A 57,671-nucleotide genomic window follows, 5' to 3' on the forward strand; every position below is an offset into this window, starting at 1 on the left:
GTGTCACAACAAGGCTCCGCACGTCCTCTAAGTCGGCAATCGCGATCTCCGCCACCTCCATTCCCATGACGCGACAAAAGCTCATGCAGAAATACTCGTTCTCGACGCTGTCGGATAAATCGATCCCTGCGGGCAGAACACCAAGCTGGGTTTTGAGGATATGGGTTGTAGGGTTGGGCCCAGACGGGCGGATCCACGCGCCATCGTAGCGCAGCAGCGCCGTTTTCTCCTGCGCCCCTACTATGGAAATGCGGAATTCGTCGTCTGCGTCCAAGCCAAGGGGCGCGCTCGCAAGGTTGCGCAGGGTTCTGTTGCAATCTTTTGGGAACGATGAACTGTCTAAGCGATTGCAGGGGAGCTAAGCGGCCAGTGCTGCGAATTGACGAAACGGACAGATTCCGGGCGTGAACTGACCCTTGCGGATCATGTTCGCGACTTCGATTCCGTCCAGCGTCCCGGACGCGGATGCGAAGGCTTTGAGCCCCATCAGCGGGCGCGTTCGCCTCTTGATGAAACGGTGGCCCTGCTCAACGATATTGTTCAAGTATTTCCGTCTGACCATCTCAATGGGGATCGGAGAGCCAAAGCTCTTAAGCATCTTGTTGATGGTCTTAATGCCTGCGGTGTTGGCGCCGCTTTTGTCGTTGACGATCTTTCGAGGCAGGCCATTGGCTTCCAGCATTCGGGCGAAGAACTTGGAGGTAGGTTATTTGTTGCGACGCCCGGATAACATGAAATCTAGTGTCTTGCCGTGTTTGTCGACGGCTCGGTAGAGATAGACCCACGCGCTTTTCACTTTGATGTAGGTCTCGTCCATTCTCCAGGAACGTTCGCACGGCCTTTTTCGTCGACGCGCTGCTTCTGCGGCTGCAGCGGTATACTGTCTGACCCAACGGTTCAGTGTGGTGTGATCAACCGATTTGCCTCGTTCGCGCATGATCTCTTCAAGATCTCGGTAAAACACGCCGTGTCGAACATAGAAGTACACAGCAAAGAGGATCACATCCTTCGGATATTGTGCGCCTTTAAAGGAGATTATGAATAGACTTTCGATTTGATAATTCTGAAGGTCATTCACCTGTTGGTGGCGCGAGCGTAGATGGCTAAAAGCTTGCAACAGATCCCCGAGATGGGCTCGGTGCAATCGTTCGTCGAATTGTGGTGAGTAACCGCACTGCCGACAAAGTCGCCTTCAAAGGCAAAACACTAAACGCGTGTCGCTAATCAACCAGTCGCGTAAATCTAGAATGCGATGGCAAAAGCCGGAATAGTAGAGTGACCCGAAGACAGATGACTGCGGATGCCATTCATTGAATAATCAGTTCATTTTGAAAGCCTATTCTTGATTAGTATCGCGTATCTCAGCATGATCCTTAGATGTCGGCTGGAATAGACAAATGGTTAAACGATCTCGATCTGAGTCAGTACGCGGATGTATTTGCGGAAAACGATATTGATGCGCGCGTTCTGCCATTACTATCTGGCGACGACTTAAAAGAGCTCGGAGTTAGCCTTGGTCACCGCAAAATCATCCTTGCTGCAATTCACCAGCTAGACGGCCAAAGACCCGCAACCTCACCGTTACCAGCAGCTCGTGTTCAAGCGCCTGAAGACGAACAAGCGCTGACCTTAGACGATTCACAAAGTGATGATCTGCGCAAACAGAAGTATGTTGAACCGCCTACTGCAGAAAGGCGTCACGTAACAGTTTTGTTTGCCGATCTTGTCGGCTCGACTGAACTCACCAATCGCTTTGATCCCGAAGACATGCGGGACTTGCTACAGAACTACCAAGATGCCGTTGCAGGAGCCGTAAGCCGATACGGTGGCTACGTTGCAAAGTACTTGGGCGATGGTCTTCTTGTGTTTTTCGGATGGCCGCGGGCTTATGAGGATCACGCAATTCGGGCGGTAAAAGCCGGCCTTGAATCTGTTCGCCGTGTCAAAGAACTCAAAACGCCTGACGGAGAACCTTTGTCCGTCAGACTGGGAGTTGCGAGCGGTGATGTTGTGGTCGGCGATACCATTGGCGAAAACACATATGAGGAGGGGGCCATGACTGGTCCGGTCGTCAACCTTGCAGCACGGCTTCAAGAGCATGCAGAGCCAAACTCAGTCGTTTTGTCAGTTGAGGAAACCGAGACAACTTTGCATCGAGTATTCGAGTTCAAATCTCTTGGGCAGGCAGAGCTAAAGGGGTTTGCTGAACCACGTAATCTGCAAAAAGTGGTGTCGGAACGTAGTGCGGAAAGCCGGTTTCGGGCCTCATATCGAGACGATGTCGACAGCGTCATGGTTGGCCGGGACTACGAAAAGGGCATTTTACTGCAATCATGGCAACGTGCTCAGAATGGCCACGGAGACGTTGTTCTGCTCTCCGGTGAAGCCGGAATAGGAAAGTCGCGGCTTACCGAGGAATTCCTTGCAGAAATCACCGAAAACGACGAAGTCGATGTCATAAGGCTGAACTGTTCCCCCTATCTCAGCAGCAGCCCCTTTCATCCGGTAGCCCAACGAATATCCCAGGATGCGGGTGTTGAACCGGACTTTGATGACAATCTGATCCTTGAGCATGTCAGAAAAATGCTTGAAGGACGACCAGGGTTGGACTGGCAACAAGTTCTGCCTTTCTTTGCAGCGTTGGTCGCGCCTCGTAGTGTGCTTGCCCAAAAGGTGCTCGAGATGTCACCGCAGGAGCAGCGCGACACAACAATCCAAACATTGATTCACACGGTGCAGGTGCGGTCAAGTGTACGTCCGGTTATGCTTTGCGTAGAAGATGCTCATTGGATCGATCCCTCCACACAAGCCTTGTTGGAGCGGTTTAAGTCGATATGCACGGATCTTCCTCTGATGATCTTAATAACCCATAGACCCGGGTGGGAAATGGCCCGTGATGATGGGGACACACACGTACAGTCTCTAGTTTTGCGCCGGTTCGATTCTGCGCATGTCTCAGACCTTGTCGAGAACATTACAGGCAAGAGACCGGACGAAGCACTGATCTCTACGATAACTGAAAAAACCGATGGGGTTCCATTGTTCGTGGAAGAAGTGACCCGAGCCATCGTCGATTCCGGCGAGCAGGGGCAAGGCCACATACCTTCATCATTGAAAGGCGCATTGATGGCGCGGCTCGACGCTGTTTCGCCAGAGGCAAAACAAGTCGCCCTTACAGGATCGGTAATTGGCCGAGAATTTGAGCCGAGCATATTATGTGCCGCGAAAGGCCTTGAAGAATCTGATATCAACAAATGCCTCGAAGAACTATCTCGAACAGGCTTGATCTTTGAAAGCGGGCACAATCGCGGGCACTTCGTTTTCCGCCATGCCCTTATTCGCGATACCGCTTATCAATCCATGTTGAGTTCAACCCGGAGACAACAGCACGCAGACGTGGCGCGTGCTTTGATGCGGATAAGGTCATCTGAGATCGAGCGTCGCCCTGAACTAGTCGCGCGCCACCTTTCAGAGGCTGAGGACTGGAGTGCCGCGTTTGAAAAATGGCAGATTGCGACAGAAATGGCATTGGTGCGATCTGCCAGCCAAGAAGCGATGACGAACGCCAAGGAAACTTTAAGAGCCGCAGAAAAACTTGGTTCAGACTCCAATACAGAATTGATCAAAGGCAAAATCTTGGTTGGCCGCAGCCATGACAGCTTGGGCCAATTGCCTGAAGGTATAGCTGTTCTGAAGGACGCATCCAACGCGGCCCGGGCGGTGCACAACGTGGAGCTGGCCGCAGACGCGGCCAACCACTTCGCTGACTCATGCATGATGTCCAGCGAAAGGCACAGCGAGGCGATCGAACTCTGCGATAATGCACTGAAAGATTTGCCCGATGGTGATGATGTCCGTCGGTGCAGATTGATGAGTCAACTTGCGCGCGCCCATATATTCGTAGGTCAGTTTTCCGAAGGTGCGCGTTTCGGGCAGCAATCTATGGAACTAGCAGCAAAACTGGGAGATTATAAATCCAAGTTTTCGGTCATGATGATGCATTTTGGGGCCCCATTCATAGCGAGGAAGGGAAGAGACGCTCATCAATGGCGCGAAAATCTGGAGGCTATGCATGGTGTGGCCGAGAAACTTGGCAGTATCGATCAAGGGCGAGACCGAACTCTCAGCCTGTTTGTAGGTGCCGAGATGGCCGACCGCGAGTTGATGGACCATTCTCTGGGTTTGCTCACCGAGATCTCGGAAAAAGACAATCATCTGCAACTCTATTGGGTTCAGAAGCACGCACGCGCCATGGTTGCAATTATGGACGGCGATTTTGCGCAAGCAGAAAGACACGCCACCGAGGCAGTGAAGATCGGTCGAAAGACCCATTGGGAACATGTTGAGGGCGTCTTTGGGGTTCAGATGTTTACCATCCGCCGCGAGCAAAACCGACTGCACGAGGTCGCACCTGTGATCAAGAAATTGATGACGGACAGCCCCGAAGACATTTCGTGGAAACCAGGTTTTGGCCTTATCGCGGCCGAGCTCGGATACAAGGAACCTGCTGAACGTATACTGAATGAAATGGCCGACAATGGCTTCGATCTTCCACTCGACGCTATGTATTCAACGACCTTATCTTATCTGGCTGACATATGCGTCACCATTGAACATCAGGGACATGCCAAGACGCTCTATGATTTACTGGCTCCATACGAAGAACTGACGATCACTGCAGGGGCAACGACGGTGTGCGCAGGTGCGGCAGCGCGACGCCTTGGCGGTCTGGGCACGGTGTTGAAAGACTGGGATGCCGTAGACACAATGTTCCAGAAGGCTATTGAAATTGACACGCGCATGAAATGCCCACCTTGGATTGCGCACAGCAAAGCGGCTTTTGCATCCGCATTGAGGCGACGGGGACGCCCCAAGGATGTGGAACAGGCGTTTCAACTGGAAGGGGAAGCGTTGGCAATTTCGCAGAAATTGGGTATGGTTTCCCTAAGGTCAAAGCTCGAAGGAGTAGCGAGTTAAGGTACTTAAACTGTTTGGGGGACTTAATGCCTAGATACATAATTGAAAGAAATTTTGCCGAGCAGCTAAACGTCAGTGAAGATGACAAAATTCACATCAAAGAAATCAATGACGAAGTCGGCGTCGAATGGATTTTTTCGTTCCTCAGCGCAGATAAGCGCAAAACATACTGCTTGTACGAAGCCCCTGATGAGGAGAGCCTCAGAAAGGCGGCTGAGCGACTGAATATTCCTGCCGATGTCATAACACCTGTGGATCGGATTGATCCGGCAATATTTGCCTGATCAGCAGCCATTTTTACCCACCTCAATGAAACGACTTCGCGAGACAACGCGACGGAAATAGCAATTAGCTGAGGCAGCCTTGCAAGAAGCCCAACCAGACTATTGGGAGGCCTACGCATGTTTGACCTGAAAACACTCGACGGAAGTACAGCTATTGTAAATCAAGACACTTTGGACGCGCTTGATGCATCACTTCGCGGCGGGGTCTACCAGAAAGGCACCTCGGAGTACGAAGACGCAAGAACAACGTGGAACAGCATGTTCGAACGTTACCCGGGGTTCGTGATCCGCGCTCTGGGAGCAAGCGATGTGCAGAGGGCCGTGAATTTCGTACGAGACACTGGCCTCGTAATGTCGGTTCGGTCAGGTGGGCATCAGATTGCAGGGCACGCTGTCGCAGATGAAACAGTCATGCTCGACCTGTCCCAAATGCGGTCGGTTCACGTAGATCCTGTCAACAAGACTGCTCGGGTTGAACCGGGTGCACTGCTAGGAGATGTGGATCGTGAAACCCAGGCGCATGGGCTTACCGTTCCTGTTGGCATCAACTCGACCACGGGCATTGCGGGCCTTACCCTTGGCGGCGGTTTTGGATGGACCACCCGGAAATTTGGCATGACGATCGACAACCTGCTCTCAGCGGAAGTCGTGACTGCGGACGGAGCCATTGTAACCGCATCCCCTACAAGCCACCCGGAACTTTTCTGGGCAATCCGCGGTGGGGGTGGAAACTTTGGTGTCGTAACCTCATTTGAGTTCCAACTGCATGAGCTAGGACCCGATGTCCTGTCTGGCCTCATTGTTCATCCGATAGAAAATGCGCCAGAGCTCCTCGCTGAATTTGCTACGATTGCTGACAATTCCCCGGATGAGCTGACCGTCTGGAGCGTGATGCGAAAAGCGCCTCCTCTACCGTTCCTGCCAGTTGAGTGGCAAGGGCGAGAGGTGTTGATCTTTGCCGCCTGCTATAGCGGGTCGATGGAGGAAGGTGAAAAAGCTATGGCGGCATTGCGCGCGCTAGGTGAACCAATCGCCGATGTGATATCTCCCCACAAGTTCGTAGACTGGCAGGCCGCCTTTGATCCTTTGTTGACGCCAGGCGCCAGGAACTACTGGAAGAGCCATGATTTCGATGCACTTTCTTCGGATGCAATCTCAGGACTCTTGGAAGCGATTTCCAGCCTTCCTGACCCGGCGTGTGAAGTTTTTATTGCCCATGTGGGCGGAGCAATGGCGCGCGTCGAGGCCGGTTCTACCGCTTATCCCCAGAGATCTGCTCACTTCATCATGAATGTACACACGCGTTGGGAGGATCCCAGCAAGGATGCCGAGTGCATTGCTTGGGCGCGAGATCTTTACGACCAGATGCGACCGCACGCGACCGGTAGTGCGTATGTCAACTTTATGCCCGAAGACGAAGCGGATCACATGGCAGGAGCATATGGTGACAACGGTGAGAAGCTTTCTAAGATCAAGGGCACATATGACCCGGTCAATTTGTTCAGAGTAAACCACAATATTTTGCCTGCGTGATGGAATCCAGAACTGTATAATTTGATCCAGATTGATGTTGAGTGTTTTGCTTTGTCGTCACGCCGCATTTCTCGTTCCTGTCGTTCATCCAACCGGATCCAGGTTGCGGTGCGCCCGTAAAAGCCGCCATCCGTTGTGTTCGCAGTAGTGGGGTCACGTGATCCGCGAAAGCAGCTGAAACACTGGCATCAGTTTGGCGAACTCGGCGGCTGTTAGTTCCGTCAGATTCGACTTCAAAACAAAGGCTGGAGTCTCGGTATCCATCCAAACTGCAAAGCCCTTGCGCCGCAACACTTCCTCATGGGGGTGGTCTTTGTCAAAACCGGGCGGGATGCGCTTCAACTCCGGGTCACTGATCCTGAAACCCCGTTTTCGCATCTCTAATGTGATCTGGGTTAACTCTGCGCCCAGAGGACCCGCCATCGCCTCGCGGAAAGTGTCCAAAGCCCATTTGTCGTACTGGAACACCCCACATCCGAGTGACAGCTTTTCTGGGGAAAGGCCAAAGAACCACATTGGCGGCTGAACCGCCTGTCCTGTCGGTAGGAACGCAAGGTGCAGATGCGCGTTATAGGGTGTGTTGTCTTTGGAAAACCGAACATCGCGATGAATCCGAAAGATTTTGCCGCTATGATCCTGCCCAGTCAAGTCGCGTAGCGCCAACTCCATATCTTCGGCGAACAGCTTGCTGGGTGCCTTTATATGGGTATCATACGTCGCCTTGTTCGCCGCAAACCAGTCCTTGGTATTGTTGGCCTTCAGTTCTTGCAGGAAGCCCACTGCCTCGGCATCAAAACAATCGAATTGGGCCATAAGATCCTCCGTTCAGTCTTTCTTGGGCAACGCCGCGGCATGTTCGAGGCATAGCTGCAGCCACCGTAGCAAGGCTGCGTCATCGCAATCTGATGCGTCAACGCGAACAAAACCGCCCAGCTTGCGGGTTCCGTGAATCACAGCGCGGGCTTTGGGGTCCTGCAATGCCGTGGGCTCGTTCACCTTACCCACCCTAAACATGAACCGACCCACGCCATCCTGATGTCTGCGCGCACCACAAAGCATGTTGCCATTCAAAAAGAAGCACAGGCCGCCCATCATCCGCTTTTCGGAAATGCCCACATGCGCGGCCAGAGCGTCTCGCATGCGGGCGTTGAGTGTTTCATCCACTGGCATCAGCTGTAGATCCAAAGCTGCCAGAGGATTGCCAGCGCAAGCACCAACATGGCCAAGGTCGTCAGCGCCGCCCCTACCGCACGCCCCTTGCCATTCACCGAAGTGCTGAGGCTGAAATAGTGGACAAGGCGGGCAAACAGCAGCACACCACCGCAGGCGGCGACCAGCCAGGATGGGGTTCCTGCGATTTCTGCCCCCGCCAGGGCAAGCAATGCAAGCGGCACGTATTCGATGAAGTTCCCATGCGCCCGCATCAGCCGCAGCAAGTTTTCATCTTCACCGTGAAGCAAAGAGATCCCGGTCTTGGTGCGACGCACACCAACGGCGATCGCCATCGGAATACTCATCAAAACAAAAATAGCAGTGACGACCAGCGCGATCTGCGGAAACTGTTCCATGTTATGCCTCCTCTTTGATTGCGCTTAGGACGCCATGCTCTCATATGTGATTAGCGCAAACCGTGCCCCTTGCGGGTCAGTCAGAGTGGCCATGCGACCGACCCCCGGCATATCCATAGCAGGCTGGACAATCGCGGCACCTTTGGCCTCAGCCTTGGCGACGCTGGCGTCCACGTCGGCCACGGTAAAGAAGATCGTCCAGCTACCGTTATCCTCTGGCATTGGGGAAAAGCCACCAATTGCGGTTTCGCCAACAACGGCGGCTGAATAGCTTGATCCGTCCTGCATGGGCATGTCATTGATCGTCCAGCCCAGCACCTCTTGATAAAAGGCTTTGGCTTTGCCCTGATCGGGGCCGGAATGTCCGATCCAGCCGGAGTTTCCGACAGTGGTCATCTCAAGAATACTCATGTGCTTCTCCCTTGGTTACGCCCGCCACATACGGGTCTGATCCAAGGACGCGCGATATTCAGTGATCCCTACACGCCGCGTAATTTATTTTGGCTAATCTCTATTTTTTCCGTGATTGCAACACGTTCGGGCGCGGTTGGGCCAAGATTCATTACCGTTTCAAAGGCGGCAATCGCCGCGTTGTGATCGCCGGTTTCCTGCAAAAGCCCTCCGCGCATTGCGTGGAACCAGCGATAGGTGGACAAATCCTGCGCCAGAGTCTCCATCGCCTTTAACGCATAATACGGGCCGTGCAGCTTGGCCTGAGCCGCTATCTGATTGAGACGGATGACAGGTGTTGGCAGTAATGCGTAGAGAGCAGCGTAGTGACTTTCGATCGACGCCCAGTCCGTGTCATCTACCGAATCTGCATGGGCATGTGTTGCGGCGATTGCAGCCTGTACGATGTAAACACCATGATGACCAGTCCGCTGAGCCTTCTGCAAAAGACCCGTCGCCTCGGCGATGTCCGAGCGATCCCAAAGGCTGCGATCCTGATCGTCCAACGCGACAAGCTTTCCGTCCGTATCAATTCGCGCATGACGCCTAGCGTGCTGGAACAGCAACAATGCCAGCAAGGCGGCCTGTTCCCCCATCGCCGGAAACAGTGCCGCAAGCAGACGGGCCAAACGGATCGCCTCTTCACACAAGGTAAGCTTGATTTGATTTTGACCCGCTGAGGTTGACCATCCTTCGCTGAACATCAGGTAGACCATCAAGGAAACTTCACCCAAGCGTGCACCCCGCTCAGCCGGGCTGGGTGTTTCGAAGGCAACCGGATTGCTCGCAATCTTCTTTTTTGTACGGGTGATCCGCTGTTCCATAGTTTTTGGCCTGATCAGAAATCCGCTCGCGATTTCGTCTACGCTCAGCCCCAAAACCACGCGCAAGGCAATGGCAATCTGGTCCCGCCGGTCGAGTTCCGGATGGCAGCAAATGAAAAGCAGTCGCAATACATCATCGCGCATTTCGTCAGGGTCCGGTGTTTCGGCGGGCATCAACTGAAACTCCTCACTGTGACGCGCGAGAATTGCCGCACGACGCTGTGATTTGCGCACATGATCCAAGCCCGAGTTACGTGCGGTCGTCAGCAACCACGCCAACGGATCACGCGGCGTACCGTCTTTGGGCCAGACCGTCAGCGCCTTCAGGCAAGCTTCGGCAAATGCCTCTTCCGCCGTGTCGATATCCCGGAACAATCGGGTCAGGGCCGCAAGCGCGCGCGGTCGGTGCAAAGTAATTGTAGCCTCAAGCCAGTCCGACATGACCTATTCAGACGAGATTGCGCCACCCGCCCAGGCAACCGGGCGCACCTCTAGCCGTGCGACAGGGGATGAGATCATCTTTGCGTATTCCAACGCTTCATCCAGGTCTTTGAAATCAGCGGCATAGAACCCAAGGAAATTCTCTTTTGTCTCCGCAAACGGACCGTCGGTGATCAGGGGAGCCGTGCCTTCGGTCGTAGCTGGCTCGACCATAACAGCAGAGGTTGGCGGCATCAGTTTCATCGACACAAACTCGCCCCGGTCCGTTAATGCCGATTGCAGCGCGCCGTGTCCCGACATCACTTCCTCCTGGCGATCTTTGGGCAGCGCTTCGAACACGCCCGGCTCCCCATAAATCGTGATTGCGTATATCATATTCGCCTCCATGCTTCATTCACATGGTGCAAGGACGCGCGAGGACATGCAAATCCGACAACCGATCCCAAGATAGCCAGTTGGAACACCGAGAGGCTAATCGAATGCTTGGCCGGTTCCCAAAGCTCTGTTGGATTACCTTCAGGATCATTGAGCCACGCGAATTTGCCATTCGGATATGGCGATACCGGATCTCGGCGGACGTCAACACCCTTAGATTCGAGTTGTGCGAAATTTTCTCAATGTCGCAAACACGAAAATTCAGCATAGATGCCTTTTCTTGGTCCCCGAAATACTCTGTCACTCTTTCAAACAGGGCGAATACGGTCTCGCCTGCTTCCTGCGTCCAGCACGGTGTTTCATAGTCGTTTGGTACAAGGTTAATGCCCAATTTGTCACGGTACCATGCCGCCAAATTAGCAGGCTCGTCTGCCCTGAAGAAAAACCCGCCAAAGCCCAGTACTTTTTCCATCTTCGATTTCAAACCCGGAGACGCTATCGGAAAAGACTACTCTAATATGTGGGATTTGATAAGCGCGGCTCCTAAGAGACATTCGTCGCCCACGCGCGATGCTGCGGGCGCCAGTAGAACTGTCACAACAAGCACAGAGCCTATGATCAAAGGATGTGACCACTCAGTTATGGATGGTCTATTACCACACCGGTCGTTATGCAGAGGAAGGGAGGTAAATTTGGAGCGACAGCTTGCAGCAATTCTGGTCGCCGATATGGTCGGCTTTACTCGTCGCATGGAGCGAGACGAAGCTGGAACGCTTGATGCGTTGACCGCTCACTTAGAAGGTACAGTTGCACCTCTGATCAATCGTCACCACGGACGGATTGTCAAACTTATGGGTGATGGCCTTTTGGCGAGCTTCACTAGTGCTGCAGACGCGGTTTCTTGCGCCGTTGAATGGCAACAATCACCCTTGGAAGAGCCAGACCCGTTGCTTTTCCGCATTGGCATCAATCTTGGTGACATCCTCATGCAAGAGGATGATGTCTTCGGCTCAGGTGTTAACCTTGCCTCGCGTTTAGAGCAACTTGCCCCACCAGGAGGTGTGCTCGTCTCGGACGCTGTCTATCGCGTGGTTGGCAACCGCATTTCGGTCGTGTGGGAGGATGCGGGCACACATACCATCAAGAACATCACTGAGCCTGTTAGGGCCTGGCGCATTGGAGGTGCGGAGCAAGCACAGCCTGACGCGAAGCCAGCAGCTACACCCCGCAAAGCTACCATCGCAGTCTTACCACTGCACAGTTTGAGTGACGACCCGGAGCAGGCATTCTTCAGCGATGGCATCGCAGAAGACATTATCACCGGGTTGTCTCGATTTCGTACTCTTCAGGTTGTCTCCAGAAACGCATCTTTCCGTTTTAGAACACAGGAAGCCGATCCGGCAGAGATCGCAGCAGAATTGGGAGCCGATTATCTCGTAACAGGCAGCGTTCGAAAGGCCGGTAGTCGGGTAAGAATTTCCGTACAGCTCGCGGAAGCAAGTACGGGCTCGCAACTATGGTCAGAACGATATGATCGCGAGTTGGAAGACATCCTGTCCGTTCAGGACGAGGTGGCCCGCAACATCGTTGCGGTCCTTCCGGGACGTGTTCAACACAACGTTGCCGACCGATCATCGCAAAAACCAGCAGATGAGATGAAGGCCTACGAGCTGATGCTTCGAAGCAAAGCTCTTCGAGATGGCCTAAATGCCAGGGATACGGCTAAAGCAAGAGCTTTGTTGGAACGGGCCATTGCGCTCGATCCGTCCATCGCTCGGTCTTACATGTACCTCTCAGACACCTATGTTATCGATCTTTGGCTGGGATTGGCGGGCTCTGACGCTTCCGGTCACATCCTGCATATCGCGCGCAAGGGTGCTGCACTGGACAACCGGGACGTCTACATTCAAGACCAACTGGGTTTTGCTTATCTCTGCGCAGGCCTTTGGGACGAAGCAAATGCACAGTTCGAAAAGACGTTATCGCAGATCGAAAACGAAGCGGAGTCCATGGCGTGGTGCGGTTATGCTTTTCTGTTGCTGGGGAGGCACGAAAAAGCGAGAGAGGTCGTATCGCGAGCGATGCGGTTAGATCCGTTGCATCCCCCTTCGATCGATTGGATCATGGGGCAGATAGAATTCTTCTGCGGAAACTACGAGGAAGCAATCGGCTTTTTGATGGGAGAGGCTCGGCTCAACTCGTTAGCTGCGGCATTCGTGGCAGCATCTTATGCGCATCTTGGTCGGCAATCTGAGGCGGCGGCTGCGTTGCAGGAATTTATTGCGGAACGCCATGACGAATTTGGGAGTCGTGGCATCGAAGTGCCCAAAGACAATCTCTCCTCTCTTGCGCGTGGTTATGAATGTATGTGGCGGTGTCGAGACGATTTCGAAGTTCTGGCGACCGGTCTGCACAAAGCTGGTTTGCCTGTCTGACTTACTTAATCAAAGGTCCGCGTAAGGCGTTATGCCAATCGATCTCGGCTTCGGCGATTCCGGAATCTTGCCGTTCAACCCTGCTCATTCTGGTTGGGTCAATTCGCTTTGCTAGCAATAATCGGAGCGACTCTTTGACTTTTTCGCACAAGGGGCCCACACTTTTGACTCCTGAGGCCGGGACTTCACGATGTGATACAAAATCACGAGAATAGGTGTACTTCATGAATCTCTCCTTTAGTAGTCATGCACCTACTTTCTTAAAAATCTTGACATCCCACAAACGCCGTTTCTTGACATCCATTGTTCCAAAAAGTCACAATCTATCATGCCAAGAAACTTACCTCCCCTAAATCCGCTGCGTGCCTTTGAGGCAGCTGGGAGGTTGGGTAGCTTTACCCGTGCAGCGGAGGAATTGAACGTATCGCACTCCGCAATTTCCCGTCACATACGCGGGTTGGAAAAGCGGTTGAACGTGCATCTTTTCCGGACGCAAAAATCTGGTGTTGCCCTCACCGAACAGGGACAAATCTACTTGGGACAGATCACACCTGCTCTTGACCAAATTGCCATCGCAACTGACGCTCTGACGTCTGCGCCCAAAGGTGTTGTTACCATGACAACAGAGAGCGCCGTCGCGCAAAAATGGTTGGTGCCACGGCTACCACGACTGAAAGCCGCGCATCAAGAGATAGACTTACGTCTTTCGATCACAACAGAGGTCATGGATATTGAGGCGCACGATTTCGATCTGGGCCTAAGATATCTTCGCACCCACCCAGACGAAGGGTACGTCCTGTTGTTTCCATCTCTGGTCAGAGCTTTTGCCGCGCCAAACTTTGCGCCAATTGTTGGTTCTGAGACCGACCTTAAAGTTCTGGCCACGGGCCCATTGATTGAAGAGGCAACATTCCGTCTTTGGCCAGAATGGTTCTCGAAATCTGGTTTAAAAGAGGTTCCTACTCTTGATCTGCCTCATCCATTAGGAGCACTCCTGTCAATCCAATCGGCCGTGGCGGGCCTGGGTGCGGTTCTGATGGACAAGCACCTTTGTCAAATAGAAGTTGAGACGGGTGCGTTGGTGAGCCTTAACGACGTAGAAATTCCCTTTGGAGGATATTACCTCGCCACCAACCAGCGCGCGGGACGGCGGCGAGCCGTCCGTGTTGTTCGAGAGTGGTTGCAACAGGAGGCGCAATCCCCGGAAGGTGTGGCTACTGCTTAATTTTGCTATGCGCAGAATCAAACCGAGCGCACCGGTCGGTCCGCCTTGAATCCCTAATCGACCTCAGAGAAAACGAAGTGTCTTTTGATTTGATTGCTCGTTAGCGGCGGGCTCCACAGCGAAACCTGCCAAACCCTATATCAGAAGTAGTCTGATCCGCGCCTGCGGAAATCATTCCAAAAAATGGAAGCTCATGAGATGAGAAACTCTCCCCTGATCACCGAAGGCCAGAGTGCGTAGCTTCTGCAATGACGCAAGAGTATCGAGACCCCAACGGTTCGGCGTGGCGTAATCTACTGATATACCGCGTTCACTCGATATCTCTTCCGAGTCTCGGTATGAAACACCGCACCGGACATAAAAGAACACGGAGACAGGATCACGTCCTTCGGGTATTGCGCGCCTTTATACGAGATCATGAGCTGACATTCGGCCTGACACTTAATTATATCATGAGCTCACGACATCCATGCCCGACATAGTAGTTCGTGGAATTGGTTGTTTAACCTTTTGGTCGGGGGAGCTTTCCTTGGTAAGCAACGAATGTAAGGTCAGAACCAAAACATACCGCTAAAATAAATCGAAACGCACCGGGTTTCTGGCCCAGTACACTCTTGCCGCTAGCAAGAGCCGTTCTTTCGGATCCTCCAGTGCGGCGTAGGGAATGGGCACTCTGTTCAAAGCAGTTGCGTTTTCCAGCGATTTTAGAGTCTGCGCGCCGACCTGGCCGTCTACTTTGATACTTTCACCTAATTCGTTCAGTGCCATCTGGAGAGCACGGTCCAAGGCCTCGCGTGGTACATTGTCCAACAGCGATTGTGCCTGGGCGGCTGCTTCAGTATCTGCCAACAACGCTGCTTTTGCAGCTCTGAGGGCGGCGTCTGCCGGGCCTTTTCCTGAAACCTGACCGTCAAGAATGATATAAGCGCCGTTTGCCCCACCCCAAGCATCGCCCCTTGCAAGTGATACATCATACCACTCTAACGCTTCAGATCGAGATCGGCCTTCAAGCTGGCCACGCAAGATCATCCGCGCGATGCTGGCCGGGGCAGTTGGGTGACCGCCTTCGGAGGCTGCCATGAAATATTGCAATGCCTTGTCATAGTCGACAGGGTTTCCGCCGAGGCCAAGCAGTGCGACATAGGCGAGGTTGTCGTAGCCATAGATGTCTTTTCGCAATTCAGACGCCCGGAGATATCGCATGCCTCTCTCCGGTATGTAATGCGCCGAGTCTTCCCGCAGGAAATACAGTCCAAGCTCGTTCATCGAAAAGGTGTGTCCAAGTTCAACTGCACGCTCAAGAAGCTCAAACCCACGGCTCTTTTCCTGTTGGGTATCACCTTCTCGTAGCAGCTTTTTCCCAAGGCGATGCATCGCGTACGGGTCTTGTTCGGCGGTGCCCTGTTCCAGCAGGCTGAGTGCTTGTTGAGGGTCATACGGAATCTTGGTTACACCACGGTCGATCCGTTCCGAGTCGAGTAGCATGGCCAAGGCAAATTTCGCCCGTATGTGGCCAGCTTGTGCCGCCGCAGATATATTGGCATGTGCATCTACCAGTTGCCCGGCGGCCTGTTGCACCCGCCCAAGCTGATATCGAAAACGGGCATTGCCGGGATATTCGGCGACAGCTGTGCCACACGCCTTCAGACCGGCCGGGATGTCCAGTTCGTTTGGAAGGCGAAATACGCCGACACCATTGAGATCAAGTGCATCACCCGCCTCGATGTCGCATGCGTTAATGTCCAGCTGCAGTGAGACGTCGACGCGTTTACGTTTCTGATCGGAGGTGACAACTTCTACGCTAAAACTGTCCCGAACGCCATTATTGCTTATCTCGACCGCACGGACATCTGAAATTTCAGGAGCATATGAAATCGAGGCGGTTTGCTGAGTATCTTCCAGCGCGATTACACCTTGTTCAGGGCGTTCGACAATCTGAACATCAGTGATTTCGGTCCCGAGCGCCTGCGACAACGTTTGGATCAGTGGAATGCTTTTGTCGAACTGCTGAACGAGGTCCAGCGACTGGCTGGTTTCGCTCGGAACGGCCTGGGGTTGCTGTTCAACCTGGTGTTGGGCCAGGTAAAAAGGTTTCACCAGCGTAGAGCTTTCCCACGGTATTTGGCGCCCACCCGTCGCCTGGTGGACACGTTCCCTGATGACCGGGAACAATTGTTGGATGTTTTCATATGGAGTGGCCCGTGCAGCTTCTAATACGGCTGAAGTGTAGGGGCTGTTCTGGCCGATGTCGCCATCGCTGGCGACGGCACCGGGTGAGGTCGAATATGCGACCAGTGAATTCAAAGGCGTGCTAAAAACATCAAAGCCTGGTCGCGTTTCGAACAGGTTTGCATCAAGATCCGCTGCCAACCTGATATCGCTGAACGGATTGTCCCGGCATGAATCAAGGATCGCCACATGGGCTGAACTTCTGGCAGATAATGTGTCGATAATCCGGTCCAGTGTCATCGTGGCCAAAGGAACGTCGTAAATGCTTTCGAATTTTGCATCGACCGGTAACAGGTAGTTGCGTCGCCCAATCTGAATGCCATGGCCGGCATAATAAAATAGGACGTTGGCTGAATCAGGAATGTTCAGAACCGCAGTTCGAAGAAGCTCCTCGAATTCTCGCTTTTCAAGATTGTATCCGTCGTAAACCTTAAAGTTGAATTCCCGTAACAGAGCAGCAATGTCTTCTGCATCTTTTTGCGCATTCGCAAGGTCGACGACTTCGGAGTAATCCTGATTACCAATCACAATTGCAATCCGAGGCGCTTCAGTAATCTGCGCTGTGCTCTCAGAACTTGATTGCGCCCAAACAGAGTCGCTTGCCGCAGACAAAGCGACCGTGCCTCCGAAGAGCGCGCCTAGCAGACTACGCTTCAACATGTTTTGTATCCCTGCGCTAGTTCCAGCTACCGCCGCCGCCGCCGCCGGTTCCACCTCCGCCGCCACTGCCGCCACCACCGCCGCCATCATTTCCACCACCGCTATCGCCACCTCCGTCGCCTTGGCGCTCTTCTCCGGAGATCAACGTGCTTTCGGTTGGTGCGGGAGCAGCTTGGACCACTGGGGCCGACACTTGGGTCGGTGTTGGCGAAGCCGCTGAAACAGGTTGTGTTGCGGGGCTTGATGGAACGGTTTGTGTCTCTGCCGTCCACGGCAGTTCGCACCCTGCCAAAATGAACGTACCCGACAAAAGTATTGGCAGTGAAACTCGGGCCATAATAGCCTCCCAACTCTCTGAACTAGTCAATTTCATCTTTAAGCTTACGCACGGTAAACTCTCTCTGTCCATTGTTGTTTGCCACACAACCTAGGCCCAGACTGTAATCTGCATCACATCAGAAGTTATGTTGCAATCTTGCCGTGCAAACAGATCCGTGCTTTGCGGTGAAAACGAGTATCCGCGCACCTGCCAAGGCATAGGTTTGTGGCTGATACGAAACGTATCCATCGATGTGTGCCTCAATTAACCCCTATGGAAAATGACGATGTCTATCGCTCGGTGGTAGTGATGAAGAAGTAAACCCATTCTCCTTTGAAATTCGGGTTGCTTTTGCGTGCTTCGGCAATTCGTGTTTTCAGGAAATTCAGATATCCCTCGGCAGGTTCAACCAACGGTCGATCGTTGTGATACAGCGGTTCCGATGCTGCGAAGGCGACGGCTATTTCCTGCCCATAAGGTGGCCCTATCGTAACAAAGAGGCCCGCGTCACCTGGTTCCGCTGCGCCGATCTGCAAAGCAGCCTTTGCAGGCGTCGGCGCCATTGGAGTTGACACGTTTGGCCTGAGGTGGATCACCTGACCTTCGGCATCAAAATAATCGACATAGACGAAAGCGTCGTAATCCGCCCCGGTCAGGTCCAATATCAGCTGCTGTCCTTTGACATAGTAAAACTCGCGTGCATGAACGTCCTTTCCGATGAGAAGCGGATTGGTGATTTGATCTGTCGATTGCGGCAATCCGACATCCGCGATGCCACTGAGCGCGCCACATTGTGGGCGAGGTAGGACGTGAAGCTTGTCGTCAACCCGTATGTTGTTTCCCATTTGTGCCTGAAGGGCTGTCAGTACAGGATTGCGCAATCCGTCTTCGGGGATATGACCGATGACCTGCAATGTGTTGGTGTCGGGTTGAAATTGAACTTGCAGCCGCGCGCACGGAATTTGCGCCAGTAGCCCATCGATTCCATCCCGCAGATTCTGAGCGCTTTTCCCGGCGTCTTCGGGTCGCATGAAACTCTGGATCGCCGCCAGAGAGACGGGGTCGATCGGTTCATTGCCCGTGGTTGAAAACACCTCGGACGCGTTGGTGGGAGGGATATCAGGGACTGTCTGCTTTAGGGCGACGGGTTGGGGTCTCACAGGCTGGGCTAGTTCCTGTTTTGGAGGTTGTGGGGGCAAAGCCTGCAATTGCGGTGAGCTTGAAAGGATCGGATTCGCCTGCAAAGTAGCTGGGACCAACCGAGATGGCGAAACTGCTGCGACTTGTAAGGGCTGAGGCGCGCCGGTGACTTGCTGTATCGCCTCGGACAAATTTTCAAGCGGTGCCAGAGCATCCGATTTCGCCTGGGTTGCCGCAAGCGTCTGCTGTGGAATTTGCTTCGCAGCTGCGGTCGATTGACGTATTGCGCTTTGATCCAGCTGCGCCCCAATCGCATCCTTTGTCGGCGCAGCCTCGACTTCCGGTCGTGCTTCGATAGCCTCGCTTTGTTTGACCTGATGGGCGGACAATTGCATCCGGGTCTCGGGCACGGGCTGCTCCGTCACCGGGTCTGGCTCGACACTCCAAATCAGCGCCAGAGCGCCGCCGACATGAAGGGTAAGCGAGCAGACTAACCCAACCCCCCATATGAACGGCCCCTTGATCACCGTGCAGGCCCCGGAGGTGTCACCACCAGAACTACGTCGCGTGCACCCATCGCCTCGAACTGGGCAATCCGGGGCAGGATGTCGCGTAATACAGCGTCGCGATGCGCGTTGATCCGGATCAGAATGTCTGGATCGGCCTCCAGTTGGGACTGAATGCGCTGATCAATGTCTTGCAGAAATACCTCTTCGCCGTCTAGCGCCATCGTCCCATCGGCCGCTACGGATAACGTGATGCCTCCCGCTGGCATGTCCGCCCCGGTCAGGGCCGTTGGTGGGGTTACATCAAACGGCGCAGTGGCGTCCATGCGGCCAATCAACATAAAAAATACCAGCAGGAAAAACACCACATCGATCAGGGCGATGATCGTCTCGGGGTGATGGCGACGAGCAGGGCGAGAGATCCTCACTGGCGGGCCTCCAGTCGGATCACGCGCATGTTCACTGCCCCAGCGCTTGTGACAATATCCATGACAGTTACAAGCGACTGTAGTCGAGCACCTCCGGTCGGCAGGATGATGACCCGAAGCGCAGGGTTCCGATCAAGGCGGACTGTCAGCAAGCTGATCAGTTCGTCCCGGGTGAAATCCTTACCTTGATGAAAGGGGGAACCGTCTGTTCCGATGCGAATAAGCAGTGTTTCGGATTCAGTCTCGGCTTCGGCTGCCTGCGAGGGGACCGGGCGGTTGGACTGTGCCAGCGCCGGAATCATGTCTAGGTTCAGATAAGTCGACGTGACCATGAAGAACACCAGCAGGATCAACATTACGTCGATCATCGGAACCAGAGAGATCAATGGCCGGGTCGGCTTGCGTCTGTTCAGGCTGATATCGCTGTACATCGAAGCTTCCTTAATGCGCGCCGCGCTCCTCAAGCACCATTAGATTGCCAACAGCGTTCTCTATGGACTGCGCTCCTGCTTCGGCACGTCCGGACAGCAAAGAGGCGCCAATGGCAGCTGGAATGGCGACCAACAACCCGGCAGCGGTCGTCAACAGCGCCTGCCAGATACCACCCGCCAGAACCGAGGCGTTAGCCGCACCCTGCGCCAACTCCAATTCCTGAAACGACTGAATCATTCCGGTCACTGTGCCTAAAAGCCCCAGCAAAGGTGAGATCATGGCGATTAATTCTAAAACGCGAATCCAGCTGTTCATTACGGCGAATTCTTGATTGCCGCGACGCGTCAGCTCGGCCATCAGGGCAGGCCCTTTGAAGCCATCGATAAGCGCTTGCATGGCATAGGCACAAACACGGTCCGCCGGTGATTTACCTGCGGCGACGGCCTGTTGCGCAGATTTTTTGTCTCCGACCGACCATTGGACAAAAGCCGCGTCCCGAGCGGGCCCTCCAGCGCGTACCGGCGCGAGCTTGATAACCTTGACCACGATCACTGTCAGCGACAGCAAGGACAGTAGTCCAAGAAGGACGATGATTGGGCCTCCGGTGCCCAGATTTTCCAACCCCGGCATGGCTTATTGCGCCAGATTCGCTGTTGTCTTGCTGTCCAACGCTAATAGCGGGAAGCAATCCACAGGGTTTTCGTTCTGAGGTTTGCACGCGGGCAGGTCGTGTAAAAGCACCTCGGAAATATCTGAGCAATCAATCTCGGGAATCTCAAAGAGCTTTAGAACTGTCCGTTGTACCGGTAGGGGCGCTGCGTCGATGGACAGCAAGCGATCGATCACTCCGTCGCCGTCGAGGATCGCCAGTGACATTTCAAATTCTTCAAAGCTGTTACCGGTATGGTTGCGAAACAAAAAGAAAGCGCGGCAGCCCCCAGCCTCGCCAGTTTCAAACTTGTTCAACTCAATGGACAGTTTACCTTCGTCAGCCTGCGCCATCATGGCTGCAAGTGTCAGTGCAATGACTGCAAATATCCCTGTTTTCATTTTATTCCCGTTCTCGATTGCCGATTTCTCCTAGTCGTCCGCAGGCGTCGTCTGTGAAGACGGTGTGCCAGGGTCCGTTCGATCGGGTTCGGACCTTCCATGATAATTGCAGCATCGGACTGCATGCGAGAAGAGGAAATTTTAGTCCTCGGCATCTAACTTCTTCGGCGAAACGAAAAATGCGTGCCTTATCGGCGTAGCGGCCAAACCATGTCGTAAAAAAAACGTATTTATTAGGTTTGACTTTGGGCCTGGTATGGGGCTGATTCATAACAATGACTGCGCATAAAACGCGAAATGTTTGCAAGCTTTGTCATCGTGTGAAGTAGTTCATATCGGTTGTCGGGAATATCACGTTAAGCGGTGCCAACAAACGGACAAGCGGCAGACAACCGCCACGTTATTGGGGAGAGTATGGAACTATCATCTTATCTGGAGCCTAGAAGCGAAGATCAGCCAAGCGGTGAAAACCTGGAATATGATCCGGCATTTACCGATCTTGAGATCGCGGCTCAGCCAGGGGAAGAACGTCAGATGGGCGACGAGGTCGTCGCCGCTGAAGAACAAGATTGGGCTGATGTCGAGGCCAAAGCGCTAGCGGTTATGGAACAGAGCCATGATTTGCGCGCCGCGATCTACCTGGCTGAAGCGGTTTTGCATACAAAGGGTCTTACTGAATTTTCAGCTTCGATAAATTACGTCAGATCTCTTCTGGATGAATTCTGGGATACTTGTCACCCTGAGTTGGACGAAGATGATGGCGACGCGACGATGCGGATCAACGCGGTGCGTGGTCTGGCCTCGACTGAACGTATGGTGCGAGCGCTACGTCGCACTGGCTTGACGGAAAGCCGAACTTTCGGACGCATCACCCTACGTCATCTGGATGTTGTCGATGGCCGCATAAATATGCCGGCCGATCTGGACGACATCCCGGACGAAAACAGCGTTGCCGCCGCTTTCAAGGATACTGATGAAGAAACACTTTCCGCCAACGCGGAAGCGGTTGCATCAGCGCTTGAGAATGTAAACTCTATCGATGCTGTCTTTGCTGACAAGACCCCGGGAGAAGGCCCGAATCTGGACCCTTTGATTGACGCATTGAAGAGCATCAAGCAGGCGATGTCCCGTTACGCTGATGTCGGTGACGCCGCAGATGACGACGTGGACGAAATGGATGCACCCGCGGCTAAATCAGGATCAGGACCAGCTGCTGCGCCTGCAGGCGGTGGTGCGGTCAACTCGCCCGAAGACGTTACCCGAATGTTGGAACGCATTATGGATTATTATGCGCGCTGCGAGCCTTCCAGCCCGCTACCGATTTTGTTGGAACGGGCAAAGCGGCTTGTGAATGCAGATTTTATGACGATTATCGAAGATATGGCCAAAGAGGGTCTGGACGAAGTGCGCCAGATCGGCGGATTGAAAGATGATGATGACGATGGATTTTGATACGTTTCCGGCGATAGCGCTGGAACGTGGATCGAAACAAAAAGCTGACGGATGAGTCGAGGAGCAACAGATGGCTGACAGTTCACAAAAATTCATAGCCCGGAACAGGGCTCCGAGAGTTCAGATCGAATATGATGTCGAGCTTTATGGAGCCGAGAAGAAAGTACAGCTGCCGTTTGTCATGGGCGTCATGAGCGATTTGGCTGGCAAATCCGAGGTCGAGCAGCCCGCCGTTGCAGACCGGAAATTCCTGGAAATTGATGTAGACAATTTCGACGACCGGATGAAATCGATGGCGCCGCGCGCTGCGTTCACGGTGCCCAACACCCTGACAGGTGAAGGCAATCTGGCAGTAGATATTACCTTTGAAAGCATGGATGATTTCAGCCCGGCCGCGATCGCGGCCAAGGTCGAACCGCTGAAAGAGCTGCTGGATGCGCGCACACAATTGTCCAACCTCATGACTTATATGGATGGTAAAACCGGGGCCGAGGATCTGATTTCAAAAATTATGCAGGATCCCAGCCTGCTAAAGACACTGGCAGCCCAGCCCAAGCCGGGCAACGACGCTGCTGAGGAGGAGTAAAAGATGGCCGATGAAGAAGCCAAGGTAGAAGCCGCCGAAGGCGCAACCGCATTTGGATCATCCGAGTTCGAAGCTCTGCTGACCAAGGAATTTCGCCCGAAATCGGACCAGGCTAAGACTGCCGTTGAAAGCGCAGTGAAAACACTTGCCGAACAGGCCCTGGCCAATACCGGCCTTATTTCGGACGATGCGCTGCGCTCGATCGAAGGCATCATTGCTGAGATCGACAAGAAGCTGACCGAACAGGTTAACCTGATCTTGCACCATGCCGATTTCCAGCAGATGGAAAGCGCGTGGCGTGGTCTGCACTATCTGGTGAACAACACCGAAACCGACGAGATGCTGAAAATCCGCGTGATGAACATCTCGAAAAAGGACATGCACAAGACTTTGCGCAAGTTCAAAGGTACCGCGTGGGATCAATCGCCGATCTTCAAGAAGCTCTACGAAGAAGAGTTTGGCCAGTTTGGTGGTGAGCCTTATGGCTCTTTGGTTGCAGACTATCATTTCGATCACAGCCCGCAGGATATCGAACTGTTGGGTGAAATGTCGAAGATTGCCGCTGCTGCCCATGCGCCGCTTATCACCGGTGCCAAGCCCAGCCTGTTCCAGATGGACAGCTGGTCAGAATTGGCCAACCCGCGCGACCTGACCAAGATCTTCCAGACTCCGGAATATGCTGCTTGGCGGTCTCTGCGTGAAAGTGAAGATTCCAAATATGTGGGCCTAGCCATGCCACGTTTCTTGGGGCGTCTTCCCTATGGTTCGAAAACCGAACCGGTCGAGGAGTTCGCCTTTGAGGAAGACACCACCGGTGCGAATAGCGACAGCTATAGCTGGGTGAATGCGGCCTATGGTATGGCGGTAAACATCAACCGGTCTTTCAAGGAATATGGTTGGTGCTCGCGGATCCGCGGTGTGGAAAGCGGCGGTACCGTTGAGGGCCTGCCAGCGCACACTTTCCCGACCGACGACGGTGGCGTTGACATGAAATGCCCAACCGAGATTGCGATTTCGGACCGGCGCGAAGCGGAACTGGCCAAGAATGGCATGATGCCGTTGATCCACCGCAAAAACAGCGACGCTGCCACCTTCATCGGTGCGCAATCGCTGCATAAACCCGCCGAGTATGACGATGCTGACGCGACTGCGAACGCCAATCTGGCTGCTCGTCTGCCATATCTGTTTGCGACCTGTCGGTTTGCTCACTACCTAAAATGCATGGTGCGGGACAAAGTTGGTTCGTTCAAAAGCCGTCAGGATATGGAATCCTGGTTGCAGGACTGGATCAACCAGTATGTTGACTTCAACGCTGATATATCTGCTGAAGCTGAGAAAGCGCGCAAACCGCTGGCTTCCGCCGAGGTTGTTGTTGAGGACGTAGAAGGGAACCCCGGATACTACACGTCCAAGTTTTTCTTACGCCCACACTACCAGCTTGAGGGGCTATCGGTGTCTCTGCGCCTAGTTTCGAAACTTCCGTCGGAAAAAGCCGGTTAAACCGAAAAAAAAGTGGCGGCGGGTGAAGTGCTTCACTGCCGCCATTTCAAACCTCGAATATCTCAGTGTCATCATTAGCCCTTGAAGGAAGGTAAAATGGAAAACGTATTCATCAAGATGGACTTCCCCGGTGAGGCCAGGGAAAAACAACATACCGATTGGATCGCTTGTAAAGAGATCAGCTGGGAGGTCGCGCGCACCCTGGATATGGGTGACATGGGTACCACGCAGCGTGGTTATGCGAACGCAAACTTTGGCAAAGTCACGCTGAGCACCGAGCTTAGCAAAGCGTCGGCAAAACTCATGACCTACGTTGCCTCGGGCAAGTCCAACGGTGAGATGACCATTCATCTGTGCCGTTCCGGTGATGATGAAAAGAAAGGGATGGAGCCATATCTGATCTTCACACTGCGTGATGCCATCGTTGACAGCTATTCTGTGTCTGGCGGCGAAGAATCGATCCCATCAGAACAGTGGACCGTTGCGTATCGCGGCATCTCGATCAAGTACAAGATAGCCGATTTCAAAACCGGCAAGCTCAGCGACTGCAACGAGTTCAAGTGGAATCTGGAAACCGGCGACGTCAGCTGATTTTTGGAGAAAAAAATTGGCCTTGGCGGTATATTTTCCGCCAAGGCTGTTTCCTTTTTTAACATCCTGACGACGCGAGGGCTTCATGACGCCAGAAGAACATCTAAGAACAGGCGATCTGACTGCCACGCTAACTGCGCTGCAAGATAAAATCCGCGCAAATCCAGCCGATGCAAAGCTACGAATTTTCCTGTTTCAATTACTTTGCGTCATGGGAGATTGGAAACGCGCGATCACTCAGCTGAAGCTGAGCGCGGAAATGGATGAGGCGGCCACAATGATGGCCAAGACCTATCGCGAGGCCATCATTTGCGAAGTGTATCGCGAAAAGGTCTTTGCGGCCGAGAAAACTCCGATGATCTTTGGCGAGCCCGAGGAATGGCTGGCGCATCTGATCGAAGCCCAGAAGCTGACCGCGGGTGGGAACCTTGAACAGGCTGCCGAGATGCGGGCGAAAGCCTTCGACGCGGCCCCCGCAACGTCAGGTACTGTGAATGGCGAAACGTTCGAATGGATCGCGGATGCCGACATGCGTCTGGGTCCGGTGCTGGAGATTATTGTGAACGGGCGCTATTTCTGGCTTCCGTTTGCTCAGATTGCTCGACTTGAAATCGAACCACCCAGCGACCTGCGTGACGCCGTCTGGACGGCCTGCACTTTGACTGTTGCCAGTGGTGGAGAAATTGCGGCGTTGATCCCTACCCGATACCCGGGAACGACAGAACACGGAGACGATGCTGCTCGGCTGGCGCGCGCGACAAGTTGGGTCGATGCGGGATCTGATACCTATACCGGCCTGGGTCAGCGCATACTGACCACGGACAAATCCGATATTGCTTTGTTGGATGTGCGCGAATTGGTACTGAACGTGGCCGCCGGGGCCGGGGAAACGCCGGGAGATGGCTGAGAAGACCCTTGCCGAACGCTTGCAGCCTTCGCTTCTGGATCGGCTGACGGACGACGCGCCGGATCAGAAAAAGGAAGGGCGCGACTCTCGTGTGATCGATGTGGGCCGCCTGAGAGAAATCATTCAGCGTGATCTGTCCTTGTTGCTCAATACTACAGATCAATCCGATCTGATTGACGAAGATACTTATCCCTACGCGTCGAAATCTGTTCTGAATTACGGCATCCGCGAAAGCTCGGGGTCGTTTTCAACACTGCGACAAGCCCAGCGAATCCAACGCTCTATCGCGGATTCGATCGAGGTATTCGAACCTCGTATTATGAAGGGCTCGGTCTCGGTTGATTTGCGGTCCGAAAAAGGATCGGGCGAAATGCATGTAGAATACGATATTCGCGCTGTAATGTGGGCTCAGCCGATGCCTCTGGAACTCTACCTGCGCAGTCGCGTTGATATTACGACCGGCGAAGTCGCGATCGAGCGGAGTTAGCGCGATGGATACCCGCCTGCTCAAACACTACGAAACTGAACTGGCCTTTCTTCGCGAAATGGGGGCAGAGTTCGCTGCCGCTTATCCCAAGATCGCGTCCCGTCTGGGGATGGAAGGGATCGAAGTTGTCGATCCCTATGTAGAACGCCTGCTAGAGGGGAGCGCTTTTCTGGCGGCGCGCGTGCAGTTGGAACTGGAAATGCAGTTCCCGACATTCACGTCGAACCTTCTGGAAATAGTCTATCCGCATTATCTGGCCCCGACTCCATCCATGATGATTGCGCAGTTTGAACCGGACGTTGGCAATGCGGCCCTCAAAGAGGGCTATACGATTCCACGTGGTGCGACGTTGCGTTCATACTTGGCGGAAGGGGAGCAGACCGCGTGTGAATTCAGGACCTCGGCCGACATGACGCTGTGGCCGATTGAGATTACCGAAGCCGAATACATTGACGGGCGCGGTGAACTGGTCGCAGCAGGTGTGGCCAAGGAAACTGACGCCCGGGCTGGCATCCGGTTGCGTTTGAGACGCACCGACGGCGAACCTATGACAGAACTGGGTTTGGACGATCTTGTGCTGCATCTGGACACCCAGAGCGGCAAGGCATGGGCGCTTCATGAATTGCTGGCGACTCAATGCGTGGGCCTGACCGGGCGGTCGACAGATCGGCGAGCAGACTGGACCGTTCGCCTGAACCAGGCAAATGTTATCCCCAAAGGGTTTGAGCCTGAAGAAGCTTTGCTGCCGACGCCGCGCCAGTCTTTTGACGGCTATCGTCTGTTGCAGGAATATTTCGCAATGCCCGAACGTTTCCTGTTTGTCGAATTGACCGGCTTGCAACAGGCTTTGAAACAGTCGGCGGGCAGTGATGTTGATATCTATATCCTGCTGCAGGACGGGATGCGCGATGTCGCTCCGGCGGTTACGCCTGCGGCATTTGCGCTGAACACGGTTCCGGCTGTCAATCTGTTTCACCGCCGATGTGACCGGGTTCATATCACGCAAATGGACACCGAGCACCATGTTGTGCCGAACCGGACAGCTGGTTTGGATTATGAGATATTTTCAATTGATCGCGTGACTGGGATTCAGTCCGATGAAGAAGGGGACATTCCTTTCCGCCCATTCTACAGCGACACTGATCTGACAGCTGCGGGCGATAACCACTCGGCCTATTACACGGTCAAGCGTCGGATGCGGCAACGGAACGAAAAAGAACGGTTGCGCGGAGTTCGCACATCTTATCTGGGCTCTGAAGTGTATCTGACGCTGGTGGATCGGGCTCAGGCACCTTACCCCGGATCGCTTGACCAGTTGGCGGTTGAGGCGCTGTGCTCGAACCGGGATCTTCCTATGCTACTTGCGGCGGGAGGGACAGATGTGTTCCATCTGCCAGAAGGTGGGCCAGTTAAATCGGTACGCACACCCGTAACCCCAACTCGACCTCATGCGACGTTGGCTCAGGGGGATGCAGCCTGGAAATTAATCAGCCATTTGAGCCTGAACTATCTTTCGATCTCTGGTGATGGCGCGGAAGGCGGTGCAGGCGCGCTGCGCGAGTTGTTGGGGATCTATGCTCCTCTGGGAAACAGGGTGACTGAAAAACAGTTGGAGGGCGTGGCGTCTGTTACCAGCCGCCCAATCGTGCGTCGGATGAGCGACGAAGTGCTCAGCACAGCCGTGCGCGGTCTGGAGATTACGTTGGGGTTTGATGAAAGCTTTTACGAAGGCACCAGCGTATATGTTCTGGGTGCCGTGCTTGAACGGTTCTTCCGTAAATATACGACGATCAACAGTTTCACGGAAACCGTTCTGAAAACCGAAAGACGAGGAGAGATTGCCAGATGGCGACCAGCAGCCGGCCTGGGCAGGATCATTTGAGCCTGCTTGCCGCGCTGGCGGCAGACCCTGAAAGGCATCATGTCTTTCAGGCGCTTCGGGTGATCGAGGCGCATTATTCCGATGCACCGAGGTTGGGCGAATCCCGCCGTCCGCGCGAAGACAAAGTGCGGTTGGGACAGGATGTGTCGCTGGCCTTTCCTCCCAATACTCTAACCCGTTTTGAACCGGCGTCAGAAAACGCACCCGGCAAGCTGAACAACCTATTCTTTGGTTTCTTCGGCCCGCAAGGCCCTTTGCCGTTGCACTTGACGGAATTCGCCCGCGACCGGCAACGTAATCACCGCGATCCTACTTTTGTCGCTTTTGCCGACATGCTGACGCACCGAATGATGAGCTTGCTGTACCGCGCATGGTCAGCAGCCGAACCGGCCCCCAGCTTTGATCGTGGGGATGATCCGTTCGAACAGCGGGTGGCTGCTTTGGCCGGTTTTAAAGGGCAGTCGTTCGTAGATCGCGATGCGATGTCGGACATTCTACGCCGATTTTTCGCCGGGCATCTGGGGTCGGGCACCAAGACAGCTGAAGGTCTAATCGCGATACTGTCCGACTATTTCGGCGTCGAGGCACACATCCAACAATTTGTAGGATCCTGGTTGGAACTTGAGCCCGATGATACCTGGCAACTGGGTGGACCCGCTCGTCTGGGACAGTCAACCAGCATCGGGAGCCGGGTTTGGTCTCGGTCGGCCAAATTTCGAATCCGGATAGGGCCGGTTTCACTAGAAGACTACAAACGCCTGCTTCCCGGCGGCCTGTCGCAGCAGCGGTTAGAGGCGATCCTACGCACCTATGTCGGCGACACTCTGGATTGGGAGATCAATCTGGTTCTGGCCGGTGACGAAGTGCCCCGCGCATCGCTGGGCGGCACGACGCAGCTGGGTCACACAAGCTGGATCAAAAGCCGCGATGAAGCGGACACAACCCAGCCGGATGCAGATGATCTGATCCTGTACCCCGGCTACACGACACAAGAATTCGAGGCCAAAGAACCGGCCCCCAACGAGAGGTATTGAATATGACGGAAATCAGCCGTGTTTCGCTTTTCGGCAAGCTAAACAAGCTGGGCTATCAAGCGATCGAAGGGGCCACTGTATTTTGCAAGATGCGGGGCAATCCTTATGTCGAGATCCAGCATTGGTTGCATCAAATCCTCAATGGCCAAGACAGCGACATTCACCGGATCATCCAGCACTATGATCTGGATCCGGGCAAGATCGCGTCGGAACTGACCCGCAGTCTGGATATGCTGCCGCGCGGGGCGTCCTCGATCTCGGACCTCTCCGACCACTTAATGGATGCGATGGAACGCGGCTGGGTCTGGGGGTCGCTTTTGTACTCCGATAGCAAAGTACGCACGGGTTATCTGATTTTGGGCATGCTCAAGACGCCCGCACTGCGCAACATTCTGGGCAGTATGTCGCCCGAGCTCGCGAAGATAGGCGCAGATGATCTGGCCGACAGCTTTGCCGAGGCGACAGATGGTTCTCCTGAGGATACGTTGGGCGCACAGGATGGTTCCAATGTTGGGGGCGGTGCCGAACCTGGTGAGGCCAGCAGTGCGATGGCACCCGGCGCGATGGGTAAAGGTGAGGCGTTGGAGCAGTTCTGCACTGACCTGACCGAACAGGCGCGCAACGGCGAGATCGATCCGATTGTGGGTCGCGATGAGGAAATCCGTCAGATCGTCGACGTGTTAATGCGCCGCCGTCAGAACAACCCGATTTTAACTGGTGAGGCTGGCGTCGGTAAAACGGCTGTGGTTGAAGGGTTTGCGCTGCGGATTGCCCGTGGTGACGTGCCACCTGCATTGAAGGATGTGCGCTTACTGGTGTTGGATGTGGGCCTCTTGCAGGCCGGGGCCTCGATGAAGGGAGAGTTCGAAAACCGCCTGCGTCAGGTGATTGACGAGGTGCAGGCCAGCCCGACGCCGATCGTAATGTTTGTTGATGAAACGCATACATTGGTTGGTGCTGGTGGAGCCGCAGGGACAGGGGATGCGGCCAACCTTCTGAAACCAGCGCTCGCGCGTGGTACATTGCGTACAATCGGCGCGACTACATGGGCTGAATACAAGAAATACATCGAGAAAGACCCAGCCCTGACCCGGCGTTTTCAGGTCGTGCATGTTGAAGAGCCAGATATTCCAAAAGCTGTCCTGATGATGCGCGGTATCGCCTCGATGCTGGAGAAACACCATCGTGTGCAAGTTCTGGACGAAGGGATCGAGGCGGCGGTGACGCTTTCGGCTCGCTACATCCCCGCGCGTCAGTTGCCCGACAAATCAGTCAGCCTTTTGGACACCGCCTGTGCCCGCGTAGCGGTATCCCAGCACGCGGTTCCGGCGGAAGTCGACGATAGCCAACGGCGGATCGAGGCATTGACGACTGAGTTGGAGATCATCGAGCGGGATGAGACAGCAGGATATGACGTAGCCGATCGGCGCGAAGCGGTGAATGCCGCGAAAGTGGCCGAGGAAGGGCGTCTGGCAGAATTGACTGGACGTTGGGACGCCGAGAAAAAGGTGGTTGAAGAAATTCTCGACCTGCGTGCCAAGCTGCGCGAGGGTGGTCAGGAGGTTGAAGGAACTGGAACAGCCGAGGGTGAAGCCGCGACCGATGAAGCCCCGGATACGCAACCCATCGACCGGGAGGCACTGCTGGCCGAATTGAAGGCCAAGAATGCAGAACTGGAAGTGTTACAAGGTGATAGCCCGCTGATTCTGCCCATCGTGGATCATCAGGCGGTGGCCAGCGTCGTCGGTGACTGGACAGGTATCCCTGTCGGCCGCATGGTCAAAGACGAAATCGAGACCATCCTGAATCTCGAAGAACGGCTGGCCAAGCGTGTGATCGGTCAGGACCACGCGATGAAGATGATCGCCAAGCGGGTTCAAACCAGCCGTGCCGGACTGGACAATCCGAACAAACCGATCGGGGTGTTCATGCTCGCTGGCACCAGTGGTGTTGGCAAAACGGAAACTGCACTGGCACTGGCCGAGGTTTTGTACGGTGGCGAACAGAACGTCATTACGATCAACATGTCCGAATATCAGGAAGCTCATACCGTCAGCAGTTTGAAAGGAGCACCTCCGGGTTATGTCGGCTACGGCGAAGGCGGTGTGCTGACCGAAGCGGTAAGACGCAAACCGTATTCGGTAGTTCTGTTGGATGAGGTCGAAAAGGCGCATCCTGATGTACACGAAATTTTCTTTCAGGTCTTCGACAAGGGCGTGATGGAAGATGGCGAGGGTCGCGTAATTGATTTCAAGAATACTTTGATTCTGCTGACTTCGAATGTCGGGACCGAGATGATCATGGATATGTGTGCGGACCCCGACTTGATGCCCGACCCCGAGGGGATGGCCAAAGCGCTCCGTGATCCGCTGCTCAAGGTTTTCCCGCCCGCGCTTTTGGGACGTTTGGTCACGATCCCCTACTACCCGCTGAGCCCCGAAATGTTGGGCGAGATCACCAAACTGCAACTGGGCCGGATCAAAAAACGTGTTCAGGACGCTCATGGCGTGCCCTTTGAATACTCTGACTCAGTGGTCGAAGAGATCGTCAACCGTTGCCAGGAATTGGACAGCGGAGGTCGCATGATCGACGCGATTGTGACCAATACGATGCTGCCTGATATCTCGGCTGAGTTTCTTCGTCGTATGATGGAAGGGCACGAAGTTTCAAAAGTGGTGATCGAGGTCACAGACGGCGAATTCACTTATGGGTTTGACTGACAAAGGCCGCCATTCGGACGGATCATAACTCAATAGAAAATCGCCAGTGGAGGAGTCCCAAGATGGCAAAGACAACAGTTACCAAGCATAAGTTTTACGTCGTCGATCTGATCCGGTCGAAGCCAAAGCTTGAGTACATCGAAATCCCGAAATACCGTGTTGATGTTGAATTCGAGATCACGAAATCGGGTAAGCTGAAAAAGCCCGCACCGGTACCCTCAACCGCGCTGAAACGTCTGGAAGATGCCGGCATGAAGGTGCTGGAGGATTACGAAAAGACGATCACTCAAGAGGCTGTCCGGCTCGACAAAAAAGTCGGGGAGTTGATGAAGACGCCTGGGAAAAAGTCTCAGGACGAGGCGGAAAAGCTGATCCAGGGCGTCAATCAGTCGATCAAGAATGCCATGGCCTCCGCCGAAGGTGCGGCCAAGGTGGCGATCGAAAAGAAGCTGAAAGACGAAGCGAACAAAGACAAGCTGCTGAAAGAGGCGCGCATAAAAACCACGGTGAAAGTAACCATGGGCGTCATCAAGATCAGTGGCGCAGTCGCGAGGTTGGTGGCATCTTCGGGCGCAGATGCGATGGCCTACAAGACCATTGCCAAGCAAGTGTATTCTCTGGGCAAGGAGCTTCAGCAACAGCTCAAGGGTGAGGAAAAGCTGCGCAAGGACCTGTATAAGGCAATCCAGAATTACATGAAGTTGCGTGAATCTGTCATCATGCAGGCGGCCGAGCGACAGGGTATCACGGACACATCCGGTATTTCGCCGAAAAAGCCGTTGGAGGCGATTAAGAAATTCACCGCCAAAGCTATTGCGATGGGTGAGGAAGTTACAAAGGGCAAAGACCCCAAGACCATCGCCAAGAACATGCTGGATTTTGCAGCGAAAGCGGTGAAAGGCAAGGCGGAGGACGCAAAGAAAGCACGCGAGAAATACCGCGAGCATACGACGAAGACTCGTCATAAAGTGGATGATCTGGGCGCTTCGGCAGACAAATTGATGAAGGCGGCCAGAGGCTCCAAGACCCTCAAAGAGGGGATCAAGTTGGGCGCTGAATGTATGAACGTCAAACGCTCGGCCAGTGAACTTTCAAAGAAGCTGGAAGATCGCGAGAATTTCCTAAATGATATGAACGCGTTGATGGAAGGCAATGGTCTGAAAGTGGACGACACCGCGATCATCGACAAGATCAAGGCGTTGGATAAGAAAACCATCGCAACGGAAGCCAAGAACATGTTCACCAACATCAAGACCGTGAAAGGTATGATCGACAACATCAGCGACGCTGTAGGTTGATCGAACCCTGACACGTTGGGCGCGCCACTTGTGCGCCCAACAGATGCTAGACGACAGGAGGCAATGTTGGATACCGGTATCGAGAAGAGCGAAACGCTCCGCGACACCGTGCGTGCATTTGTTGAACGCAAGGCTGTGACCAACACCATTCTTGGCGTGATCATTTTCAATGCGATCACGCTGGGATTGTCGACTTCGGCGTCTATACAGGCCAGTGTTGGCCATCTCTTGACCACGTTTGACAGCATCGTCCTAGGTGTTTTCGTAGCCGAGTTGCTGCTGAAATTTTATGCTTACCGGCTGAGTTTCTTCAGAAATGCATGGAACATCTTTGATCTTGTGGTCGTAACACTGGGCCTGTTGCCCAATCGCGATGGCCTTTCGGCCTTGCGAGGGCTGCGGGTCATTCGCGCCATGCGCCTTTTGTCAGTCATTCCGCAAATGCGCGCTGTGGTACAGGCGTTGCTTGATGCGTTGCCGGGCATGGGCGCAGTGATCATCATGATCTCGATCGTGTTCTATGTCTTTGCTGTCATGGCTACGCTGATGTATGGCCCCGATTTTCCCGAATGGTTCGGCACGCTGGGCCGGTCTTTGTATTCGCTGTTCCAGATCATGACGCTGGAAAGCTGGTCGATGGGCATCGTGCGTCCCGTGATGGAAACACATCCAACTGCGTGGTTATTCTTTGTCCCATTTATAGTCATAACTGCGTTCTCAGTGTTGAACCTGTTCATTGGTCTACTGGTCAATACGATGCAGTCAGCGGTCGAAGACGAGTCGGTCGAAGAGTTTTCGCATCTTCGTGAACTGGTACGCAGCGAAACGGACATAGTTGATGATCGCGTTAAGGAACTGCTGGTCGAAGTGAAAGCGTTGCGTCGCGAAGTTGCGGAGTTGAAAGGGCAGGGCGATGACTGACAGTTCTCAGAAATTCATTGCACGCAACAGGGCGCCGCGGGTTCAGATCGAATACGATGTCGAATTGTACGGGGCCGAGAAAAAGGTTCAGCTACCGTTCGTGATGGGAGTTCTGAGTGATCTGTCCGGGAAGTCTAAGGCCGAAGCCGTCTCGATTTCTGACCGCAAATTTCTCGAGATCGACGTCGACAATTTCGATGAACGCATGAAGGCGATGGCTCCTCGTGTTGCGTTTTCGGTGCCCAATACTCTGACCGGTGATGGCAATCTGTCGGTGGACCTGACATTTGAGAAGATGGGTGATTTCAACCCGGCTCAGATCGCGGCCAAGATTGAACCCCTGCAGAAACTACTGGACGCGCGCACTCAGCTAGCCACGCTTATGGCCTATATGGACGGCAAGGCCGGAGCCGAGGCGTTGATCGAAAAGATTTTGGCCGATCCTGCACTGTTGGCGACGCTGGCAAGCGGCCCGGTAGAAGATCCTGACCCAGCGTCGACACTGGATGCATTGCGGGAGTTGGCCCCCGAAGACGCCCCCGACGATCACTCGGTGGCCGAGGCATTGGCGACGCTGCCCCAAACCGAGGTCGTCGAACAACCGGATGAGACGTCAGACGTCTTATCGAACCTATCTGTCAACGCTCCCGAAGACCCGCCTGAGGATACGTCCCTGGACGACGCTTTGGCTTCATTACCGGAAGCGATTGCAAGCGACGACGAAACCGACATGACCGCTGGCGTGCTGTCTGATCTGGCCGGTGCAGCCCCCGAAGAGGCCGTAGAAGATACTTCGGTCGAAAACGTCTTGTTTTCAGTTCCAGACGTGGCAGAGGACGAGGCGCAAGATGAGGCAACAGGCATTTTGTCCGACCTCGCAGATCAGGCCACAGATGCTGTTGCCGAGGACAATTCCCTAGAAGAGGCGCTATCGTCCCTCCCAGAGACAGAAGAAACAACCGAAACCGATTATTCCGAAATCCTGTCCGACCTTGCCGAAGCAGAGCCGGAGGTCGAGTCTGAAGACAGTAGTGTTGATGATCTGCTTGGTGAACTTGCCGAAATGTCGCCGGTTGAGGACACCGCCGAGGATAGTTTAGACAGCGATGCTCTGGCGTCGCTGCCTGATGTTGCCGAAGCCGAGGACATCGACGACAGCAGTGACATCCTGTCCGATCTCGCTGATGCTGCGCCAGATGATGCCCTGGATGACAGCACTGTAGATGGCCTGCTGAGCGACCTCGCGGATTTGGCACCGGATGACGAAGCGCTGGAGGATACCTCCTCAGCAGACGCGTTGGCCTCGCTACCGGTCGTTGAAGAGGCCGATGACGACGACGAGAGTGATGACATACTATCCGACCTTGCCGACGATGCGCCCGAGGAGGACACTGAAGACAGCAGCATCGATGATCTTTTGGGCGATATTGCCGACATGGCACCAGAGGACATGGATCAGGATGATGAATCGGATGATATCCTTGCAGCAATTCCGGACCTCGATAGCGCGGATGACGCAGAAGATTTAGATGATGTTCTCGGCGATCTGGCAGAGAACGTGCCCGAGGAAAGTGCGGACGACGTTGACGATTTGGATGCTTTACTAGGCGATTTGTCAGACAGCGCGACCGAGGAAGAGACCTCGGATGAGGTTGAGCTGGACGATCTGCTCGGAGACCTTGCCTTGGATGACGAGGGTTATGAGGCTACTGCGGAGGAAGCAGACGGAGACGATTTGGACCTGGATGAACTTTTCGAAGATGACTCGTCAGACGATGACAGTCCCGTATCAGAAGGTGAAGACGACAACCTCGATCTGGACGATCTACTAGACAGCGACGCGACCGAAGGAGAAGACGCTTCGAATACTTCTGAGGCGGACCTCGACGACTTGGATTTGGACAGCCTGCTTGGCGATGACGACGCGACCGGCGAAGCGGAAGAAGCTGAAGGTACCGAGACTGATCAGGACGATTTGGATTTAGACAGTCTGCTGGACGACACGGATGAAGAAGATCCTGTGCCTGATGAGCTGGATGACCTCGATCTGGACGATCTGCTAAGCAGCGACGCGTCTGAGGATGATGACGCGGCGGATACATCCGAGGCGGACCTCGACGATTTGGATTTGGACGACCTGTTCGACGATGAAGACTCGTCGGATGACGCATCAGGATCCGAAAGTACCGAGACTGATCTGGACGATCTTGATTTGGACAGTTTGCTGGATGACTCGGATGAAGAAGAGACTATGTCCGATGACGCAGATGACTTTGATTTGGACAATCTGCTGTCGGACGATGACGAATCCGAGGGCACCGATAACGAGGTCGCTTCGGAAGGGGCCAAACCGGATGGGGAACCGATGCTCGCTTTTGGTCGGATGAGCGCCGACAGGCCCGATCCTGAACGCTTGAAGCGTAGCCGTTTTCGTATAGCAGTTTTTGGCGATTTCTCGGGCCGTTCTGCGAGGGGCCAGATCGAGACGGGGGACGCCTTGGCCGCGCGCAAACCGATCCTGCTGGATCCGGATACGGTTGAGGATGTGATCGCCGGCTTCGCCACCACCCTTGTGCTGCCTATCGGAAAGGATGGCGCAGGGATTGAGGTGAAACTGAATGAACTCGACGACTTGCATCCCGACGAGCTGTTCGAAAATGTTGAGCTTTTTGAGGGTCTGGCGGGTCTGAAACGCCAGTTGAGTGCCGGAGCAACGGCGGATCACGCGGCAAAACAGCTGACCGCATGGGGAGAGGAATTTGGCCAGGCTGTAATTCCACCGCGCAAGTCTTCGGGTGGCAACACCGTACGAGCTGATCTGAAACTGAGCGATTTTCAGAAGCTGATCGGTGATACCGGCGGTGAATTGGCGCAACCCTCTCCGGTGGACGATCTGTTGAAGCGCGTGGTTGGGCCGCATATCCACAAACTACCCAGTCCCGACGTCGCAGCTATGCAGACTGCGGTAGATGACGCGCTGAGTACGGCGATGCGGCTGGTTCTGCATCATCCCGAATTTCAGTCGGTCGAGGCGCAATGGCGCAGTCTGGATTTGATCGCCCGCAGCGTCGAAGATGACGATACGCTGGATGTGATCCTCTACGATGTATCCGCTGAAGAAATCGCCGCCGATCTGGCAGCCGAAGAGGATTTGGCCCAAACCGGGCTTGTGCGATTGTTGACCGAAGAGCCGCTAGATGAAGAGAACGGACGTGGAGGATATTCCGCGCTGATCGGTCTTTATACTTTCGAGGAGACACCGCCTCATGCAGAACTTCTCGGGCGCGTGGGCCGGGTTGCTGCACATGTGGATGCACCCTTTATCAGCGCTATTACACCCGCCTATCTGGACATCAAGAAAGACGACCGCCACCCATTGGTGGTCAAGGCTTGGGACACGTTCCGCATGATGCCTGAAGCCGGGCATGTCGGGCTTGCTTCGCCACGCTTTCTGCTGCGTCGGCCATACGGGGCCAAGTCCGAACCAATTTATGAGTTTGAATTCGAGGAATTCACCGAGGCTGAAGGATTGCGCGGAATGCTCTGGGCCAATCCAGCGGTGCTAGTGACGATCTTACTTGCACGGTCTTTCAAGCAGAATGGCAAAGCGATGAATTTGGGTTCAGTCATGAGCCTTGGTGGAATGCCTTATCATTTCGTAAACGACCGCTATGGCGATCAGGTGGCTCTGCCCTGCACCGAGCGCAATATCAGTTTGGACAAGCACGAACATTCGGTTCAGCGCGGTTATATGCCCCTGCTGTCTGTCAAAGGGCGGGATGAGATCAGGCTGGGATCGTTCAACTCGGTCGCTGGTCAGGAGTTGCTAGGGCCGTGGTCAGGCGTCCCGGCTCCGGCGCCATCACCGGATGTGCCGGATGAGCCCGAGGCGGAAGAGGCGGTCTCGGACGATGAGTTTGATATGGATGATCTGGGTCTGGACGATGATTCCGATCCAGATCTTGACCTCGGCGATGACGACACATCGGATCTGGATGACGATGGCTTCGACCTGGATATTGAGGACGATGACGCTGGCGGTCTGGATGATTTTCTCTCGGCATTTGATGATGATGCGGGGGATGACGGGGATGAAGATGAAATGGACCCGGAACTGGCGGCTTTGCTGGCCGATCTGTAACGGCGTGTCGAACGAGATTTGGAAGGAACGGTAAATGGCGCAAGGTATGCAAAGTAAAGAGTGGCCCCTTCGGATCACCGGCTCATACAGCTATGGCGAAGACGAGCTAGTCATCCGGCGGGCGATTGTGACGGAAAAGCTGGGCGAGCTAACGGACATTCAGGTCGAGGTTCTGTCGCCGGACAAGTCCATCGCGCTGGACAAGCTGCTGGGCAAGATCATGACCATCCACATGGCCGCCGCCAAGGGGGCCGAGCGCAAGTTCACCGGCACGATTGTTCGCGTTGAACGGCTGGCACTGCGGGATGGCTTTGTACAATTGCTGGCAGAATTGCGACCCTGGTTCTGGATGCTGGATCAGACCACCGACAGCCGCATTTTCCAGAACATGACCGCCGTGCAGATCATCGAAAAAATCTTCGGCGAGTACGCGTTCTCGGACTTCAAAAAGAGTCTGAGCGCCAGTTATCAGCAGCGGGAATACTGCGTGCAGTACCGGGAAACCGACTTCGATTTCATCTCGCGTCTGATGCAGGAAGAGGGCATCTATTATTATTTCGACTACGCGAATGCCGAGCGTAAGCTGGAAACGCTCGTGCTGTGCGACGATGTTTCCGCGCACAAGCCCATCGAAGGCATATCGACGGTCGAATATCGTCCAGGCGATGACTATAAACAGCGCCTGCCGGATTGCGTGTCAGAATGGGCTAGCTCGCAAGAGGTCGTACCGGGCGTCGTGTCGCTGCGGGATTTCGATTTCAACACGCCGAACGCCAAGCTGGATGTGCGGGCGAACACAAAGACCAAGGCTACGCATAACTACAAAAGCTATGAGCTGTACGATGCACCCGGACATTATTATAAGGAAACCAAGCTCGGCACGACCCGTGCTCAGGTGCGCATGGAGGCCGAAGATGCCCGGTTCGACCGCCGCCGGGGCCGCGCCTCAGTCCGGGCGATGGAGGTGGGCAAAACCTTCACGTTGAAGGAACATCCCGAAAAGGCCCAGAACGATGATTTCCTGATCACCGGGGCTACCTATTACCTGCAGACGACCGAGGGTTACGGGTTCGAGAAGAACTCACAAGACCTTGATACCGGCGCGCTGGAATTCCCCGATGATGGCGGCGAGATGTTCATGGTCGAGTTCGAGGCGCAGCCGAAATCAGTCAAATACCGCTCGCCCCTGACCGCGCCATGGCCCGAGATTTCGGGGCTGCATACCGCCATTGTGACTGGCAAAAGCGGCGAGGAAATCTGGACCGACAAGCACGGGCGCATCAAAGTGCAGTTCCACTGGGATCGCGAAGGCAAGAAAGACGAGAACACGACTTGCTGGGTGCGTGTCGTCACGCCGTGGTCCGGCAAGAACTGGGGGATGGTCAGCATTCCCCGCATTGGTCAGGAGGTGGTGATCCAGTTCGAAGAGGGCGATCCGGACCGGCCGATCTGTACCGGCATGCTGTACAACGCGGACACCATGCCGCCCTATGCGCTGCCTGCCAATCAGACGCAGACCGGGATCAAGACGCGGTCCTCGAAAGGTGGCAGCGCCGAGATGTTCAACGAGCTGATGTTCGAGGACAAAAAGGGCGAAGAACTGGTGCGTTTTCAGGCGCAGAAGGATCATGAAAAGCTGGTCAAGAACATGTCCACCATTACCGTTGGTTATGACAAGCTGGACAAAGGCGGCAACGGCGGCGACGGCTGTCTGAGCCAGGTGGTCAAGAAGAACGTGGATGAAACGATCAAAGAGGGCGACCATACTTTCAAGATTGAAACCGGCAGCCAGACGGTCGAAATCAAGACCGACCAAACCGAAACGGTCGAGGGCAAGTCCACCCGCACCGTGACCGGCAACAACACCGAAACGATCAAGACCGGGAACAAGACAACCACGGTGAACACCGGCAATATTCAGGTCGATGCCAAATCGGGCAAGATTACCGTCACCGCAATGCAGTCGATTGAACTGAAAGTGGGCGGGTCATCGATCAAGCTGGATCCGACAAGCATTACAATCAAGAGTACGATGATCAAGGTTCAGGCGAATGCCAAACTGGATGCAAAGAGCCCGATGACGACTGTGAACGGCGATGCCATGCTGACCCTCAAGGGCGGCCTGACAATGATCAACTAGGGGGCTGACCGATGAGTGAACGATTTGCAGATATGGTCAAGGTCCCGCAGGTACCCGCCGCCCGCATGTTGGCCGACGCCAACGCGCGGCTCAGTGTTGAACTTGATGCCCCGGCCAGCGCTGCAGTGGATGTTGTTCTGGCTGAATTGGATAAAAAGGAAGCTTACATTGATGTACTGCGTCTGTTGGGTGTTGCGCTGCCGCCACGGGAGCGCGTGTGGTGGTCTTGCCTGGCCGCGCGCGATTACATCGGCAAAGCGCCGGACAACAATACCCGCGCTTTAGCTGCATCCGAGGAATGGGTGTTTCGCCCAACGCCCGAAAACCGGCAAAAAGCGGGGGAAACCATTGATCTGGCCGACCCGGATGACGAAACCGTGAATTGTGCCATTGGCGTGCTCTATTCAGATGGTACGCTGGGAACCGGCGATTTAGCGACTATGCCAGCCCCGCTCGGGGCGGCGGAAATCGTGGCCTTTGCAATGAATGTTGTTGCGATGGACAATCACGAAGGCGATTTTGATGCCTACCTACAGTTGCTGATTGATCGCGGCGTCGATATTGCTCGGGGTGGGAATGGTAGTCTGGACCGCGACGGTGCCGGTTCAGAGACGGAGGAATAAACATGGGATTTCCACAGGCCCGTGTAACTGATCTGCACGCATGCACGCTGCCGGCACCGCCGCCAGCGCCTCCTCCTCCTGCGCCGGTACCGATGCCGATCATGCCACCTTGTTGTCCAACCGTTCTGGTTTCAAAACTGCCAGCGGCACGTGTGACAGATTTGGCGACACCTGCATTTCCGCATCCTATATTGAAAGGATCGGCGACGGTGTTGATTGGCAAGCTTCCGGCGGCGCGGGTGATGGATACTTGCGCCTGCGGTGGTCCGATCCTGCCGCCTTGCTGCCCCACCGTTCTGGTTGGAGGATGAAGACAAACGAATGACGGTCACACTAAAATTTCAATCCACCGGCATAGTGCCGGGCGACGGGCGCCCGGTGTCGATGCAGGGGGGTTCTTTGACCGTGGGGCGTGGACCGGCCAATGACCTTGTCCTCCCCGACCCTGAGCGAACGCTCAGCAAGAACCATTTTGTCATCGAAGATCACAATGGCAACGTCGTGATTGTGGACTTGTCGACCAACGGCACTTTTCTCAACTACTCTAAGATTGCCCTGGGCCGGACGCCCACACCGCTGAACAATGGCGATGTGCTGACGGCAGGTGGGTATGAAATGGTGGTCGAAATCGGCGCCGACCTGCCGTCGTTCGAAGAGATGATTCCTCAGCCGATGCAACAGGATCGAGTCTCGCCGGGGCAGTCGCAAAATGCGCCTGACCCGTTGGCTCTGCTGGACGATTCGGGGCCGGGCGGGGATTTCCTTGATGAATTGTTGGGGGGTGACGCGCCGAAAGGGCCGGGCCAAATTTCGACGCCTGACCCGATGGATGAGCTGTTGCCGCCTTTGGATGATGACGACCCATTTTTTGCGAAACCAAAAGATGCGCATCAGGAAATGGGGGCCAGCGATCCGATGCACAATCCGTCAGCCTCGGATGCGTTTTCGGCTCCAAGCAGTGGCGCAAATCTGATCCCGGATGATTGGGATGATGACCTGCTTTCGCCACAAGGCGCATCACCCACAGACCCTTTCGGGGGAGCACCACAAAACCCGGCTCCGCCGCCAACTAAACCGACACCGGGTGGGCAGGCTGCTGCACCACCACCGATCTCCAAACCCGAAGCTGCATCTTCCGAACCTGCGCCGGAGCAAGCAAAAGTGGACGTACAGGCCGCTATGCCTGTCGCGACTGGGGATCAGGCGGCGGCACGCGCTTTGCTTGAGGCGCTTGAGGTGGATGATCTGCGCATTGACGATGCTGATCTGCCCGCAACGATGGGCCGGTTGGGCCGTGTGCTGCGAACGATGATTGTTGGTCTGCGCGAGATCCTGATGACGCGCACCTCGATCAAGTCTGAATTCCGGATCGATCAGACGATGATCAGCGCAGGTGGGAATAACCCGTTAAAGTTTTCGATCAGCCCGGAGCAGGCAATCGAAGCGCTCGTGAAACCTCGTGTCAAAGGCTATCTGGCTTCGGAAGAAGCGACCGAGGAGGCGCTGAATGACATTAAGGCGCATGAGATCGCCATGGTGACAGGCATGGAGGCGGCATTGAAAGGCGTGCTGTCTCGTCTTGATCCCGAAGTTTTGGCCGGAAAAATTGAAGGGTCTGGCAAACTTGGGTCACTTTTCAAGGGTAAGAAGACTCAATATTGGGAAGTCTATGAGAAGATGTACGCGGAGATTTCGGATCAGGCAGAGAATGATTTCCACGATCTATTCAGCCGCGAGTTCGCACGTGCCTATAAGGAACAGCTGGAGAAGCTGAAGTAACGTCCAGCTTGGGCGCGATAACAAGGGAGGGCAGCCATTGTCCTGGGACAGCAAGGTGCTATGGACCGAAGGGTTGTTTCTGCAGCCCCATCATTTCCAGCAGGCCGACAGATATACTGAGGCTCTGGTGGCCGGGCTGGCGCGTAGAATGACGCCCTATGCCTGGGGTATGAGTGCGCTTGAGATTGATGACGAAGTACTCAAGGTCGGTCAGATCGCGCTCAAGTCTTGCGCGGGTCTGACATCGGATGGGCAGGTGTTTCGCGTCCCGCAGGCCGAAGATCATCCACCGGCGCTGGAAGTGCCCGAGTCGATCAAGGATTGCGTGGTATATTTGACGGTTCCGCAAAGGCGGCAAGGCGCGTCCGAAGTAGACCTGAGCGGGGCTGAACAGTCGGTTAGCCGTCTGCGCCCGGCAGAGCAGGAAATCACGGATGTGATGAGCCAGCAAAAGAAGCCGGTGACCCTTGGTGTTGGCAAGCTGCGCCTGCAGTTTGCACTGGCTGTTGACGATTTGGCCGACAAGCTTGCCATTCCGATTGCCCGGATCATCGAAGTGCGTCCGGACAAAGAAATCATAATGGACCGTGGCTTTATCCCCTCGGTTATGGATGTTCGCGCGGCTCCGGCACTGGCGGGCTTCATGAACGAACTTGAAGGTATGCTGTCACACAGGATGCAGGCCTTGGCCGGAAGATTGTCTGAAGGCGGTCCTGCCAAGGGTGCTGCCGAGATATCGGATTTCTTGTTGTTGATGGTGATAAACCGAAACTTGCCTCTTGTTCGCCATTTCGCAAATATCGAAAACGTGCATCCCGAACATGTTTATCGCGTCTGTGCCGCGCTGGCTGGAGAGCTTGCGACATTTATGAGTGCCGAAAAGGAAGCCGTGCAGTTTCCAGCCTATCAGCATGACAATCTGACCGAGTCTTTTGCGCCAGTGATCCGCGTTCTGCGCCAGTACCTGAGCTCGGTTTTGGAGCAGACGGCGATCTCGATCCCGCTGGAGCCACGGAAATACGGCATAAGCGTAGGCGTAATAGCCGACCGCAAGTTGATCGGAAATGCGGGGTTCGTTCTGGCCGTCAATGCCGATATCCCAGCCGAGGATGTACGGAGGCATTTTGCAGGCCAGGCCAAGACCGGGCCAGTCGAGGAAATCCGTCAGTTGGTGAACTCGGCCTTACCGGGAATCACGCTGCGCCCGCTCCCTGTTGCTCCGCGTCAAATTCCGTATCATTCGGGAGTGGTGTACTTCGAACTGGACGCCGCCAGCCCGTATTGGAGCAAAATGACTACCTCCGGTGGGATCGCGGTGCACGTGTCAGGACAGTACCCAGGTCTGCAGATGGAGCTTTGGGCGATCCGCAATCAGTAGGCGTTCGTTTGAAAGACGAGGCCTAGAGAGGTTGCCAAAAAACAATTTGATGGGGCTGCCCGCGTGGGTCACAGTAAGATGCGGGGGCCTTGAGGAAGCAGGAAAACGATGTCCGACAACGATCCTTTTGCCGAACCGGACGACACAGACAAGACGGTGATCCGACCTAACCCGGGTGGACGGCGTCAGCCCGGCGGCACGCAGCAGCAGCCTGCCGCGTCTCAGCAACCGGCAGGTTACCCGATGGAGACTCCACCTCAGCAGCCAGCGGCGGGCGGGGCAGAAATTGGCGTGCCACCTGCGCAGGCTTCGCAACCGCGCATGTCACAGGGTGGAACAGGGCAGGTGGCAACCACCGGCATGAACCGCCTGAATGCCTGTGCCTCGCCTTTGTTTTCGCTCATCAGTCGAATTCGCAACCGCGCGCAACACATGGACCCCGACAAGCTTCGCCAAAGCGTGGTAGCTGAAGTGCGCAGTTTCGAGAACGCGGCATTGCAGGCGGGTATCCCAGCCCAGTCAGTAAAGATCGCACGCTATGCGCTCTGCGCCACATTGGACGATGTGGTGTTGAATACACCTTGGGGCGGGCAATCCAGCTGGGCCACGCAGTCTCTGGTCGGGACCTTCCACCGCGAGACGGTTGGTGGCGATCGGTTCTATGATCTTCTGGCGCGGCTGGAACAAGAGCCTGCGAACAACATCGAATTGCTAGAGTTCGTCTACATGTGCCTGTCACTGGGCTTTGAAGGCCGCCTGCGGGTGGAACAGGGAGGTCCGGACAAGCATTTGCAGATTAGGCAAGGTCTTGCGCGGATCATCCGGGCTCAGCGCGGCCCGGTTGAACGCGACCTAGCTCCGCATTGGGAAGGCGAAGACAAGCCATATCGAGCGCTCAGCATGTGGAAACCGGTTTGGATCGCGCTTGGCGTGACGGCCCTTTTGCTGATGATCGAGTTTGGTGGCCTGTCCTACGCGCTGTCTAACAAAACTGAAAATCTTGTAGGACAGATGTCGGTAATTGATGCGGGTCCTGTGACCGAATTGCAGCGTCGTGCACCTCCACCTCCACCGCCTCCACCACAGGCACAGGTGGAAAAGGTCGTGGAATTCCTGAAGCCCGAGATCGACGAAGGATTGGTCGAGGTATTTGAGAAGGGCAATACGCTGGTCATTCGCATCAAAGGCTCGGGCATGTTTGGCTCGGGTTCGGATCATCTGCAGGATAAATTCCGCGAGCCGGTGCGCCGGGTTGCGGTAGCGCTGAACGACGAACCCGGTTCGGTGATCGTGGCTGGGCATTCGGACAACGTGCCGATCCGGTCCTCTCGGTTTCCGTCCAATCTGGCCCTTTCACTGGCTCGGGCCAAATCTGTCATGAACCAGATGGCCGCCGATTTATCCGATCCCAAACGGCTTAGCGCTGAAGGTCGGGCCGACAGTGAACCAATCGCCGACAATTCGACTCGAGAAGGTCGCGCGACCAACCGCCGGATAGAAGTCCTGTTGGTTCAGGAGGAAACCCCATGATTGTCCTCAGATTTCTGAAGTTTGTTTTCCTATCCATCTACACGGTTCTGTTCTTTACCGCGACTGCTCTGTCGCTGAGCTTGTATTTCTTCGGGCCTTTGATCGGATCGGATGAATGGCGCCCGTTGGATGGTGTGGCGGCGCGCCTGATCTGGTGTGGCGTCATATTTGCAATCTTTTTGGCTATCGCGCTGACGGTATTCTTCGTCCGCAGCAGACGCGAAAAGAACCTGACTGAAGAAATCACCGAAGCCGTCAGTGATGGCGGCGATATGATCGACAGCGAGATTTCCGAGCTGCGTGGCAAGTTGAAAACGGCAATGGCGGCGCTGCGTAAGTCCAAGAACGGACGACGCCATCTAAACGAATTGCCGTGGTATGTGATGATTGGCCCGCCAGGCGCAGGCAAGACCACGGCAATCGTGAATTCTGGCCTGAACTTTCCACTGGCCGATGAAATGGGAAAAACAGCGATTGGTGGCGTCGGCGGAACGCGTAATTGCGATTGGTGGTTCACTGAAAATGCTGTTCTTATCGACACTGCGGGGCGGTACACAACGCAAGAAAGTGACGCTGAAGTCGACAATGCGGCCTGGATCGGGTTTCTAGGGTTGCTCAAGAAATACCGTAAACGCCAGCCAATCAATGGCGCGATGATCGCGATTTCGCTTTCGGATCTGTCTCTGCAGGATGAAATAACTCAGAAAGAGCACGCGAAAGCCGTGCGCCGTCGGCTTGAGGAGCTGCGCGAGAAGTTGGGTGTACGCTTTCCGGTCTATATCCTGTTTACCAAAGCTGATCTGATTGCCGGGTTCGCCGAATTCTACGATAATCTGGGCAAGGAAGATCGTGAACAGGTGTGGGGTTTCACGCTGCCATTGGACAAGTCTCGATCCGAGCAATCTCCTGTTGTTGCCTTCGATGAAGAGTTCGCCTTGCTGCTGGGCCGCCTGAACGCCCAATCGCTGGAACGGATGCAGACCGAAACCGACCCACAGCGCCGCGCTCTGGTTGCCGGTTTCCCGATGCAGGTGGCATCCTTCCGGAAGGTTGCGCATGAATTTCTAACCGAGGTTTTCCAGGACAGCCGTTATCAACATCGTCATATGCTGCGCGGTGTGTATTTCACGTCTGGAACGCAGGAAGGGACGCCGATTGACCGGCTGATGCTGGGCATGGCCCGGACCTTCGGGATTGGGCGCCAGGCCATTGGTACGGGGCAGGGTTCAGGGCGCTCGTATTTCCTGACCAGATTGTTTGATCAGGTGATTTTCCGTGAAGCAGGTCTGGTCAGTGCAGATGATAAGGTTGAACGCCGGTACAGGATTACCAAATGGGTTTCGGTCGCCGCGACAGTTATGGCGGCCGTTACGGTCGGCGCTTTGCTTGTGCGCAGCTTCTCGGGAAATTCCGAGCTGATTGCCGAGGCGCAGGAAGGTGTATCCGCCTATCAGGCCGCTGCAGCAACGCTTCCACCCAGTCCGGTGGGAGATACCGATCTTGTACCTGTCGTGCAGGCTTTGAATACGTTGCGCGATCTGCCTGCGAATCCGACACTGTCAGATCCGGACCCGGAAACGCGCCTAACATATGGTCTGTATCAGGGTGACGTGATTGGTACGCAGGCGGCGCAGACCTATCGCGCCGCATTGAACCAACGGTTCCTACCGCGCTTGCTGCTGCGTCTGGAAGAGCAGATGAGTGCGAATATCAACAATCCCGATGTTCTATATGAAGCGCTCAAGGTTTACCTGATGTTGGGCTTGCAGGGTCCGATGAACCCGAACCTCGTCAATGAATGGATGAATATCGATTGGACGGTTTCGTTCCCTGGCCCTTCTCGTGAGGAATTTCGCGCTGACCTGAATGATCACCTTGAAGCTTTGCTGAGTCAGCCGATGCAGGCAGTTGCCTTGAATGGGCCGATGGTGGAACAGATCCAAGGTATTCTATCGGAGCTGCCCTTGGCGCAGCGGGTGTATAATGGGATCATATCCAGCCCAACCGCAACGGCCTTGCCGGAGTGGCGCATTACCGAAGTTGGCGGCCCTGCCGTTGGTCGCGTGCTGGTCCGGTCATCTGGGAAGCCGTTAAATGACGGGATCGAGGGGATTTTCACCTACAAAGGCTTCAACGACGTATTTTTGGGCGAAGCGGTCGGAGTGGCCAAACGGGTACAAAAGGAAAGCTGGGTTCTAGGTCCTCGCGGAGAAGCCGAGCAAACCGAACTGGCCCTCGCGGCGCTTAGCCGAGATGTTCTGGACCTGTACTACAACGACTACATCGCGCGCTATGACGCCATGCTGGGCGATATTGACATCGTTCCTATGGAAAGCCTGAGCCATGCAGTTGAGGTGACCAACGTACTGTCAGGCCCGACGTCGCCTATCGTGAACATCCTAAATTCGATTTCTGACGAGACGAAACTGACAGAAAGCCGTTCAGCCTTGCCCAATACGGATGCGTTGAACGAAGGGTTGTCAAATGCCGCCAGCCTGGAAGTGCAATCCGCAACCTCCGTCCAGACACAAATCCTGCTGGAAGCGCTGGCCAAGTCCAGCGGTGCAACTTCATCAGAGCCGGTGCAAGAACCGGGCCAATATGTCGAAGATAGGTTCTCTTGGTTGCATCAGTTGGTGGAACAGCAACAGGGACAACCCTCGCAGCTTGATCTTCTGATGGGATCGCTGACCGGTGTGTATCAAGAACTGAACAAGATGTCCTTCAGTGGTGTCACTGGCGCGGAATCCGGTCAGGCGTTGCAGCAGTTCCAGCAGGAAGCGGCGCGTATTCCTGGCCCGATGGAACGCTGGGCATTGCAGATCATCGATGGCTCATCGGGAATCACGTCGGACAGCACGCGCGCATCTATTAATGCGCGCTGGCAGGCTAATGTACTGCCCTTCTGCGAACAGGTCGTGACCGATCGTTATCCGTTCAACCGCAGATCGGGCGCGGATGTTGCCATGGGTGATTTCAGCAAGCTGTTTGGCCCGCAAGGTTTGATTGATACGTTCTTCAACGAAAACCTCGCGAAGCATGTGGATATGCGTACCCGGCCGTGGTCTTGGAAAACCAGTGTAAATGAGGCCGATCTGGGGATCAGTCAGGCAGTACTGACCCAGTTTCAGAATGCAGCCGAGATCCGAGAAGCGTTTTTTGCAGCTGGCCCCCAGCCGCGAATACAGTTTCAGATCATGCCCGAAGCGCTGGACCCCAAGGCCAAGGGCGTGAAGCTGGAGATCGACGGTCAGACGCTGGAGTTCCGTCATCGTGGCGGGCTACCGTCACCGATGGCCATTGCCTGGCCGGGTCAGGTTGGGCTGGCGCGCGTTAGCTTTGAACCGGAAAAACGCAACATTGAAAGCGTCTTGTCCAAGGACGGACCGTGGGCCTGGTTCCGCTTACTTGACGCAGCCGAGGTGCGGCGCACAAACGTGTCAGACCGCAAGAAGGTAATCTTCAACGTTGGCGGTCGCATCGCGATTTTCCAGCTGCAATCAGGATCGGTCATCAACCCCTTTGCCTTGCCGGCGCTGCAGAAATTCAGCTGCCCCAAGTCTTTCTGATGCCGAAGGCTGGATTTGGCGCATTCGGGAAGATGCCCTCGGTCGGAGATTTCTTTCGACTCGGGGTAGCACCCGAGTTTGTCCAGCCCTGGGACACCTGGATACAGCACAGCATGCTTGCCGCGTCCGAGTCGCTGGGGCCTGCTTGGGATTCGCATTACATGTCGGCCCCTATCTGGCGCTTCTGCCTTGCCCCAGGCTTGGCAGGTCCGCAGAAAATGCTGGGCGTTCTTATGCCTTCCGTGGACAGAGTAGGGCGACGCTTTCCCCTGACATTGGTTGCAGCGATTTCGAACGAGGGTTCTGCTATTCTATCTCATTTTCGGGCTGCGGAGATTTACGGTCAGCTCGAAGATCTCGCATTGGCTGCGCTCGAGGACGACATGACCCGTGACAAGTTGGCTAAGGAGCTTGAGGCTTTGATCGTTCCAGTGCAGGAGCCAACAGCCCCGGTTCGTGCACAAGGCAACACCTTGGTACTGACGCGCGGAGAAGTATCCGACGGCCTGCTGCCCGATCTTGCTTCGGGATTAGTATCTGATCGTTTTCGGATGCCAACAATTTGGAGCACTGAAATCGGTGGTGTGCCTCGAATGATGGTCTGCGAAGGTTTACCGGAAGGGGCAAACATGCGAGGTTTGTTCAACCTTCACGCTGCAGTCTGGACCGAGGCAAGGCCAATATGAATTCAAGTCACCGCGTTCGGTACAGCGCCCGCAGCCATGTTGGCCTCAAGCGTAAGCTCAATGAAGATGCGGTGCTTGCACTGCCCGAAGAAAACTTGTGGCTGGTTGCGGATGGGATGGGCGGTCACGAGGCGGGTGATTACGCCAGTCGGCTTGTTGCGGATATGGTTGCGGCCATCCCCCCGGGTCTGCCACCATCAGACCGGATGGTCACATTGCGCGATGTGCTTCGGCAGGCCCATGCGGCGATCCGCACCGAGGCCGAGGCACGCGGTGGCGGAACCATCGGCACGACTGTTGCCTGCATGATGTTGGCAAATGGCCATTTTGTTGGGTTGTGGGCCGGAGACAGCCGAATTTATTTGTTGCGGAACAATCAAATTCAGATGCTGACCACCGACCATTCCGTGGTCGCTGATCTCGTTTTAGCCGGTCAGATGAGCTGGGACGAGGCTGAGCAACACCCTCAATCCAACGCCATCAACCGTGCGGTGGGAGTTGGGGATGAGCTGGAATTGGACAAGATCCGTGGCGAAGTTCAACCGGGGGACCGGTTCCTGATATGCTCGGACGGATTAAGCAAATATGCTACTTTTCCTATGCTCGAAAAAGCACTGTCCGAAATGCCGATTGAGACAGTGGCAGATCAGTTGATCCAAATCGCTCTGGATGGGGGTGGCGCAGATAATATCTCGGTGATTGTTGTCGACATTCCCTGAAGGCAAATGATGCCTTCAGGCGTCGCTAATGACCAATGGCTTGCAGTTCGAGGCCAGGTTATTGTTCCAGGGTAGTCAGAATACGGCTGTCCAGCGACAGGATCTGCGTATCGACGTTGCGATCTTGCTCGCGCAGCGCTTCGGCATATCCTGCTGCGGATTCGGTTGTTGGTCGCAGGGTGTCGAATAACTGTTTGTCACTATGCAACACGATGACTTTGCTTTTGCCCAAGGTGGAATCGTCAACCTCGAAAGCAATGCCTCCGTTTTCCTGGCTCTCTGGTATCGAATAAGCAACGCGTACTGACATGGGTCCTGTTTGGCCTTCCCTTAAGGCCGGAATGCCGTTTTCCTGGCGCGTCACATTGGGCAGCAGGTGGAATACGTTTCCTGAGACATCAAGAACTGAAACAGACAGAAATCCGTCCTGCGCATCATCTGGCAGTTTGACGTCGATCACCGGGTTCTGGCCGACGATAAAATCACCATTGGGATTTGGCGCGTTACCCTGTTCACCATTATAGAATGCGATCGAAATATCGCTTGTCGGTGCAGTTGGAAGATAGTTCTCGATCAGACACAGGGTAGGATTCAAGAGCGCAATCTGATCCAAATCCACGGGTCGCGTGCCAACAAGCGCCGTCAAAGCGGTTTCAAGCCCGATTAAGCTGTCCTGAGACGCCAGTGTGCCGCTCACCCGAACCGGGGTTTCAAGCCCGTATCCGGTTGTGGGCGGGTCAACCAATTGCAACGTGCCACAATCGGCCAAGCCTGCCAAAATTGGTCTGATCTCTGCTGCTGTAACGAATAGAGGTTCAAGTTCCAGATCAACTGTTCCCTGCAGCCCAGCAGGTAATCCTGCGGAAAAAAGCTGCTCCAACTCTGTGTGCAGGGCCTTGTTCGTGGTCTGTCCGGTCAACTGGGCGTCATTGCCGTTCACGACCAGACGCCATTCTTCCAGATCCATCACCGCATCTACGACATCGCTGACGGCGCTTCCCCAGGTTTCTGAAATGTCGCCCGATGCTAATGTCAAATCGACCGTACCGCCATCTCCGGTAATCTCGCGTGTCATAGCATCCCGAGTTTCTTCCGATGGCACGAACCCGACCGCACGGGGGGGCTGCCCATCGCGTTTGTCCGCTACCAATGTGTAGGGCGCGACGACGGGGTATGACGGGCCCAACAGACCATCGAAGGTGCCGCTTAGATAGCCGCCAATTCCGGCCCCGCCGACGATAACAACGCCCAAAGTGGCCATAAGTCCTGTCCGCGACTTTTTTGCGGTTGCAGGCTGAGAGGGCTTCGGTGTCCGCACTTCCTGAGTAGGCGTGGATTCAGGCGCGGCCATCGCAGGTGCGGGAGCGCTACTTTTTGGAACAATTATAGTGGCATCTTCATCAGTGTCAGGGATTGCCCTATCAACTGGTTCTGATCGTGCAGAGGCAAGCGCCCTTAGTACATCACCGGCCGATTGAAATCGGTCATTTGGATCCGGGGCGGTCATCTTGTCGAGAATGAATTTCAGTGGTTCGGGCACATTTGTTGTGTCCAGGGGCTCTTTCTTGCTTTCGACAACCTCCAGCAGGTTGCGCCCTGAGTTTGCTTTTTCGCCCCGGAAGTTTGCAAGTAGCAACGCGCCCAAAGAGTAGATATCTGTGCGTTGATCGGTTTTACCCGACAACTGCTCGGGCGCTGCATAGGCATATTTACCGGCAAATTCACCACCCACGATGGTCTCCGCGCCAGGATTGGTATCCTTGGCAATACCGAAATCGATAATCACCGCCTGTGCAGGATCGCCGTCACGTAGGATGATATTATCCGGGCTCAGATCGCGATGGACGATATTGCGGGCATGGGCGGCCTCCAATCCCTCGCACACCCGTTTGCACACAGTGAGAATTTCAGGCGCAGACATCGGACCCTCGGCCAGCTTCCGGTCCAGTCCGGGTCCGTCAACGTAATCCATAACCAGATAGACATGTCCGTCGGCGGTGCGGTTGTTTTCAGAATACCGCACAACCGCGTCGTGGCGGATGTCGCGAATTTCTTCTTCTCGGGTCAGAAGGACAAGATAATCGTCGTTACTGGAGAATTCGGCCTTCAATACCTTCAGTGCGGCAAGGCGCCCCGAAATCTCGGAGCGTGCCCGGTAAACGTCTGATGTTCCACCCCGCCCAAGGATCGCTTCGATCCGATAGGTATTGTTCACCAGATCGCCCGGCTGAAACAGGTCGCCTGTGCGGGATTCAGTCATGCCGCCCTCGAATTTAGTTGTTATCAGAGGAGACTAAATCAGCCGAGAGCCTGAAATTCAACGCGGCGATTTTCATCTGCACGCGGGTTATCCTTATTCAGAGGTTGTGCTTCACCGACGCCGAGCACTTCCAGGCGTTGGTCCGAGATGCCGCAATCGCTGACAAGAAAGCGTTTGACCTCTTTTGCACGCAACAGAGACAGGTTTTGATTGTATTCCGCAGATCCTGCGCTGTCGGTGTGTCCGATAATCTGAAAGACATTCACGTCGACGTTCTTCATCGCCTGACAGAGCGAGGCCAATTTCGGTTTTTCATCGTCCCGCAGTGCGGCCGAGGCGAAATCGAAACGAACTTGAATGTTGACCTGATCTTCCGTTGCGACGGGTTGATACTCGGCGGGCGCTGCTGCAACAGTGGTTTCAGCGGTGTCTTGTGTAGTTTCGGTGCCGGAATTTGAGGGCACGATCACGAGTCCGCGTGTTTTTTGTTTGTTGAATGCGTCGGTGATTTCGTCGGCTGTCAGCTCATTTGACTGCGCCAGTGCAAATTGTGTCGCACATACAACCACAAAAGCCGAAGCCCCGATAGTTTTCATCGATGAAAATGCAGGCATTACTGATGTCCTTCCATATTTGAGACAAAGAGTACCCCTGCCTCTGAGCAGCGACAATGAAGAAAGTCACATATGAGATTAACAATTTCGGGCAAAGACGTGACATCCTGTCCGTCGACTTCTAGGTTGATGCACAAAGGCAGTGAGACACAGGAAAACACAGCAGATGCGCACCGTTCCAGCGATAATCCTTGGTGTGGCGATAATCCTTGCCCCGATCATCTGGTATGTCTTCCCTATAATAGTCCCTATTGAAAGTGATTTTGAGGGGCCCGCAATCGACTCAGGCGCCCGGATCGAGATTGAAATGCTGAGCCAGCAAGTCGAAGACATGCGCAATCAGATTGAGCAGTTATCTCTGGAAATCTCCCGATCGCAAAGCGGTGGACCTTTGTTGCAACAAGGTGCCGACGGTTCCGATGATTATGGCTATGACAGCACCACACCAAACGACATCATCGATGCCTATGCTCAGGTTGTTCTGATTGCCAATCGTAAAAAGGTGAATCAGCAACTTCAGCTGGCAAATTCAACATTCTTGAAAGAGACGTTTGGTCTGCCGCGCGAGGACTTAACAGACAGTTGCCAGTCAATGACTAATCCGCGTCTGGAAAGTCTGCTGATCCTTGAAGAAGTGGGGCCTGTTCGTGTGCGGATGCTGAAACCTGCAATCGATTCCCTGCGCACTGTATTCGACAATATCCGACGGACCGATCCTGATTTGTTTGCCCGTATTAATACGGCAGGGTCTTTGTGTGTCCGCCGAATTCGAGGAGCGACATCCTCAGCCTCGGCGCATGCTTATGGACTTGCTGTTGATCTGAACATCGACGGTGTGCTGGACACTTTGGGCGATGGAAAAACTCAACTTGGCCTCACTATCCTTGCCGATTTTTTCCGCCAGGAAGGCTGGGTCTGGGGGGCTGCATGGGGGCGCGAGGATTCCATGCATTTCGAAGTCAGTCGAGACAAGATAGAAGAGTGGCTGGAACAAGGTCTGCTGTAGTTGCGCGTTATGTGAAGTTGGACACGGACTTCAAAGCCACTAAACGTGATACCCAGAACAGTAATTCCAACGAGTTTTCGTAAATGGTAAATACAATCTTGCTTTGGCGTATACGCTGGGTTTTTCTGAGTACTGTTTCTCGCCTTCACCAAAGGTCACCAATGTCGAAGCTACTGCCTAGGAAGTTTCAGCGCCTCCAAAATATCAGTGTGATATTTTCACTTGCCGCCGGCAGCTTGAACATTCTTGCGGATAGCGCCTGGGCGCAAAGCGCGTCCAACATTGCGCCTTCGACGTTTCAGCCACAAAATCAGCAAAGCACTGGGCCAGTGACTGTGGCGCGGGATCCGGGTGCTCCGATCCCGGAGGGCGCGGACCGGTTATTCGTGACGGTTGGGCGGGTCGATATCGAAGGTGCTCTGCCACAGATGGAGAGTGCAAATACCGCCTTTGTTGAGCGGTTGTCGGGCAAGCGCGTCGCGGCGTCTGAAATCTTTGCGGCGACCAACCGTCTGGAAAGTGCGTACGCCAATGCCGGGTTTGTCCTAAGTCGTGTGGTTTTGCCGCAGCAGACTCTGCGCGACGGTGGAACCCTTCGCATTGTTGTGGTTGATGGGTTTGTCGAGCGTATCGATGCCCGGAAGGTTCCCGAACAAGTTCGCGACCGGGTGGTGGCGATCACTGAACCACTGATCGGCAAACGCGGTATCAGGCTGCAAGAGATTGAGCGGGCACTATTGCTAGCAGGTGATACATTTGGAGTTCGGCTGGCATCGACCCTATCAGCTGGGGACGCCAATGGCGGAACGATTCTAACACTGGACGGAGAATTCAAAGAAATTACCGGCTCATTTGGGTTCGACAACACGTTATCGGATGAGCTTGGTCCCGTGAACCTGAGTCTGGGGCTTGAGATGAACGGTTTTCTCGATCTTGGAGAGACCTTCTACTTCAATGTGGGCGGGTCACCTACGCGGTTTTTCTCGAGTGACCCTGAATACCGAATAGTCGCGGCAGGTACCGTATTCCCGATTGGCTATGATGGTCTGGCGTTTAATGCAGAAGTAACATCCAGTAAGGCGCGCCCCGAAACAGACCTTGTTCCGAATGAAAGCGAATTCGAGAGGTTGTCTCTGAGGCTGTATTATCCTTGGATTCGATCGAGGCAGCTAAATCTGACATCGCAGCTGATCTTTGACCGTATCAGCGATTCTCAAGATTTGCTGATCGGATCAGATTCAGTTCCGGTATACGACGACGATACAAGCGTCTTGCGCGCAACATTAGATGTTACGCGAAACTATGATAATGGGGCATTCTTGCGCGGCAGTGCTATCCTGTCTCGTGGGTTAGATGCATTTGGAGCCAGCACATCGGTCGGGCCTGATGAAGCACCTTTGTCTCGGCAGGGTGCCAGTGCCGAATTCACCAAACTCGTTTTGGCCGGTCAATATCAGCGCCCGATAAATGCCAATTGGTCATTGAATCTAAGCGGCCGCATTCAATCTAGTTTTGGCGATCCGCTAGTTACATCTGAGCAGTTCAGCGTCGCCAGCTCGAGCGAGCTGTCAACGTTTGACGCGGGCTCGCTACGTGGTGATGATGGTTGGGTCGTGCGGTCCGAAGTGGGACGATCTCAACAGATTGAACTCGCCGGAGTTCCGCTGCTGTTGAAGCCCTATATCTTTGGTGCTTATGGGGAACTGGGATTAGAACAGCCTACGATATTTGAGCAAAGCACCACCACGGCCTATTCCTATGGGATCGGCGCTGATTTGTTTATCATTGAAAACTCGACCTATAAGTCGGGTTCGTTACGAGTTGAGTATGGGAGAGGTGAACGCGATGACCTGGGAGCTGATGGAAACCGCTTCAGTATCGTTGCGAGCCGGAGATTCTGAGCGCACCGACAAGATACTTCGGACTGCGATAGTTTCAGCCACGGCATTGCTTTGGGGCACGACTGCGATGGCGCAGTCCTTGCCGACAGGTGGTTCCGTGGCCTCAGGCAGTGCGACAATTTCGCAGCCCAGCAGCACACAACTGGACATAACTCAAAGTTCAGACACCGCTATTGTGAACTGGAACGGATTTTCGGTCGGTTCCGGTTCGACGGTTAACATTCATCAGCCCAGACAGCAGAGCGCCATCCTGAACCGGGTGACGGGTGATACCACTAGCCAAATCCACGGGCAGCTGAATGCGAACGGGCAGGTGTTTCTAGTCAACCCCAATGGCATTTTCATCGGGCCGAACGGTCATGTAAATACAGGCGGATTTGTAGCCTCGACCCTCGCTATCTCGGATGATGATTTCCTGAACGGGAGATATCGTTTCGAAGGTAACGGAAATTCAGCTTCGGTTGAGAATGCCGGAACGATCTCCATCGTTCCCGGTGGCTATGCGGCGCTGATCGGCGGCAAGGTATCTAACTCGGGCTTGATCAGGGTGCCATTGGGCAAGGTCGGTTTGGGTGCTGGTGAACAGGTAACCCTTGACGTCTCGGGCGATGGGTTTTTGCAGGTAGCGGTTCCATCGGATAGCGATGATGCCACGATGGACGCCTTGGTCACCAATTCGGGGCGGATCGAGGCTGAGGGTGGTCTGGTTCATCTGAAAGCAGCCAGCGCGCGCGATGCCGCGCGGCAGGTGATCAACATGTCTGGAGTGATTGAGGCGAAATCCGTCGGAGGCGTCTCCGGCGCAGTTGTTTTAGGTGGTAGCGGTGGAGCGGTTCGTATCAGCGGAACAATCGACACTTCGACCCGCGAGACGATTGTTGAAACCTCGTTGCGCCCAAGGGTTCGTGCGCAAGAGGGTGGAACAATCACGATCACGGGTGAAGCGATTGCATTAGCCGGTGCCACGCTGAGCGCTGATGGGGCTGGTGGTGGTGATGGCGGCACAATCTTGGTGGGCGGAGACTATCAGGGTGGCGGTACGCTGCAGACAGCGCAGACAACCAATGTGGA

The 57,671-nt window shown here is 54.7% G+C and carries 45 protein-coding genes and 2 pseudogenes (2 of these 47 running past the window's edge); 29 read left to right on the plus strand and 18 right to left on the minus strand.

Going from position 1 to position 57,671, the window contains the following annotated elements; all coding sequences use genetic code 11:
- Nucleotides 1-274, minus strand: the 5' end (the start) of a protein-coding gene (locus AC2FI7_RS17725) for a HipA domain-containing protein (protein ID WP_496816397.1). 422 nt of this gene lie to the left of the window's left edge; 274 of the gene's 696 nt are visible here — the first part of the coding sequence; its start codon is at nt 272-274; its stop codon lies off the left edge, out of view.
- Between the two features lie 84 nt (nt 275-358).
- Nucleotides 359-1,039, minus strand: a pseudogene (locus tag AC2FI7_RS17730) (IS6 family transposase).
- A gap of 338 nt (nt 1,040-1,377) precedes the next feature.
- Between AC2FI7_RS17730 and AC2FI7_RS17735 the strand changes: the two are divergent.
- From AC2FI7_RS17735 to AC2FI7_RS17745, 3 genes are all read left to right on the plus strand, one after another.
- Nucleotides 1,378-4,977 (plus strand): adenylate/guanylate cyclase domain-containing protein, encoded by a 3,600-nt coding sequence (locus tag AC2FI7_RS17735; RefSeq protein ID WP_496833535.1) that lies wholly within the window; start codon nt 1,378-1,380, stop codon nt 4,975-4,977.
- A 26-nt stretch (nt 4,978-5,003) separates the two neighbouring features.
- Nucleotides 5,004-5,261 (plus strand): DUF4242 domain-containing protein, encoded by a 258-nt coding sequence (locus tag AC2FI7_RS17740; protein WP_010443373.1) that lies wholly within the window; start codon nt 5,004-5,006, stop codon nt 5,259-5,261.
- 117 nt (nt 5,262-5,378) lie between these two features.
- Nucleotides 5,379-6,794, plus strand: a complete 1,416-nt coding sequence (locus AC2FI7_RS17745) for an FAD-binding oxidoreductase (protein ID WP_010443374.1) — start codon at nt 5,379-5,381, stop codon at nt 6,792-6,794.
- 153 nt (nt 6,795-6,947) lie between these two features.
- Here the strand turns inward: AC2FI7_RS17745 and AC2FI7_RS17750 are convergent, their stop codons facing one another.
- The 6 genes from AC2FI7_RS17750 to AC2FI7_RS17775 form a co-directional block, all read right to left on the minus strand.
- Entirely contained in the window at nt 6,948-7,607 is a 660-nt protein-coding gene (locus AC2FI7_RS17750) for a DUF2461 domain-containing protein (RefSeq protein ID WP_010443375.1), read from the minus strand.
- Between the two features lie 12 nt (nt 7,608-7,619).
- Nucleotides 7,620-7,958, minus strand: coding sequence for a TfoX/Sxy family protein (locus AC2FI7_RS17755; protein WP_496833537.1), 339 nt, complete (start codon nt 7,956-7,958; stop codon nt 7,620-7,622).
- Nucleotides 7,959-7,963: 5 nt separating this feature from the next.
- Complete coding sequence (locus tag AC2FI7_RS17760; RefSeq protein WP_010443377.1) at nt 7,964-8,362, minus strand: MAPEG family protein; 399 nt, start codon at nt 8,360-8,362, stop codon at nt 7,964-7,966.
- A gap of 24 nt (nt 8,363-8,386) precedes the next feature.
- Nucleotides 8,387-8,773 carry a VOC family protein gene (locus tag AC2FI7_RS17765; protein WP_010443378.1) on the minus strand — a complete coding sequence of 129 codons (387 nt, stop codon included), beginning with the start codon at nt 8,771-8,773 and terminating at the stop codon, nt 8,387-8,389.
- Nucleotides 8,774-8,841: 68 nt separating this feature from the next.
- Complete coding sequence (locus tag AC2FI7_RS17770) at nt 8,842-10,077, minus strand: RNA polymerase sigma factor (RefSeq protein WP_010443379.1); 1,236 nt, start codon at nt 10,075-10,077, stop codon at nt 8,842-8,844.
- Between the two features lie 3 nt (nt 10,078-10,080).
- A complete protein-coding gene (locus AC2FI7_RS17775; RefSeq protein ID WP_010443380.1) occupies nt 10,081-10,452 on the minus strand; it encodes a YciI family protein in 372 nt (123 codons plus the stop codon).
- Nucleotides 10,453-11,144: 692 nt separating this feature from the next.
- Between AC2FI7_RS17775 and AC2FI7_RS17780 the strand changes: the two genes are divergently transcribed.
- Both AC2FI7_RS17780 and AC2FI7_RS17785 read left to right on the plus strand, forming a co-directional pair.
- Nucleotides 11,145-12,887: an adenylate/guanylate cyclase domain-containing protein gene (locus tag AC2FI7_RS17780; protein ID WP_010443382.1), complete on the plus strand. Its 1,743-nt coding sequence runs from the start codon at nt 11,145-11,147 to the stop codon at nt 12,885-12,887.
- 328 nt (nt 12,888-13,215) lie between these two features.
- Entirely contained in the window at nt 13,216-14,112 is an 897-nt protein-coding gene (locus AC2FI7_RS17785) for a LysR substrate-binding domain-containing protein (RefSeq protein ID WP_083829040.1), read from the plus strand.
- Between the two features lie 270 nt (nt 14,113-14,382).
- Here AC2FI7_RS17785 and AC2FI7_RS17790 read toward each other — a convergent pair.
- The 8 genes and pseudogenes from AC2FI7_RS17790 to AC2FI7_RS17825 form a co-directional block, all read right to left on the minus strand.
- A pseudogene (locus AC2FI7_RS17790) lies at nt 14,383-14,531 on the minus strand (IS6 family transposase); the annotation flags it as partial.
- A 151-nt stretch (nt 14,532-14,682) separates the two neighbouring features.
- On the minus strand, nt 14,683-17,001 hold the full coding sequence (locus AC2FI7_RS17795; protein ID WP_010443385.1) for a caspase family protein: 2,319 nt from the start codon (nt 16,999-17,001) through the stop codon (nt 14,683-14,685).
- Nucleotides 17,002-17,017: 16 nt separating this feature from the next.
- On the minus strand, nt 17,018-17,338 hold the full coding sequence (locus AC2FI7_RS17800) for a hypothetical protein (RefSeq protein ID WP_496816405.1): 321 nt from the start codon (nt 17,336-17,338) through the stop codon (nt 17,018-17,020).
- A gap of 272 nt (nt 17,339-17,610) precedes the next feature.
- On the minus strand, nt 17,611-18,987 hold the full coding sequence (locus tag AC2FI7_RS17805) for a hypothetical protein (protein WP_496816407.1): 1,377 nt from the start codon (nt 18,985-18,987) through the stop codon (nt 17,611-17,613).
- A complete protein-coding gene (locus AC2FI7_RS17810) occupies nt 18,984-19,394 on the minus strand; it encodes an ExbD/TolR family protein (RefSeq protein WP_480876439.1) in 411 nt (136 codons plus the stop codon). The genes AC2FI7_RS17805 and AC2FI7_RS17810 overlap by 4 nt, the downstream gene beginning before the upstream one ends.
- Nucleotides 19,391-19,825, minus strand: a complete 435-nt coding sequence (locus AC2FI7_RS17815) for an ExbD/TolR family protein (protein ID WP_170781937.1) — start codon at nt 19,823-19,825, stop codon at nt 19,391-19,393. The genes AC2FI7_RS17810 and AC2FI7_RS17815 overlap by 4 nt, the downstream gene beginning before the upstream one ends.
- A 10-nt stretch (nt 19,826-19,835) precedes the next feature.
- Nucleotides 19,836-20,456 carry a MotA/TolQ/ExbB proton channel family protein gene (locus AC2FI7_RS17820; protein WP_170781938.1) on the minus strand — a complete coding sequence of 207 codons (621 nt, stop codon included), beginning with the start codon at nt 20,454-20,456 and terminating at the stop codon, nt 19,836-19,838.
- 3 nt (nt 20,457-20,459) lie between these two features.
- Nucleotides 20,460-20,876 carry a hypothetical protein gene (locus tag AC2FI7_RS17825; protein ID WP_496816410.1) on the minus strand — a complete coding sequence of 139 codons (417 nt, stop codon included), beginning with the start codon at nt 20,874-20,876 and terminating at the stop codon, nt 20,460-20,462.
- 414 nt (nt 20,877-21,290) lie between these two features.
- On the opposite strand from AC2FI7_RS17825, the gene tssA reads away from it, so the two are divergent.
- The 21 genes from tssA (at nt 21,291) to AC2FI7_RS17930 (ending at nt 50,819) form a co-directional block, all read left to right on the plus strand.
- The gene (gene tssA, locus AC2FI7_RS17830) at nt 21,291-22,328 is read left to right on the plus strand and encodes a type VI secretion system protein TssA (RefSeq protein ID WP_170781939.1); all 1,038 of its coding nucleotides are present in this window, start codon (nt 21,291-21,293) and stop codon (nt 22,326-22,328) included.
- A 70-nt stretch (nt 22,329-22,398) separates the two neighbouring features.
- Complete coding sequence (gene tssB / locus AC2FI7_RS17835) at nt 22,399-22,914, plus strand: type VI secretion system contractile sheath small subunit (protein WP_010443394.1); 516 nt, start codon at nt 22,399-22,401, stop codon at nt 22,912-22,914.
- A gap of 3 nt (nt 22,915-22,917) precedes the next feature.
- On the plus strand, nt 22,918-24,414 hold the full coding sequence (tssC, locus tag AC2FI7_RS17840) for a type VI secretion system contractile sheath large subunit (RefSeq protein ID WP_010443395.1): 1,497 nt from the start codon (nt 22,918-22,920) through the stop codon (nt 24,412-24,414).
- A gap of 96 nt (nt 24,415-24,510) precedes the next feature.
- Nucleotides 24,511-25,005: an Hcp family type VI secretion system effector gene (locus tag AC2FI7_RS17845; RefSeq protein ID WP_010443396.1), complete on the plus strand. Its 495-nt coding sequence runs from the start codon at nt 24,511-24,513 to the stop codon at nt 25,003-25,005.
- A gap of 85 nt (nt 25,006-25,090) precedes the next feature.
- The gene (locus AC2FI7_RS17850; protein WP_010443397.1) at nt 25,091-25,912 is read left to right on the plus strand and encodes a type VI secretion system accessory protein TagJ; all 822 of its coding nucleotides are present in this window, start codon (nt 25,091-25,093) and stop codon (nt 25,910-25,912) included.
- The gene (gene tssE, locus AC2FI7_RS17855) at nt 25,905-26,399 is read left to right on the plus strand and encodes a type VI secretion system baseplate subunit TssE (protein WP_010443398.1); all 495 of its coding nucleotides are present in this window, start codon (nt 25,905-25,907) and stop codon (nt 26,397-26,399) included. The genes AC2FI7_RS17850 and tssE overlap by 8 nt, the downstream gene beginning before the upstream one ends.
- A gap of 4 nt (nt 26,400-26,403) precedes the next feature.
- Entirely contained in the window at nt 26,404-28,281 is a 1,878-nt protein-coding gene (tssF, locus tag AC2FI7_RS17860; protein ID WP_010443399.1) for a type VI secretion system baseplate subunit TssF, read from the plus strand.
- Nucleotides 28,245-29,315 (plus strand): type VI secretion system baseplate subunit TssG, encoded by a 1,071-nt coding sequence (tssG, locus tag AC2FI7_RS17865; protein ID WP_496816412.1) that lies wholly within the window; start codon nt 28,245-28,247, stop codon nt 29,313-29,315. The genes tssF and tssG overlap by 37 nt, the downstream gene beginning before the upstream one ends.
- 2 nt (nt 29,316-29,317) lie before the next feature.
- On the plus strand, nt 29,318-32,035 hold the full coding sequence (gene tssH, locus AC2FI7_RS17870) for a type VI secretion system ATPase TssH (RefSeq protein ID WP_496833539.1): 2,718 nt from the start codon (nt 29,318-29,320) through the stop codon (nt 32,033-32,035).
- A 62-nt stretch (nt 32,036-32,097) separates the two neighbouring features.
- Nucleotides 32,098-33,333 (plus strand): hypothetical protein, encoded by a 1,236-nt coding sequence (locus tag AC2FI7_RS17875; RefSeq protein WP_010443402.1) that lies wholly within the window; start codon nt 32,098-32,100, stop codon nt 33,331-33,333.
- A gap of 63 nt (nt 33,334-33,396) precedes the next feature.
- Nucleotides 33,397-34,254 (plus strand): ion transporter, encoded by an 858-nt coding sequence (locus AC2FI7_RS17880; protein ID WP_010443403.1) that lies wholly within the window; start codon nt 33,397-33,399, stop codon nt 34,252-34,254.
- Nucleotides 34,247-38,395, plus strand: coding sequence for a type VI secretion system contractile sheath small subunit (tssB, locus tag AC2FI7_RS17885; RefSeq protein ID WP_496816417.1), 4,149 nt, complete (start codon nt 34,247-34,249; stop codon nt 38,393-38,395). The genes AC2FI7_RS17880 and tssB (AC2FI7_RS17885) overlap by 8 nt, the downstream gene beginning before the upstream one ends.
- A gap of 46 nt (nt 38,396-38,441) precedes the next feature.
- Nucleotides 38,442-40,535 carry a type VI secretion system Vgr family protein gene (locus AC2FI7_RS17890; protein WP_238528849.1) on the plus strand — a complete coding sequence of 698 codons (2,094 nt, stop codon included), beginning with the start codon at nt 38,442-38,444 and terminating at the stop codon, nt 40,533-40,535.
- An 11-nt stretch (nt 40,536-40,546) separates the two neighbouring features.
- On the plus strand, nt 40,547-41,158 hold the full coding sequence (locus tag AC2FI7_RS17895) for a DUF6931 family protein (protein ID WP_010443406.1): 612 nt from the start codon (nt 40,547-40,549) through the stop codon (nt 41,156-41,158).
- A 2-nt stretch (nt 41,159-41,160) separates the two neighbouring features.
- Nucleotides 41,161-41,469 carry a PAAR domain-containing protein gene (locus AC2FI7_RS17900; protein WP_010443407.1) on the plus strand — a complete coding sequence of 103 codons (309 nt, stop codon included), beginning with the start codon at nt 41,161-41,163 and terminating at the stop codon, nt 41,467-41,469.
- A gap of 10 nt (nt 41,470-41,479) precedes the next feature.
- A complete protein-coding gene (gene tagH, locus AC2FI7_RS17905; protein ID WP_010443408.1) occupies nt 41,480-42,937 on the plus strand; it encodes a type VI secretion system-associated FHA domain protein TagH in 1,458 nt (485 codons plus the stop codon).
- 37 nt (nt 42,938-42,974) lie between these two features.
- The gene (gene tssK, locus AC2FI7_RS17910) at nt 42,975-44,315 is read left to right on the plus strand and encodes a type VI secretion system baseplate subunit TssK (protein ID WP_010443409.1); all 1,341 of its coding nucleotides are present in this window, start codon (nt 42,975-42,977) and stop codon (nt 44,313-44,315) included.
- A gap of 108 nt (nt 44,316-44,423) precedes the next feature.
- The gene (gene icmH, locus AC2FI7_RS17915; protein ID WP_010443410.1) at nt 44,424-45,845 is read left to right on the plus strand and encodes a type IVB secretion system protein IcmH/DotU; all 1,422 of its coding nucleotides are present in this window, start codon (nt 44,424-44,426) and stop codon (nt 45,843-45,845) included.
- Nucleotides 45,842-49,414: a type VI secretion system membrane subunit TssM gene (tssM, locus tag AC2FI7_RS17920; protein ID WP_010443411.1), complete on the plus strand. Its 3,573-nt coding sequence runs from the start codon at nt 45,842-45,844 to the stop codon at nt 49,412-49,414. The genes icmH and tssM overlap by 4 nt, the downstream gene beginning before the upstream one ends.
- Nucleotides 49,414-50,100 (plus strand): type VI secretion system-associated protein TagF, encoded by a 687-nt coding sequence (gene tagF, locus AC2FI7_RS17925; protein ID WP_010443412.1) that lies wholly within the window; start codon nt 49,414-49,416, stop codon nt 50,098-50,100. The genes tssM and tagF overlap by 1 nt, the downstream gene beginning before the upstream one ends.
- A complete protein-coding gene (locus AC2FI7_RS17930; RefSeq protein WP_010443413.1) occupies nt 50,097-50,819 on the plus strand; it encodes a PP2C family protein-serine/threonine phosphatase in 723 nt (240 codons plus the stop codon). The genes tagF and AC2FI7_RS17930 overlap by 4 nt, the downstream gene beginning before the upstream one ends.
- Nucleotides 50,820-50,877: 58 nt before the next feature.
- Here AC2FI7_RS17930 and AC2FI7_RS17935 read toward each other — a convergent pair whose 3' ends face one another.
- Together AC2FI7_RS17935 and AC2FI7_RS17940 are read right to left on the minus strand one after the other, a co-directional pair.
- Nucleotides 50,878-53,079, minus strand: coding sequence for a serine/threonine protein kinase (locus AC2FI7_RS17935; RefSeq protein ID WP_010443414.1), 2,202 nt, complete (start codon nt 53,077-53,079; stop codon nt 50,878-50,880).
- Nucleotides 53,080-53,117: 38 nt separating this feature from the next.
- The gene (locus AC2FI7_RS17940) at nt 53,118-53,693 is read right to left on the minus strand and encodes an OmpA family protein (protein WP_010443415.1); all 576 of its coding nucleotides are present in this window, start codon (nt 53,691-53,693) and stop codon (nt 53,118-53,120) included.
- 166 nt (nt 53,694-53,859) lie between these two features.
- Here AC2FI7_RS17940 and AC2FI7_RS17945 point away from each other — a divergent pair, with 166 nt between their 5' ends.
- From AC2FI7_RS17945 to AC2FI7_RS17955, 3 genes are all read left to right on the plus strand, one after another.
- The gene (locus AC2FI7_RS17945) at nt 53,860-54,699 is read left to right on the plus strand and encodes a M15 family metallopeptidase (protein WP_010443416.1); all 840 of its coding nucleotides are present in this window, start codon (nt 53,860-53,862) and stop codon (nt 54,697-54,699) included.
- A gap of 209 nt (nt 54,700-54,908) precedes the next feature.
- Nucleotides 54,909-56,600 carry a ShlB/FhaC/HecB family hemolysin secretion/activation protein gene (locus AC2FI7_RS17950; protein ID WP_496816422.1) on the plus strand — a complete coding sequence of 564 codons (1,692 nt, stop codon included), beginning with the start codon at nt 54,909-54,911 and terminating at the stop codon, nt 56,598-56,600.
- On the plus strand, nt 56,545-57,671 hold the 5' end (the start) of the coding sequence (locus AC2FI7_RS17955; RefSeq protein WP_010443418.1) for a two-partner secretion domain-containing protein. Its footprint extends 2,569 nt past the window's final position; only the first 1,127 of its 3,696 coding nucleotides appear in the window; it begins with the start codon at nt 56,545-56,547; its stop codon lies beyond the right edge, outside the window. Before AC2FI7_RS17950 ends, AC2FI7_RS17955 begins: the two co-directional genes overlap by 56 nt.

It is taken from the genome of Ruegeria sp. YTSA064, assembly GCF_059610325.1.

Coding starts and splice junctions, on each gene's coding strand:
- AC2FI7_RS17735 (WP_496833535.1), top strand. CDS start 1,378: ATGTCGGCTGGAATAGACAAATGGTTAAACGATCTCGATCTGAGTCAG.
- AC2FI7_RS17880 (WP_010443403.1), top strand. CDS start 33,397: ATGTTGGATACCGGTATCGAGAAGAGCGAAACGCTCCGCGACACCGTG.
- AC2FI7_RS17895 (WP_010443406.1), top strand. CDS start 40,547: ATGAGTGAACGATTTGCAGATATGGTCAAGGTCCCGCAGGTACCCGCC.
- tssC (WP_010443395.1), top strand. CDS start 22,918: ATGGCCGATGAAGAAGCCAAGGTAGAAGCCGCCGAAGGCGCAACCGCA.
- AC2FI7_RS17765 (WP_010443378.1), bottom strand. CDS start 8,773: ATGAGTATTCTTGAGATGACCACTGTCGGAAACTCCGGCTGGATCGGA.
- tssB (WP_496816417.1), top strand. CDS start 34,247: ATGACTGACAGTTCTCAGAAATTCATTGCACGCAACAGGGCGCCGCGG.
- AC2FI7_RS17935 (WP_010443414.1), bottom strand. CDS start 53,079: ATGACTGAATCCCGCACAGGCGACCTGTTTCAGCCGGGCGATCTGGTG.
- AC2FI7_RS17795 (WP_010443385.1), bottom strand. CDS start 17,001: ATGTTGAAGCGTAGTCTGCTAGGCGCGCTCTTCGGAGGCACGGTCGCT.
- AC2FI7_RS17825 (WP_496816410.1), bottom strand. CDS start 20,876: ATGAAAACAGGGATATTTGCAGTCATTGCACTGACACTTGCAGCCATG.
- tssA (WP_170781939.1), top strand. CDS start 21,291: ATGGAACTATCATCTTATCTGGAGCCTAGAAGCGAAGATCAGCCAAGC.
- AC2FI7_RS17775 (WP_010443380.1), bottom strand. CDS start 10,452: ATGATATACGCAATCACGATTTATGGGGAGCCGGGCGTGTTCGAAGCG.
- AC2FI7_RS17945 (WP_010443416.1), top strand. CDS start 53,860: ATGCGCACCGTTCCAGCGATAATCCTTGGTGTGGCGATAATCCTTGCC.
- AC2FI7_RS17815 (WP_170781937.1), bottom strand. CDS start 19,825: ATGTACAGCGATATCAGCCTGAACAGACGCAAGCCGACCCGGCCATTG.
- AC2FI7_RS17845 (WP_010443396.1), top strand. CDS start 24,511: ATGGAAAACGTATTCATCAAGATGGACTTCCCCGGTGAGGCCAGGGAA.
- tssG (WP_496816412.1), top strand. CDS start 28,245: ATGGCGACCAGCAGCCGGCCTGGGCAGGATCATTTGAGCCTGCTTGCC.
- AC2FI7_RS17820 (WP_170781938.1), bottom strand. CDS start 20,456: ATGCCGGGGTTGGAAAATCTGGGCACCGGAGGCCCAATCATCGTCCTT.
- AC2FI7_RS17875 (WP_010443402.1), top strand. CDS start 32,098: ATGGCAAAGACAACAGTTACCAAGCATAAGTTTTACGTCGTCGATCTG.
- tssH (WP_496833539.1), top strand. CDS start 29,318: ATGACGGAAATCAGCCGTGTTTCGCTTTTCGGCAAGCTAAACAAGCTG.
- AC2FI7_RS17800 (WP_496816405.1), bottom strand. CDS start 17,338: ATGGCCCGAGTTTCACTGCCAATACTTTTGTCGGGTACGTTCATTTTG.
- tagH (WP_010443408.1), top strand. CDS start 41,480: ATGACGGTCACACTAAAATTTCAATCCACCGGCATAGTGCCGGGCGAC.
- AC2FI7_RS17760 (WP_010443377.1), bottom strand. CDS start 8,362: ATGGAACAGTTTCCGCAGATCGCGCTGGTCGTCACTGCTATTTTTGTT.
- tssM (WP_010443411.1), top strand. CDS start 45,842: ATGATTGTCCTCAGATTTCTGAAGTTTGTTTTCCTATCCATCTACACG.
- AC2FI7_RS17740 (WP_010443373.1), top strand. CDS start 5,004: ATGCCTAGATACATAATTGAAAGAAATTTTGCCGAGCAGCTAAACGTC.
- AC2FI7_RS17770 (WP_010443379.1), bottom strand. CDS start 10,077: ATGTCGGACTGGCTTGAGGCTACAATTACTTTGCACCGACCGCGCGCG.
- tssF (WP_010443399.1), top strand. CDS start 26,404: ATGGATACCCGCCTGCTCAAACACTACGAAACTGAACTGGCCTTTCTT.
- tssB (WP_010443394.1), top strand. CDS start 22,399: ATGGCTGACAGTTCACAAAAATTCATAGCCCGGAACAGGGCTCCGAGA.
- icmH (WP_010443410.1), top strand. CDS start 44,424: ATGTCCGACAACGATCCTTTTGCCGAACCGGACGACACAGACAAGACG.
- AC2FI7_RS17930 (WP_010443413.1), top strand. CDS start 50,097: ATGAATTCAAGTCACCGCGTTCGGTACAGCGCCCGCAGCCATGTTGGC.
- AC2FI7_RS17850 (WP_010443397.1), top strand. CDS start 25,091: ATGACGCCAGAAGAACATCTAAGAACAGGCGATCTGACTGCCACGCTA.
- tagF (WP_010443412.1), top strand. CDS start 49,414: ATGCCGAAGGCTGGATTTGGCGCATTCGGGAAGATGCCCTCGGTCGGA.
- AC2FI7_RS17750 (WP_010443375.1), bottom strand. CDS start 7,607: ATGGCCCAATTCGATTGTTTTGATGCCGAGGCAGTGGGCTTCCTGCAA.
- tssE (WP_010443398.1), top strand. CDS start 25,905: ATGGCTGAGAAGACCCTTGCCGAACGCTTGCAGCCTTCGCTTCTGGAT.
- AC2FI7_RS17785 (WP_083829040.1), top strand. CDS start 13,216: ATGCCAAGAAACTTACCTCCCCTAAATCCGCTGCGTGCCTTTGAGGCA.
- AC2FI7_RS17900 (WP_010443407.1), top strand. CDS start 41,161: ATGGGATTTCCACAGGCCCGTGTAACTGATCTGCACGCATGCACGCTG.
- AC2FI7_RS17890 (WP_238528849.1), top strand. CDS start 38,442: ATGCAAAGTAAAGAGTGGCCCCTTCGGATCACCGGCTCATACAGCTAT.
- AC2FI7_RS17940 (WP_010443415.1), bottom strand. CDS start 53,693: ATGCCTGCATTTTCATCGATGAAAACTATCGGGGCTTCGGCTTTTGTG.
- AC2FI7_RS17745 (WP_010443374.1), top strand. CDS start 5,379: ATGTTTGACCTGAAAACACTCGACGGAAGTACAGCTATTGTAAATCAA.